Source organism: Frankia sp. Hr75.2, from assembly GCF_949319125.1.
Taxonomy (GTDB): Bacteria; Actinomycetota; Actinomycetes; order Frankiales; family Frankiaceae; genus Parafrankia; species Parafrankia soli.
The window spans coordinates 1-57,671 of record NZ_CASGGV010000286.1; the positions used below are offsets into that span (position 1 = coordinate 1).

General features: G+C 74.1%; 47 protein-coding genes, 1 pseudogene and 1 riboswitch. Of the genes and pseudogenes, 44 read left to right on the forward strand and 4 right to left on the reverse strand.

Features of this window, described 5'->3' with window-relative positions; genetic code table 11:
* Nucleotides 1-846 precede the first annotated feature (846 nt).
* The gene (locus AC559T_RS19585; protein ID WP_071064881.1) at nt 847-1,785 is read right to left on the reverse strand and encodes a FadR/GntR family transcriptional regulator; all 939 of its coding nucleotides are present in this window, start codon (nt 1,783-1,785) and stop codon (nt 847-849) included.
* A gap of 1,038 nt (nt 1,786-2,823) precedes the next feature.
* On the opposite strand from AC559T_RS19585, the gene AC559T_RS19590 reads away from it, so the two are divergent.
* The 14 genes from AC559T_RS19590 (at nt 2,824) to nusB (ending at nt 16,955) form a co-directional block, all read left to right on the forward strand.
* The gene (locus AC559T_RS19590; RefSeq protein ID WP_498869670.1) at nt 2,824-3,786 is read left to right on the forward strand and encodes an MHYT domain-containing protein; all 963 of its coding nucleotides are present in this window, start codon (nt 2,824-2,826) and stop codon (nt 3,784-3,786) included.
* 73 nt (nt 3,787-3,859) lie between these two features.
* Nucleotides 3,860-5,242 (forward strand): replication-associated recombination protein A, encoded by a 1,383-nt coding sequence (locus tag AC559T_RS19595; RefSeq protein ID WP_498869671.1) that lies wholly within the window; start codon nt 3,860-3,862, stop codon nt 5,240-5,242.
* 363 nt (nt 5,243-5,605) lie between these two features.
* Nucleotides 5,606-6,100 (forward strand): DUF948 domain-containing protein, encoded by a 495-nt coding sequence (locus AC559T_RS19600; protein ID WP_020459303.1) that lies wholly within the window; start codon nt 5,606-5,608, stop codon nt 6,098-6,100.
* Entirely contained in the window at nt 6,100-6,450 is a 351-nt protein-coding gene (locus AC559T_RS19605) for a hypothetical protein (RefSeq protein WP_071064880.1), read from the forward strand. The genes AC559T_RS19600 and AC559T_RS19605 overlap by 1 nt, the downstream gene beginning before the upstream one ends.
* Nucleotides 6,451-6,543: 93 nt before the next feature.
* Nucleotides 6,544-9,186 carry an alanine--tRNA ligase gene (gene alaS, locus AC559T_RS19610; protein ID WP_498869672.1) on the forward strand — a complete coding sequence of 881 codons (2,643 nt, stop codon included), beginning with the start codon at nt 6,544-6,546 and terminating at the stop codon, nt 9,184-9,186.
* 71 nt (nt 9,187-9,257) lie between these two features.
* Complete coding sequence (gene ruvX / locus AC559T_RS19615; protein WP_368952003.1) at nt 9,258-9,806, forward strand: Holliday junction resolvase RuvX; 549 nt, start codon at nt 9,258-9,260, stop codon at nt 9,804-9,806.
* Entirely contained in the window at nt 9,803-11,212 is a 1,410-nt protein-coding gene (gene mltG, locus AC559T_RS19620; RefSeq protein ID WP_112107589.1) for an endolytic transglycosylase MltG, read from the forward strand. The genes ruvX and mltG overlap by 4 nt, the downstream gene beginning before the upstream one ends.
* Before the next feature lie 2 nt (nt 11,213-11,214).
* A complete protein-coding gene (locus AC559T_RS19625; protein ID WP_112107588.1) occupies nt 11,215-12,111 on the forward strand; it encodes a shikimate dehydrogenase in 897 nt (298 codons plus the stop codon).
* A gap of 47 nt (nt 12,112-12,158) precedes the next feature.
* Nucleotides 12,159-12,827: a prepilin peptidase gene (locus tag AC559T_RS19630; RefSeq protein WP_112107587.1), complete on the forward strand. Its 669-nt coding sequence runs from the start codon at nt 12,159-12,161 to the stop codon at nt 12,825-12,827.
* Nucleotides 12,828-12,885: 58 nt separating this feature from the next.
* Nucleotides 12,886-14,070, forward strand: coding sequence for a chorismate synthase (gene aroC, locus AC559T_RS19635; protein ID WP_071064875.1), 1,185 nt, complete (start codon nt 12,886-12,888; stop codon nt 14,068-14,070).
* A gap of 2 nt (nt 14,071-14,072) precedes the next feature.
* Nucleotides 14,073-14,636, forward strand: a complete 564-nt coding sequence (locus AC559T_RS19640; protein ID WP_071064874.1) for a shikimate kinase — start codon at nt 14,073-14,075, stop codon at nt 14,634-14,636.
* Nucleotides 14,636-15,751 carry a 3-dehydroquinate synthase gene (aroB, locus tag AC559T_RS19645; RefSeq protein WP_498869673.1) on the forward strand — a complete coding sequence of 372 codons (1,116 nt, stop codon included), beginning with the start codon at nt 14,636-14,638 and terminating at the stop codon, nt 15,749-15,751. The genes AC559T_RS19640 and aroB overlap by 1 nt, the downstream gene beginning before the upstream one ends.
* A gap of 179 nt (nt 15,752-15,930) precedes the next feature.
* Nucleotides 15,931-16,494: an elongation factor P gene (efp, locus tag AC559T_RS19650; RefSeq protein ID WP_020459313.1), complete on the forward strand. Its 564-nt coding sequence runs from the start codon at nt 15,931-15,933 to the stop codon at nt 16,492-16,494.
* Between the two features lie 53 nt (nt 16,495-16,547).
* Nucleotides 16,548-16,955 carry a transcription antitermination factor NusB gene (nusB, locus tag AC559T_RS19655; RefSeq protein WP_071064872.1) on the forward strand — a complete coding sequence of 136 codons (408 nt, stop codon included), beginning with the start codon at nt 16,548-16,550 and terminating at the stop codon, nt 16,953-16,955.
* 238 nt (nt 16,956-17,193) lie between these two features.
* On the opposite strand, the gene bldD is transcribed toward nusB, so the two are convergent.
* Entirely contained in the window at nt 17,194-17,691 is a 498-nt protein-coding gene (gene bldD, locus AC559T_RS19660) for a transcriptional regulator BldD (RefSeq protein WP_006540108.1), read from the reverse strand.
* Between the two features lie 552 nt (nt 17,692-18,243).
* On the opposite strand from bldD, the gene pyrR reads away from it, so the two are divergent.
* From pyrR to pheT, 30 genes and pseudogenes are all read left to right on the forward strand, one after another.
* Nucleotides 18,244-18,837 carry a bifunctional pyr operon transcriptional regulator/uracil phosphoribosyltransferase PyrR gene (pyrR, locus tag AC559T_RS19665; RefSeq protein WP_071064888.1) on the forward strand — a complete coding sequence of 198 codons (594 nt, stop codon included), beginning with the start codon at nt 18,244-18,246 and terminating at the stop codon, nt 18,835-18,837.
* Nucleotides 18,838-18,880: 43 nt separating this feature from the next.
* Nucleotides 18,881-19,810 (forward strand): aspartate carbamoyltransferase catalytic subunit, encoded by a 930-nt coding sequence (locus tag AC559T_RS19670; protein WP_020459316.1) that lies wholly within the window; start codon nt 18,881-18,883, stop codon nt 19,808-19,810.
* Complete coding sequence (locus AC559T_RS19675; RefSeq protein ID WP_368951977.1) at nt 19,807-21,162, forward strand: dihydroorotase; 1,356 nt, start codon at nt 19,807-19,809, stop codon at nt 21,160-21,162. The genes AC559T_RS19670 and AC559T_RS19675 overlap by 4 nt, the downstream gene beginning before the upstream one ends.
* A complete protein-coding gene (locus tag AC559T_RS19680; protein ID WP_498869674.1) occupies nt 21,159-22,964 on the forward strand; it encodes a PH-like domain-containing protein in 1,806 nt (601 codons plus the stop codon). The genes AC559T_RS19675 and AC559T_RS19680 overlap by 4 nt, the downstream gene beginning before the upstream one ends.
* A gap of 82 nt (nt 22,965-23,046) precedes the next feature.
* Nucleotides 23,047-24,240 (forward strand): glutamine-hydrolyzing carbamoyl-phosphate synthase small subunit, encoded by a 1,194-nt coding sequence (gene carA, locus AC559T_RS19685; RefSeq protein ID WP_498869675.1) that lies wholly within the window; start codon nt 23,047-23,049, stop codon nt 24,238-24,240.
* Nucleotides 24,240-27,650, forward strand: a complete 3,411-nt coding sequence (carB, locus tag AC559T_RS19690) for a carbamoyl-phosphate synthase large subunit (RefSeq protein ID WP_112107584.1) — start codon at nt 24,240-24,242, stop codon at nt 27,648-27,650. The genes carA and carB overlap by 1 nt, the downstream gene beginning before the upstream one ends.
* Entirely contained in the window at nt 27,647-28,486 is an 840-nt protein-coding gene (gene pyrF, locus AC559T_RS19695; protein WP_498869676.1) for an orotidine-5'-phosphate decarboxylase, read from the forward strand. Before carB ends, pyrF begins: the two co-directional genes overlap by 4 nt.
* Before the next feature lie 246 nt (nt 28,487-28,732).
* Nucleotides 28,733-29,053: an integration host factor, actinobacterial type gene (mihF, locus tag AC559T_RS19700; protein WP_020459322.1), complete on the forward strand. Its 321-nt coding sequence runs from the start codon at nt 28,733-28,735 to the stop codon at nt 29,051-29,053.
* Between the two features lie 470 nt (nt 29,054-29,523).
* Nucleotides 29,524-30,102: a guanylate kinase gene (gmk, locus tag AC559T_RS19705; RefSeq protein ID WP_020459323.1), complete on the forward strand. Its 579-nt coding sequence runs from the start codon at nt 29,524-29,526 to the stop codon at nt 30,100-30,102.
* A 183-nt stretch (nt 30,103-30,285) separates the two neighbouring features.
* Nucleotides 30,286-30,570: a DNA-directed RNA polymerase subunit omega gene (rpoZ, locus tag AC559T_RS19710; RefSeq protein ID WP_020459324.1), complete on the forward strand. Its 285-nt coding sequence runs from the start codon at nt 30,286-30,288 to the stop codon at nt 30,568-30,570.
* Nucleotides 30,571-30,661: 91 nt separating this feature from the next.
* Nucleotides 30,662-31,984: a bifunctional phosphopantothenoylcysteine decarboxylase/phosphopantothenate--cysteine ligase CoaBC gene (coaBC, locus tag AC559T_RS19715; protein WP_112107582.1), complete on the forward strand. Its 1,323-nt coding sequence runs from the start codon at nt 30,662-30,664 to the stop codon at nt 31,982-31,984.
* 4 nt (nt 31,985-31,988) lie between these two features.
* Complete coding sequence (gene metK / locus AC559T_RS19720; protein WP_020459326.1) at nt 31,989-33,185, forward strand: methionine adenosyltransferase; 1,197 nt, start codon at nt 31,989-31,991, stop codon at nt 33,183-33,185.
* A gap of 187 nt (nt 33,186-33,372) precedes the next feature.
* Nucleotides 33,373-35,937 (forward strand): primosomal protein N', encoded by a 2,565-nt coding sequence (locus AC559T_RS19725; RefSeq protein WP_498869677.1) that lies wholly within the window; start codon nt 33,373-33,375, stop codon nt 35,935-35,937.
* Between the two features lie 153 nt (nt 35,938-36,090).
* Entirely contained in the window at nt 36,091-36,642 is a 552-nt protein-coding gene (gene def, locus AC559T_RS19730; protein ID WP_071064886.1) for a peptide deformylase, read from the forward strand.
* Between the two features lie 183 nt (nt 36,643-36,825).
* Nucleotides 36,826-37,758, forward strand: a pseudogene (gene fmt / locus AC559T_RS19735) (methionyl-tRNA formyltransferase); the annotation flags it as partial.
* The gene (locus tag AC559T_RS19740; RefSeq protein ID WP_112104867.1) at nt 37,758-39,245 is read left to right on the forward strand and encodes an RsmB/NOP family class I SAM-dependent RNA methyltransferase; all 1,488 of its coding nucleotides are present in this window, start codon (nt 37,758-37,760) and stop codon (nt 39,243-39,245) included. The pseudogene fmt and the gene AC559T_RS19740, both read left to right, overlap by 1 nt.
* Before the next feature lie 26 nt (nt 39,246-39,271).
* Nucleotides 39,272-40,063 carry a ribulose-phosphate 3-epimerase gene (gene rpe / locus AC559T_RS19745; protein WP_235013630.1) on the forward strand — a complete coding sequence of 264 codons (792 nt, stop codon included), beginning with the start codon at nt 39,272-39,274 and terminating at the stop codon, nt 40,061-40,063.
* Nucleotides 40,060-40,548 (forward strand): cytidine/deoxycytidylate deaminase family protein, encoded by a 489-nt coding sequence (locus AC559T_RS19750; protein WP_498869678.1) that lies wholly within the window; start codon nt 40,060-40,062, stop codon nt 40,546-40,548. Before rpe ends, AC559T_RS19750 begins: the two co-directional genes overlap by 4 nt.
* Before the next feature lie 111 nt (nt 40,549-40,659).
* Nucleotides 40,660-40,790: riboswitch (FMN riboswitch) on the forward strand.
* Nucleotides 40,791-40,915: 125 nt separating this feature from the next.
* Nucleotides 40,916-41,599, forward strand: a complete 684-nt coding sequence (locus AC559T_RS19755; protein ID WP_498869679.1) for a riboflavin synthase — start codon at nt 40,916-40,918, stop codon at nt 41,597-41,599.
* Nucleotides 41,599-43,026 (forward strand): bifunctional 3,4-dihydroxy-2-butanone-4-phosphate synthase/GTP cyclohydrolase II, encoded by a 1,428-nt coding sequence (locus AC559T_RS19760; RefSeq protein WP_498869680.1) that lies wholly within the window; start codon nt 41,599-41,601, stop codon nt 43,024-43,026. Before AC559T_RS19755 ends, AC559T_RS19760 begins: the two co-directional genes overlap by 1 nt.
* Complete coding sequence (gene ribH, locus AC559T_RS19765; RefSeq protein ID WP_071064863.1) at nt 43,023-43,505, forward strand: 6,7-dimethyl-8-ribityllumazine synthase; 483 nt, start codon at nt 43,023-43,025, stop codon at nt 43,503-43,505. Before AC559T_RS19760 ends, ribH begins: the two co-directional genes overlap by 4 nt.
* A gap of 422 nt (nt 43,506-43,927) precedes the next feature.
* Nucleotides 43,928-45,664: a MinD/ParA family ATP-binding protein gene (locus AC559T_RS19770; RefSeq protein WP_498869681.1), complete on the forward strand. Its 1,737-nt coding sequence runs from the start codon at nt 43,928-43,930 to the stop codon at nt 45,662-45,664.
* A 142-nt stretch (nt 45,665-45,806) separates the two neighbouring features.
* Nucleotides 45,807-46,997 (forward strand): SseB family protein, encoded by a 1,191-nt coding sequence (locus tag AC559T_RS19775; RefSeq protein WP_498869682.1) that lies wholly within the window; start codon nt 45,807-45,809, stop codon nt 46,995-46,997.
* A 571-nt stretch (nt 46,998-47,568) separates the two neighbouring features.
* Nucleotides 47,569-48,090, forward strand: a complete 522-nt coding sequence (gene infC, locus AC559T_RS19780) for a translation initiation factor IF-3 (protein WP_326828233.1) — start codon at nt 47,569-47,571, stop codon at nt 48,088-48,090.
* Nucleotides 48,091-48,190: 100 nt separating this feature from the next.
* On the forward strand, nt 48,191-48,385 hold the full coding sequence (rpmI, locus tag AC559T_RS19785) for a 50S ribosomal protein L35 (RefSeq protein WP_020459339.1): 195 nt from the start codon (nt 48,191-48,193) through the stop codon (nt 48,383-48,385).
* A 76-nt stretch (nt 48,386-48,461) separates the two neighbouring features.
* On the forward strand, nt 48,462-48,842 hold the full coding sequence (gene rplT / locus AC559T_RS19790; RefSeq protein ID WP_020459340.1) for a 50S ribosomal protein L20: 381 nt from the start codon (nt 48,462-48,464) through the stop codon (nt 48,840-48,842).
* A 20-nt stretch (nt 48,843-48,862) separates the two neighbouring features.
* Nucleotides 48,863-49,795, forward strand: coding sequence for a TrmH family RNA methyltransferase (locus tag AC559T_RS19795; protein ID WP_498869683.1), 933 nt, complete (start codon nt 48,863-48,865; stop codon nt 49,793-49,795).
* A complete protein-coding gene (locus tag AC559T_RS19800; protein WP_112108728.1) occupies nt 49,792-51,018 on the forward strand; it encodes a sensor histidine kinase in 1,227 nt (408 codons plus the stop codon). Before AC559T_RS19795 ends, AC559T_RS19800 begins: the two co-directional genes overlap by 4 nt.
* A 90-nt stretch (nt 51,019-51,108) precedes the next feature.
* Nucleotides 51,109-52,221, forward strand: a complete 1,113-nt coding sequence (gene pheS / locus AC559T_RS19805) for a phenylalanine--tRNA ligase subunit alpha (protein WP_241831698.1) — start codon at nt 51,109-51,111, stop codon at nt 52,219-52,221.
* Between the two features lie 4 nt (nt 52,222-52,225).
* On the forward strand, nt 52,226-54,793 hold the full coding sequence (gene pheT, locus AC559T_RS19810) for a phenylalanine--tRNA ligase subunit beta (RefSeq protein ID WP_498869684.1): 2,568 nt from the start codon (nt 52,226-52,228) through the stop codon (nt 54,791-54,793).
* Nucleotides 54,794-54,856: 63 nt separating this feature from the next.
* Here pheT and AC559T_RS19815 read toward each other — a convergent pair whose 3' ends face one another.
* Both AC559T_RS19815 and AC559T_RS19820 read right to left on the reverse strand, forming a co-directional pair.
* The gene (locus tag AC559T_RS19815) at nt 54,857-56,191 is read right to left on the reverse strand and encodes an MbnB/TglH/ChrH family RiPP precursor modification enzyme (RefSeq protein ID WP_498869685.1); all 1,335 of its coding nucleotides are present in this window, start codon (nt 56,189-56,191) and stop codon (nt 54,857-54,859) included.
* Nucleotides 56,184-57,152, reverse strand: a complete 969-nt coding sequence (locus AC559T_RS19820; RefSeq protein ID WP_498869686.1) for a TIGR04222 domain-containing membrane protein — start codon at nt 57,150-57,152, stop codon at nt 56,184-56,186. Before AC559T_RS19820 ends, AC559T_RS19815 begins: the two co-directional genes overlap by 8 nt.
* Nucleotides 57,153-57,671 lie beyond the last annotated feature (519 nt).

Sequence of the window (57,671 nt, forward strand, 5' to 3'; positions counted from 1 at the left end):
GACCACCGCCGAGCGGGCCACCAGCGACCGCGGCACGGCCGCTCGGGCCTTTTGCCGTCCTGCCACCACGCTGGTGCTCGGCTAATGTCATTCTTCCGTGCCTCTCCGGACGGACGCGGCTTATCACGCCGCGGGCATTCCGCGTTCCCGCCGGTTCAGGTGTGCGGCCGGCCTAGATGCCCGCCCGTTGCCGGTGCCCGCTTGGTGCCCGGCGGAAGAATGATACACGTTCCGCAATGAGGAGACTGCCGAGCGCACCCTGTTGGCGTGGTCCTCCCGGTCTTCGACACTGATGTCGACCACAGTTGTCCGTGACAGTTGTCCGCCGCTGTTCTCGGTCACCGCAGTCAGCCGCCGTAGTCGGTGGCTGTTGTCCGCCGTCGCGGTTCGGCGGCGTTCGTTCGCGGTGTTGTCCGGCGGCGTTGCCTACCGGTGTTGCCCAGTGGCGTTGTCCGGTGCTGTTGTCCGACATGGTTGTGTGGGCAACTGCGGAGCGCGTAACAAGTCGTGCGAGTGGTTGTCCGAGTACGGTTGTCCGTGTATGGCCCCGCGGCGCCAACCGCGGTGCGAGTACCAGCATGTTCGCCGCGCCGCCGCGATCCGTCGTGGTCGACTGGATACCCGCGCAATCGCCGGTGCATTCGACGCCGCGCAATCTGTTTTCAGCGTCATGGCGCCGGTGTCATGGCGTCAGCTCCGTCAGCGCCGGTGCCCCGTCAGCGTCAGCGGCGCCGATGTCGGCGCCGCTGATGGGGCCAGGGGAGTCCAGTGCCAGCGGGGGTCGGTGCCATTGCGGGCCAGTGCCGGTCGCGTCAGTGCCGGTGGTGTTGTCAGTGCGGGTGGTGATCAGTGCCGGTGGGCGGTCGCCTCCTCGACGTGCCGCCGGATGCAGGACCGGGCCAGGTGCTCGGCGAGCGCGCCCTCGCCGCGGGTGATCGCGTCGACGATCTCGGCGTGCAGCGGGTGCTGCCACCACTGCCCGAGCCGGTCGGTCTCCTCACGGGGATGCGAGAGGTCCGCCAGGACCCGGATGAACAGCTCGGCGGCCGGATTGCCCGCCAGCCGGGCGATCTCGAGGTGCAGCAGCACCGGGGCCTCCCCGGTGGAGCCCGCTGCGACCGGCGCCGGCCGGGTGCCGGCTGACCGTGTCCGCGAGCGCGCTCCCGCGGCCCGCCCGCCCGGCGTGGCCGGCTGCAGCGCACCGCGCAGCCGGGTCAGTCCGGCCGTGTCGATCCGTTCGGCGAGCCTGCGGACGGCCACGGCCTCCAGGGCGGACCAGGTCTCGCAGAGGTGCTCCGGCCGGGCACGGGCGAAGTCGAGGTAGACCCGGGCGACGTCGCGGACACCGTCGTGGTCGGGCGCGGTCACCACAAGGCCGCCGCCGGGACCGGGCCGCGGCCGAGCCACCCATCGGCTCTCCAGCAGCCGGACGGCTTCGCGCAGCACCGACCGCCCGACCTGGTAGCGCTCCATGAGCTGGGCTTCCGACCCGAGCCCCTCGCCGACCGGCCACCCGCGCCGGATGATCTCCAGCTCGATGGTGCGGGCCAGTCGGGAGGCGAGGGTGCGCTGCCCGAAGCGGGAGGTCGGTTCCTCCGGCTCGCCGACGACGAGGCCGATCGCCCCGCCGTTCTCGGCATGGCCGCCGGCGCGGCGGCCCGCGGCGTGCCCGCCGCCGAGGGCGGAGCCGACAGCGGGCGCGGCGCCGCGTGGGGAAGTCCGTGCTGCGCCGTGGAACGCGCCGGACGCTGTATTCCGGCCGGCCGGCGATAGCCCGTCAGACACTGCTCTTCCTCCGGATGAACTCGTTGGCCGACGCCGGACTTTCCGACGTCGCCGTGACTGCTCCGACGGCGGGCAGTCATCTCCGCGCCGGCGACCTGTCGACGGCGTTCGCGATGACGCCCACAGTGTGCTCGGATTCCTTTCCGGACGTGTTCCGTGCCGTTCCGGTGAGTTCCCGGTAGTCGGCACCGACGTTTGCCCCCGGCATCGGAAGCGTGTTCCAGATAAGGGGCTCCAGTCAACCGATTGCAGCTACCCATGTGGGCCCAGGGCGCGCCCGTTTGGCATCTGTGCAGCTCCGCCGCTTCGTGTCCCGGTGGCCCGGAAGCGTGACCGGAGGATGCGTGGCCGGCCGGGAATGCGCGTAGCCCGGCCGTTTCCACTGCGTGGCGGCTTCCCGCGCACCGCCGGCACGGCGCGCGGCGGTGTCGTCGGTGGTGGAGCGGCTGGGCTCTCGACATCCGGACGTGTGTCCCATGCCATCCACCGTGACCGGCACTTACAGGCCACCTACATCCTGTTCGACCGTTCGTGCGGAAAATCGACGCACTTCCGGGACGCCGATACGTGGTGGTTGCGCCCTGCCCCCGTTATCGGCTCGTGAACCACTCCGGAGTGCCGTGCCCCGGTCGCCCGCGTCGGTATTCACCGACCATTCGCCGGGTTGCGCGCCGGGACGGACCGAATTCGCGGACGGTTTGCCGCCGACGGGTTGAGGAAAGAGCGGGGCGACCTCGGGAGGCCGTCGGGCACGGGCCTCGGGGTGTGGGGCCGACGGACGCGCGTCGTAGCGGCGAGTAGCGGATGGTTGCTCAGAGTGATTTTATTGCTCCGCGGTGACGTAAGCGTCGCATGCCACAAGGGGTCTCTGGCCTGTCACCGTAGGGACCGAAGTCCTGACCCGGGGCCGCCACGGCTCGGTGCGGCGTCTGTTACTTCCTCCGGTGTAATTCGGCGCGCAAGTTCTCGTTAGCTGAGAACTTGTGTTAGGAATGGGCGTCTTTCGGCTGGTCTGGGGGGAAATTGATCACGGTGCAGATGGCCCATCAACATTCGAGTCAGGATCTTCTGTTCGTCGCGGTGTCCGTACTGCTCGCCGTGATCGGCTCCTTCGCGGCGCTGGTGAGCGCGATGCGGATACCTTCCGCCGAGGGGCGGGCGAGGTTGCGGTGGACGATCTTGGCCGCGGTGTCTCTCGGTGGCGGCGCGGTGTGGTCCATGCACTTCATCGGAATGATCGGTTACCAGGTCGCCGACCGCGACGTGCGGTACGACCTGCCGCTCACCGGGCTGTCCCTGCTCATCGCGATCGCCGTCTCGGCGGTGGGCCTGTCGCTGGTGGCCCGGCGTCCGGACAGCCCGGTGCGGCTGGCCGCCGGTGGCGTCGTCGCCGGGCTCGGCGTCGCCGCGATGCATTACACGGGCATGGCCGCGATGCACGTCGGAAGTGACATCAGCTACCGGCACGGGCTGGTGGCCCTGTCGGTCGGCGTCGCCATCGTCGCCGCGCTGGCCGCGCTGTGGATCGCCTTCCGTGTGCTCACCGGGCTGCACGTCGTGCTGGCCTCGCTGGTCATGGCCGTGGCCGTCTGCGGGATGCACTACACGGCGATGGCCGCGACGCAGGTCCAGACGGCCGCCGTGCTGTCCCCGGTCACCGGGGCGGACCCGATCACCCTGGCGATGCTGGTGTGCGTGATCGCCTTCTCCGTGCTCGCGGTCGTGATCTTCGCCGCGCTCGGCGGGGTCACCTATTCCGATCCGTTCGCCCCGGTCCAGGAGCGCAGCCGGCATCGCGGCGGGCCCCGGCCGGGCGCCGGGCGGGTCGAGGGCGGCCCGTCCCACCGGGAGCGCCCCGGTGGCGACGGCCGGGTCGGTGGGGGTGAGCGGCCGGATGCCGCGGACCGTTGGGACGCCGTGGACCGGCGCGATCCGCCGGACCAGCGGGGCCCGGCCGACCCGGTCGGCTGGACGGGTGACGCCCACCATGGGTGGCGGTGACCTCCGCCAGTGCCCGCGGACGCCGTCCGCCTGCTCTCGGATCGGTGTCGGACCCCGGCCGTACGGTGGTCGGGTGAGTCTCTTCGACGCGGAGCTGGCCGAGACGCTCGCCTCCTCCGGCCCGCTCGCGGCCCGGTTACGCCCACGTGGCCTGGACGAGGTCGTCGGGCAGCGTCACCTGCTGGCGGAGGGCAGCCCGCTGCGCCGGCTGGTGGAGGGCGGCGGGACGACCTCGGTGGTGCTGTGGGGGCCGCCCGGTACCGGGAAGACCACGTTGGCGCACATCGTGTCCCGGGCCACCCGGCGCCGGTTCCGCGAGCTCTCGGCTGTCACCGCGGGTGTCAAGGACGTCCGCGCGGTGGTGGACGAGGCCCGCGAGACGTTGTCGATGTCCGGTGTACGGACGGTCCTGTTCATCGACGAGGTGCACCGGTTCACCCGTACCCAGCAGGACGCGCTGCTCCCGTCCGTGGAACGCGGGTGGGTGACGCTGGTCGCGGCGACCACGGAGAATCCTTTCTTCTGTGTTGTCTCCCCGTTGCTCTCCCGGTCGCTGCTGCTGACCCTCGAGCCGTTGACCGACGCCGACATCGCCGAGCTGGCGGAGCGTGCGGTGACCGATCCGCGCGGCTACGGCGGGCGCCTCGTGCTGGCAGAGGAGGCCCGCGAGCACCTGGTCCGGGTCGCCGGCGGTGACGCCCGGCGCGCGCTGACCGCGCTCGAGGCGGGCGCGGAGGCGGCGCTCGCCGCGGCCGGTCCGGACGGAGCCGGTCCGGACGGAGCCGGTCCCGTCCACCTCGAGCTCGACCTCCTCGAGCGGGCGGTGGACCGCGCCGCCGTCCGCTACGACCGGGAGGGCGACCAGCACTACGACGTCGTCAGCGCGTTCATCAAGTCGATGCGCGGCGGTGACGTCGACGCCGCACTGCACTACCTGGCCAGGATGCTGGAGGCCGGCGAGGACCCGCGTTTCGTCGCACGCCGAATGATCATCCTGGCGAGCGAGGACGTCGGGATGGCCGATCCCGGGGCGCTCGGGGTCGCCGTGTCGGCGGCCCAGGCCCTCGAGCTCGTCGGGCTCCCGGAGGCACGGCTCGCCCTGGCCCAGGCGGTGATCCATCTGACGCTGGCGCCGAAGTCGAACGCGGTGATCACCGCGCTGGACGCGGCGACGGCCGACATCCGGTCGGGCCGGGTCGGGCCGGTGCCGCCGCACCTGCGTGACGCGCACTACCGGGGCGCGGCGCGGCTGGGTCACGGCGAGCGGTACCGGTATCCGCACGATCACCCGGACGGGGTGGTCCGACAGCAGTACGCGCCGGACGTCCTCGCCGGGTCGGACTACTACCACCCGACCGGGCACGGGTTCGAGCGGCGGGCGGGCGAGCGGCTCCTGCTGCTGCGCGGAGTGCTGCGGGGACAGCCGCCAGGCCCCCCGGCGGACACCTCCGGCTGACCACCCGGCGCCGGCCCGTCCGGCCGGGGACGGACACGGACGGCCCGGGGGTTACCGGTGGTGCGTGCACACCGGTCGGTAAGGTCACTGGCGAACGGCACCGGCAGACCACCCGGACCACCGCACGAGGGCGCCGCACCGGACGGCGTGACGGCCGCCGTGGCAGGCGGTGCGGCGTGACGGCCGGTGCGGCGTGACGGGCGGAACGGTGTCCCGGCGGGACTGCCCCGGCCCGCGCAGGGCGGCCCCGGTGGTCCGGCCGGCCTCGGTGGCCGGTGTCACCAGGCGTTACCCGGCACTGGCGTTACCTGAGACAGGCGTTACCTACGACTGGCGTTACCGACAACGATGGAGGCGAAGCACATGTCCGGTGGTGCGGTCGCGGGCCTGATCGCCTCTGGGGCGTTCGCGGTGCTCGTGCTCTTCGCCTGCTACGTCCTGTACAAGCTCGGCAAGATCTTCGACGAGGCCGCGGCCCGGGTACGGCAGACCGGGATCGTGATCGACGAGGGCACCGCCCGGGTCCGGCAGGCGGGGGCGACCGTGGACGAGGTCAACGTCGCGCTCGCCCACGTCAACAAGGAGCTCGACCGGATCGACGCGATCACGGCGAACGTGCAGACGGTGACCACCAACGTGTCGTCGCTGACGTCGCTGTTCGCCGCCACGCTGGGCGGGCCGATCGTGCGGGTCGCCGCGTTCAGCTACGGCGTGCGGCAGGCGGTCGCGAAGCGGGCGAAGGCGGATGTCACCGCGCGCGTGTCGGCCGAGATGAAGGCGGAGAAGTCGCAGCGCCGGGCCGCGCGCCGCGCGCCCGAGGTCACCGCGTCCGGCGCGGGCGGCCGGGGTCGTCGCTGATGGGGACGAGGATGTTCTACGTCGCCCTCGGCGCGGCCACCGGGGTGCTGGTGGTGCGCCAGGTCGCCCGCGCGGTCTCCTCGCTGTCGCCGACGAGTCTGGCCGGGTCTTTCGTACAGTCGGTGCGGGAGTTCGCCGCCGACGTCGGCGAGGCGATGGCCGAGCGGGAGGAGGAGATCCGCTCCGCGCTCGGCCTCGACGACGCGGACGGCTCCGGCGACGGCGAGCGTACAGGCGCCGCCACGAGCACAGGGGCTGCCGCGAGCGACCAGGACACCGCTGCCCCGGGTCCTGACGAGTTCGACCCGGAACGGACGATGCGTCTGGTCCCCGGCGCGCGCCGGCCATGACCTCCGACCGGTCACGGCCGATCCCGGGTACACGCCCGGCGTCGGCCGGGTGGCCGGGTGCCTTATCCCGACGACCCTGGACGACGTGAACCGATGGACACGGCCGAGATCCGCCGCCGCTTTCTGAACCATTTCTCCGAGCGGGGTCACACCGTGGTCCCGAGTGCGTCCCTGGTGGCGCAGGACCCGACCCTGCTGCTGGTGAACGCCGGCATGGTTCCCTTCAAGCCCTACTTCCTCGGGGACCTGAAGGCGCCGTGGAACCGTGCGACCAGCGTGCAGAAATGCGTGCGGACCGTGGACATCGACAACGTCGGCCGCACCGCCCGGCACGCCTCCTTCTTCCAGATGTGCGGGAACTTCTCCTTCGGTGACTACTTCAAGGCCGAGGCGATCCCGTTCGCCTTCGAGCTGATCGTCGACGGCTACGGCTTCAACCCCGACGACCTGTGGGCCACCGTCTACCTGGACGACGACGAGGCCGAGGCGATCTGGCGCACCCTGCTGCCCGCCGAGCGCATCCAGCGGCGCGGCAAGAAGGACAACTTCTGGTCGATGGGTGTGCCCGGCCCGTGCGGCCCGTGCAGCGAGATCTACTTCGACCGCGGCCCGGCGTACGGGCGCGAGGGCGGCCCGGAGGCGGACGAGGACCGCTACCTGGAGATCTGGAACCTCGTCTTCATGCAGTTCGCGCGGGGCGAGGGCAGCGAGTACGGCTACGAGATCGTCGGTGATCTGCCCGCCCGCAACATCGACACCGGGATGGGCCTGGAGCGGATGGCCACCATCCTGCAGGGTGTCGAGAACCTGTACGAGATCGACATCTCCCGTCCGGTGCTCGATGCGGCCGGCCGGCTCACCGGCACCCGCTACGGCGCCGACCCGGCTTCCGACGTCCGGCTGCGGGTCGTCGCCGACCACACCCGGACCGCGGCGATGCTGATCTCGGACGGGGTCTCACCGTCCAACGAGGGCCGCGGGTACGTCCTGCGGCGGATGCTGCGCCGGGCGGTGCGTGACGCCCGGCTGCTCGGCGCCCGCGAGCCGGTCATGGACGAGCTGTTCGGTGTGGTCCGCGCGGCGATGGGTCCGATCTACCCGGAGCTGGTCGACCAGGCCGAGGCGATCACGGCCGTCGCGGTCGCCGAGGAGACGGCCTTCCTGGAGACGCTGCGCACGGGCACCACCCTCTTCGACACCGCGGTCACCCAGGCCAGGTCCAGCGGGTCGTCCCAGCTCAGCGGCGAGTCGGCGTTCCGGCTGCACGACACCTACGGGTTCCCGATCGACCTGACCATGGACATGGCGTCCGAGGCGGGCCTGACCGTGGACGAGGCGGGCTTCCGCCGGTTGATGGAGCGCCAGCGCCAGGCGGCGAAGGCCGACCGGGCGTCCCGGCGGATCGGCAACCTGGACCTCTCCGCCTTCCGGCCGATCCTCGCCGCCTCCGGCCCGACGACGTTCACCGGCTACACCGAGCTCGGGCGCGAGTCGGGCATCGTCGGCATCGTCGGCATCGGTGACGGCGGCAGCCTGACCGCGGCCGGCGAGGGGGAGGAGGTCGGCATCCTGCTCGACGCGACCCCCTTCTACGCCGAGAGCGGTGGCCAGGAGGCCGACCTGGGCCGGATCCGGTTCGACGGCGGCGAGGCCGAGGTGCTCGACGTCCAGCGCCCGGTGCCCGACCTGGTCATGCACCGGGTGAAGGTGCTCGGCGGCGAGCTGCGCGTCGGGGCGGACGTGTTCGCCGAGGTGGACGTCGAGCGCCGGCGCGCGGTGTCGCGCTCGCACACCGCCACCCACCTCGTGCACACCGCGTTCCGCCGGGCGCTCGGGGAGTCGGCGACGCAGGCCGGGTCGCTGAACTCGCCGGGCCGGCTGCGCTTCGACTTCCACGCGCTCGGCGCGGTGCCCGACTCCGTCCTCGCCGACGTCGAGGACGAGGTCAACGAGATCGCCCTGCGTGATCTGGAGGTCCGCTGGTACGTCACCTCTCAGGAGGAGGCGCGCCGGCTGGGCGCGATGGCGCTGTTCGGTGAGAAGTACGGCGACCGGGTCCGTGTCGTGGACGTCGGGGACTACGCCCGCGAGCTGTGCGGTGGCACCCATGTGGCCAGCTCGGCCCAGCTTGGCGCGATCAAGCTGCTGTCCGAGTCGTCGATCTCGGCCGGGACGCGCCGGGTGGAAGCGCTGGTCGGCATGGACGCCTTCCGGTTCCTGGCCCGCGAGCACGTGCTCGTCTCACAGCTCTCCAGCGCGCTCAAGGCCCGTCCGGACGAGCTCGCCGACCGGGTCGCCGACATCGTCGGGCGGCTGCGCGACGCGGAGAAGGAGCTGGAGCGGCTGCGGGCACAGGCGGTGCTGGCCGGCGCGGCGGCGCTCGCCGCCGGCGCCGAGGACGTGGGGGGCGTGGCGCTGGTCACCGCGCAGGTGCCCGCGGGCACTCCGGCAGACGACGTCCGCCTGCTCGCCCTGGATGTGCGCGGCCGGCTCGCCGGCCGGCCGACGGTGGTCGCGGTCGTCGAGGCCGCCGGCGCGGCAGTCGTCGTGGCGACCGACGAGACCGCGCGGACCCGCGGCCTGCGGGCCGGCGACCTGGTCCGGCACTCCTGGGCCGCGCTCGGCGGCAAGGGCGGCGGCAAGCCTGACGTCGCCCAGGGCGGACGCGGTGACGCGGACATGATCCCGAAGGTCTTCGCCCGGCTGCGCGAGCTGGTCGCCGACCAGGGCGCGTGAACGACACCGGTGTGGGCCGGGGGGACACCGGCGGCGCGGCCGCGGCGTCGCCCCGGCCCGGCCCGGACCCCGTGACCGCTCCGGATTCCGCGGCCGGTTCGGATTCCGCGGCCGGCGGGCAGGCGGACGCGGGGCGCGGCGTGCGGATCGGGGTGGATGTCGGGTCGGTGCGGGTCGGTGTGGCGGTGAGCGATCCTGACGGTCTGCTCGCCGTGCCGGTGACAACTCTGCGCCGAGATGTGTCTCGCCGTGGCTTTGCGGACGTCGACGAGCTTGCCGACATCGTCCGGGACAGGCACGCTGTCGAAGTTGTCGTCGGTCTGCCGCGTCACCTCTCCGGCCGGGAGGGCGAGGCCGTCCGGCTCGCGCGGCGGTACGCGGAGGTGCTGTCCGCGCGTGTCGCGCCCGTGCCGGTCCGTCTCGTCGACGAGCGGCTGACCACGGTCGTGGCGCATCGCAGAATGGCTGAGCGCGGACTGCGTTCCCGGGCCCGCCGTGATCTCGTGGATCAGGAGGCAGCAGTGCAGATCCTGCAGCACCACCTGGACGTCCGCCGGGCACGCGGGGGATCCGGCGGCGCCGCCTCGGGCGGTACTGGGCGGCCCCTGGATTCGGCGTGATCCGGGACGGGGACGGATTCGACGAGCTGCTCGACGGCGCGGGCTACGACGACTACGACGACCGGGACTACGACGACCGGGCGTACGAGGAGCAACGCCGTGCCGCGGCGGGTGCGCGGCGCTCCCGCCGCGGCCGCGCCGGGAGCGTGGACGGCCGCGACCGGGCCGGCCTGGCCGCGGGTGAGCGCGAGCCCGCCGGCTACGAGGACGGCTTCGAGCCGGACGAGGCCGACGCGTACGGGGCCTACGGCGGCGCCTATGACGACGACGCCGATGGCGACCCCGACGACGGGGCCGCCCCGCCGAGGCGTGGGCGTGACGATGACCGGGGGCGGCCCGATGGACGTCGGCCGGGCTCGGCTCTGCCGAAGCTGATCGGTGTGCTGGTCGTGGTCGCCGTCCTGGTCGGCGCGGGGATCTTCGGTGTCGGCAAGGTCATCGGCCGGATCGGCGGGGAGCCCGCGGCCGACTACGCGGGGTCCGGCGAGGGCATCGTCGTCGTTCAGGTTCCCGCCGGCGCCACGTCGTCGGAGATCGCGGGCCGGCTGGCCGCCTCCGACGTGATCGCCAGCCGGCAGTCCTTCGTCAACCTCGCGTCGCGGGACCAGCGCGCGCTGTCGATCCAGCCGGGCACCTACCGGCTGCGCTCGAAGATGAGCGCGGTGGCGGCGCTCGACGCGCTGCTCGACGACGCGTCCTCCGCGCTGTTCCGCTACACGATCAGCCCTGGGGACACGGTCCGGCAGGTGTTCAAGGAGCTGTCCACACGTACGGGCACGCCGGTGGCCGACCTGGAGGCGATCGCGCGCAAGCCGTCGACGCTGGGCCTGCCCGACTACGCCACGGGGCTGGAGGGCTACCTCTTCCCGTCGACCTACGACGTCGCGCCCGGCACGGACCCGGTGGACGTGCTCAAGGAGGCCGTCGCCCGGTTCCGGGCCAACGCCGAGGAGATCGACCTCGTCGGGCGCGCCGAGGCCGGGCACGTGAAGCCCCAGGACGTTGTGATCATCGCCTCCATCATCGAGAAGGAGGTGGCGAACGAGGGCGAGGGGCCCAAGGTGGCGCGGGTCATCTACAACCGGCTGAACGACACCTCGGGCCGCTTCCGGCGGATCGACATGGACTCGACCACCCGGTACGCCCTCGACGAGTACGAGGGCCCGCTGACCCAGGACCAACTCCGCCAGAACAATCCGTACAACACCCGCGCGGTCGAGGGTCTCCCACCCGGCGCGATCTCGAACCCGAGTACCTGGGCGATCGAGTCCGCGCTCAGCCCGGCACAGGGGTCGTGGTTCTACTTCGTCTCCATGCCGCAGACGCACGAGACGGTCTTCGCCACCACCGACGCGGAGTTCCAGGACGCGCTGGACGAATACCACCGCCAGGGAGGGGCCGAGTAGCCGTGGTGATCAGCTCTCGTGACCGTGCGGAGCCGGCCGGGCCGGGTCCGCACGCCGGGCGGGCGGCGGTGCTCGGCTCGCCCATCGGTCACTCCCTCTCCCCGGTGCTGCACACGGCCGCCTACGAGCGGCTCGGCCTGGACTGGACCTACACGGCGATCGAGTGCGACGAGGCCGGCCTGCCGGGCATGCTCGACCGCCTGCGTGACGAGCCCGGCTGGGCCGGGGTCTCGCTGACGATGCCGCTCAAGACCGCCGCGGTCGACCTGCTCGACGACGTCGAGCCCACCGCGGCCCTGCTCGGCGCCGTGAACACCGTGGTCGTCCGGGAGGACGGGCGGCTCGCCGGGTTCAACACCGACGTCGACGGCGTCGGGTACGCGCTGCGGCGGCTCACCGGCGGCGCGGCCCCGGTCCAGCCGCTGGTGCTCGGGGCCGGCGGGACGGCGCGGGCGGTGGTCGCCGCGCTCGCCCGGGTCGGTGCCACTCGGGTCGCGATCGTGGCGCGCCGCCCCGACGCGGTCGCCGAGCTCGTCGGCATCGGCGCCCGGCTCGGCGTCTCGGTCACGGCGCTGCCCTGGGACATCCTCAGCGGCGGGATGCCGGCTGGGCCGGACCTGGTGGTCGCCACGACCCCCGCCGGGGTGACCGACGAGCTCGCGCGTCGCCCGTGGCCGGTGACCTGCGCGTTGCTGGAGCTCCTCTACCACCCCTGGCCCACGGCGCTGGCGGCCTGCGCCTACCGCGGCGGTGCGCGGGTGGTCGGCGGCCTCGAGGTGCTGGCCGGCCAGGCGGTCGGCCAGGTGTGCCACTTCACCGGCCGCCCGGTGGACGAACGGGTCCTGCTCGCCGCCGGCCACGCGGCGCTGTCGGCCCGCGTCGCGAGCCGGATCGGATGAGCCCGGCGGTCGGATGAGCACGATGGTCAGGTGAACAGGGTGGTCAGGTGAACACGGTGGTCGCCGCCACCGTGGCGGCCGCGGTCTGCGCCGCGCTGCCGATCCCGCTGCTGCCCCGGGTCGTCGACTCCTTCGATCCGGTGGACGGCCGTTTGCCGCGCCGGGCGACCCCCGCGCCGGCCGTGCTCGGCGCCGTCACCGCCGTCCTGATCGCCGCCGTCGCCGCGTCGACCTACCCGCACCCGGGACGTCTGCCCGCGTACCTGTACCTGACGGTCGTCGGGGTCGTGCTTGCCGCCGTGGACCTGCGGGTGCACCGCCTGCCGGACGTGATCGTGCTGCCCTCGTACGCCGTGCTGGCCGCGCTGCTCGCCGTGCCCGCGCTGGCCGAGGGCGCGCCCGGCCGCTGGCCGCGGGCGCTGCTCGCCGGCGCCGTGGCCTGGCTGTTGTACGCGGGTCTGCGCCTGCTGCCGGGGGCCGGGCTGGGGCGGGGGGACGTGAAGCTCGCCGGGCTGCTCGGCGTGGCGACGGGCTGGCTGGGCTGGTCGGCCGTCGTGGTGTGGCTGGTCGCGACGACCATGATCTCCGGTGCGGTGGTCCTCGTGCTGCTGGCGCTGCGCCGCGTGTCCCGCCGTGATCCGATCGCCTACGGCCCGTTTCTGCTGTTCGGGGCGCTGATCGCGGTGCTCGGCGTGGGCTGGGAGCCGGCCGGCTGAGCGATCTCCGGCCCGCGACGGGGGCTCGTACCGGACCGGCCGTGAAAGACTGGCAGGCATGGTGCGTTGGTTGACAGCGGGGGAGTCACACGGCCCCGCACTGGTTGCGACGGTCGAGGGGTTGCCGGCGGGCATCCGGGTGTCCAGCGCGGACATCGGCGCCGAGCTGGCCCGGCGCCGTCTCGGCCACGGTCGCGGCGCCCGGATGAAGTTCGAGCAGGATGAGATCGAGCTGCTCGGCGGCCTGCGGCACGGGGTCAGCCTGGGCGGCCCGGTGAGCGTCGTCGTGCGCAACACCGAGTGGCCGAAGTGGGAGCGGGTGATGGCGCCCGACCCGATCGACCCGGCGGAGCTGGAGGGGTTGGGCCGCAACGCCCCGCTCACCCGCCCGCGCCCGGGTCACGCCGACCTCGCCGGCATGCAGAAGTACGGCTTCGACGACGCGCGGCCGGTGCTGGAGCGGGCGAGCGCCCGGGAGACGGCCGCCCGGGTCGCGCTGGGCACGGTCGCCAGGGCGCTGCTGCGCCAGGCGTACGGCATCGAGGTGGTCTCGCACGTCGTCGCGATCGGCGCGGTCGAGGTGCCACCCGGCACGCCGCCGCCGACCTCGTTGGCCGTCGTCGACGCCGACCCGGTGCGCTGTGCCGACCCGGCCAGCAGCGCGCTCATGGTCGCCGAGATCGACGCCGCCCACCGCGACGCGGACACCCTCGGCGGCATCGTCGAGGTGCTGGCCTACGGCTGCCCGCCGGGGCTGGGGAGCTACGTCCACGGCGACCGCCGGCTCGACGCGCGGCTCGCCGGCGAGCTGATGGGCATCCAGGCGATCAAGGGCGTCGAGTTCGGTGACGGTTTCCGCACCGCGCGCCGGCGCGGATCGGTCGCCCACGACGAGATCGAGCCGCTCGAGGGGCCGGGCCGGCGGGTCCGGCGGGCCAGCGATCGCGCCGGCGGCGTCGAGGGCGGGATGACGACGGGCGAGCCGCTGCGCGTCCGCGCGGCGATGAAGCCGATCTCGTCCCTGTCGAAGCCGCTGGCCACGATCGACGTCGCAACCGGCGACCCGGCGGTCGCCATCGCCCAGCGGTCGGACGTGTGCGCGGTGCCGGCGGCCGGCGTGGTCGCCGAGGCGATGGTCGCCCTCGTGCTCGCCGGCGCAGCGCTGGAGAAGTTCGGCGGCGACTCGGTGGAGGAGACCCGGCGCAACTACGAGGGCTACCTGAAGTCGCTGGCGGTGCGTTGACCATGCGCGCGGAGAGCGGGGCGCGGGCCGACGGGCCGGGGGCAGCTGTGTCCGGCCCGGTCGCCGTGCTGGTCGGCGCGCCGGGGGCGGGTAAGAGCACCGTCGGTATGGCGGTCGCGGCGCGCCTCGGGGTGGCCTTCCGCGACACCGACGCCGATGTCGAGTCGAACCTCGGAATGAGCGTCTCGGACGTGTTCCTGGAGCACGGCGAGGAGTACTTCCGCGCGGCGGAGCGGGCGGCGGTGCTGACCGCCCTGGCCGAGCACCCGGGTGTGCTCGCCCTGGGCGGCGGGGCAGTGCTGGACGCCGGCGTCCGCGCGGAGCTGGCCCGGCACTGGGTCGTCTACCTCGACGTGACCGCGTCTGACGCGGCGAAGCGGGTCGGGCTCGCGCGCGACCGGCCGCTGCTCGTGGAGGGCCCGCGGACCCGGCTGGCCGCGCTGCTGAAGGCCCGCCGTCCGCTGTACGAGGAGGTGGCCGCGATCACCGTGGACACCGCCGCCCTCGGGATCGACGACGTCGTCGCCGCGATCCTGATCGAGCTCGCCGGGAGGGCGGGGCACTGATGTGCGCGATGAAGGTTTCCGACATGGTCCGCATCCAGGTCACCCCGTCCGGTGACCGGGCCTACGACGTGGTGCTGGGCGAGGGCGCCCTCTGCGAGCTACCGGCGCTGGCCGCGGGGCGCACCCGGGTCATGGTCATTCACCCGCGAGCGCTGCGGGCCACCGCCGCGGCGGTCATCGCCGAGCTGCGGGCCGGCGCCGGTGCCGGCGTCGAGACGCACGCGTTCGAGGTGCCGGACGGCGAGGAGGCCAAGCAGCTGCGGGTCGCGGGCGCCTGCTGGGACGCCCTCGGCCGGGTCGGCTTCACCCGCGACGACCTGGTGGTCGGGCTCGGCGGCGGGACGACGACCGACCTGGCCGGGTTCGCCGCGGCGGGCTGGCTGCGTGGTGTCGACGTCATCCAGGTGCCCACCACCGTGCTCGGGATGGTCGATGCGGCGGTCGGCGGCAAGACGGGTATCGACATCGAGGCGGGCAAGAACCTCGTCGGCGCCTTCCACCAGCCGCTGGCGGTGCTCTGTGACCTGTCGACCCTGGCCAGTTTGCCGGCGGTCGAGGTCCGGGCCGGGCTCGCCGAGGTCGTCAAGGCCGGGTTCATCGCCGATCCGCGCATCCTCGAGCTGCTGGAGGCCGATCCGACCGGGTCGGCGCGGCTGCCCGAGCTCGTCGAGCGGTCGATCCGGGTCAAGGCGGCGGTGGTGTCCGGCGACCCGCGCGAGGCCGGCCGGCGCGAGATCCTGAACTACGGGCACACCCTCGCCCACGCGATCGAGAAGGTCGAGAACTTCTCCTGGCGGCACGGCGCGGCGGTCTCGGTCGGCATGGTCTTCGCCGCCGAGCTCTCCCGGCTCGTCGCCGGGCTCGACCGCGCGACCACTGATCGCCACCGCGAGCTGCTGCGGGCCATCGGGCTGCCGGTGGAGTACCGGGGGGACCGCTGGCCGGCGTTGCTCGACGCGATGCGGGTCGACAAGAAGACCCGGGGCCGGCGGTTGCGTTTCGTTGTGCTCGAAGCGCTCGGCCGGCCGCGCGGATTCGACGATCCCGAGCCCGGCCTGCTGCTGGCCGCGTACGGCTCGGTCGCCGCGGGCGGTGTGAGCGCTACCGGGAGCTGACCGTTCGGCTGGCACCGCGCGTGGTCCGCCGTGGGCTGCGAGGCGGCCATGCCCTCGATCTGTAGACTTTGCCGCGGCCTGACCCGGTGACGGGCGGCGGGCCGGCGATCGACCAGCTGACGGTCGGTCGACAACACGGCGATCGGCCGGACGGCGACCGGAACGGAGAGACACGCGCAGTGGCGACAACGAACGACCTGAAGAACGGCATGACGCTCGACATCGACGGGGTGTTGTGGAACGTCGTCGGATTCCAGCACGTCAAGCCGGGCAAGGGCGGGGCGTTCGTCCGGACGACGCTGAAGAACGTGCTCACCGGCAAGGTGGTCGACCGGACGTTCAACGCCGGAATCAAGGTGGACGTCGCGACCGTCGACCGCCGCGAGATGACCTACCTCTACCGTGACGGCGCCGACTTCGTGTTCATGGACAGCGAGTCGTACGACCAGATCCCGGTCCCTCCGGGAGTGGTCGGCGGGGTTGCCGACTACATGCTGGAGAACACGATTGCCACCGTCGCGCTGCACGACGACGCGCCGCTGTACGTCGAGCTTCCGGCGAGCGTCGAGCTGACCATCTCCGCGACGGACCCGGGCGTCCAGGGCGACCGCTCGACCGGCGGCACCAAGCCGGCGACGCTCGAGACCGGCGCGAACATCCAGGTGCCGCTGTTCATCACCACCGGCGAGAAGGTCAAGGTCGACACCCGCGACGGCCGGTACCTGGGCCGGGTGACGAGCTGAGCGCCAGGTCCAAGGCCCGCAAGCGGGCGCTGGACGTCCTCTACGAGGCGGACATGCGCTCGGTGCGGGCGATGGAGACCCTTGCCGCGCACCGGGCGCAGGCCGACCCGCCGGTGCCGGACTACACCTCGGACCTCGTCGAGGGCGTGGTGGCCCACCTGGCCGAGATAGACGCGCACATCGCCCGGTTCGCCCAGGGCTGGACACTGGACCGGATGCCCCCGGTGGACCGGAACATCCTCCGGATCGCGGTGCTGGAGCTGTTCTGGCGTTCCGACGTGCCGGACCGGGTCGTGATCGACGAGGCGGTGCGGCTGGCCAAGACGATCTCCACCGAGCGGTCGCCGGCATTCGTCAACGGCCTGCTGGCGAGCCTGCTCAAGGAGAAACCGGTGCCGGAGGGAAGCCCTCGGGCAGCCGGGGCGGCTGAGGCCGTGGGCGGCGAGTCGGCCGAGGCCTGAGCTCGCGTACCGAGGCTCGCGCCTGAGTCAGCGCGGTGTCCCGGTACGTCACGGATGTGACGTACCGGGTCGTCCCCCAGAAGATCCCTGGTGCTGGTGCTGGTGCTGGTGCTGTGCGTGCCACCGCTGGGTGGTGGAGCGGAGCGACGGTACCCCCCGGTGACCGTCCGCCCGTGGTGCCTGGTGCGTCCGGATGCCCGGGCCGGGCATCCGGGTGTGGAACCAGCCGACGGCGGGACTAGGCGTCCGACGCGGCCGGCTCGCTGCCCTGCTCCGGCGAGAGAACACCCCAGGACACGAGCTGCTCGGTGAGCTTGCTCGGGGAGGTGTCGTAGATGACCGCGAGGGAACGCAGGTCCTCGTAACGGATTGAGAGCACCCGGCCGTTGTAGTCGCCGCGCTGGCTCTGGATGGTGGCCGCGTACCGCGCGAGCGGACCGCCCTGCTCCTTGGGAACCTGCGCGAGACGTTCAAGGTCGAGGACGATGCGCGGGGACTGCTCGAGGGGCGCCACGGTGGAGCCTTCGGGGAGCAGCTCCCCTACCGGCACGCCGTAGAACTCGGCCAGTTCAGACAGGCGCTGGACGGTGACGGCGCGGTCTCCACGCTCGTAGGAGCCCACCACGACGGCCTTCCAGCGACCGTGCGACTTCTCCTCGACGCCATGAAGCGAGAGCCCCTGCTGGGTGCGTATCGCGCGCAGCCGAGCACCGAGCGCCTTCGCATAGTCGGACATCGAAGTGCCCACTCCTGTCGTGGTCGATCAGCTGGAACCGGGGCTCTTGCCGCCGGCGGTTACCGATAGTAGTGCCCGCCAGGTTGAGGCTCGACACCCGGGGGGTCGTGTCGCCTCTTTCTTTGTACCACTTTCTGTAGCCTCCTGGTTGCGGCTGGCATTAGCGCCGCTGGCACTTCCCGGATGGGGCGCCGGCCGGTGCGTTTCGTCTATCTACGGTGACGTGTAGTGACGATTTTGATGCTCGGTATGCGGAGCATCGTGACCCGTGTCACTCTCAGCAACGGCTCTCGCGGGCTGGTTGAAGCGTCCGTGGAATCCGTCCGTACCGGGCCGACGTCTTGCGTGGCCCCGGCCCTCAGGCCTGCTCGACCGGTCCCTTGGGCCCGGAGGCGGCTGGTACGGTCGCGTGGACCGCTCCTTTAAGGACCGTCCAGTGAGGCGGGGAAGGAGGGACACCTCGTGGCCTCGGCCGCACAAGGCGACCCTGCCCGGAACACGACCGGGCGTACCGCCCGTCCACGGGACGAGCTCCGTGCCGGGACGGCCGATGTGAGCAGCACCCCCACCGGGTCCGAGGGGCTCACCGGGTCCGAGGGGCTCGGCATCACCCGCACCGTGCTCTCCGCCGCCGACATGAACCGGGTCGTGAGCCGGATGGCGCACCAGGTGCTGGAGAAGACCTCCGGCGGCGACGGCGTGGTCCTGCTCGGCATCCCGACCCGCGGCGTGCCGCTCGCGGAACGGCTGGCGCGTCGGGTGGCCGCGGTCGAGGGCGTGACCCTTCCCGTGGGCTCCCTGGACCCGACCATGTACCGGGACGACCTGCGGCTGCGCGGCGTGCGCCCCCTCGAGGTGACCGAGATCCCCGACTGCGGGGTCGACGGGATGGTCGTCGTCCTGGTCGACGACGTCCTCTACTCCGGGCGCACCGTCCGGGCCGCGCTCGACGCACTGTCCGCCTATGGCCGCCCCCGCGCTGTGCAGCTCGCCGTCCTGGTCGACCGGGGCCACCGCGAGCTGCCCATCCGCGCCGACTACGTGGGGAAGAACATGCCCACCTCGCGCCGCGAGTCGGTCGCCGTCCGGCTCCGGGAGGTCGACGGCGCCGACGCCGTCCTCATCGTCTCGTCGGACGCGCCGTGACCGCGCACGCGACCCCGCGTCGCCGCCCGAGGTGGTGGGTGTGATGAACCATCTGCTTTCCACCGCGGATCTCAAGCTCGACGACGCGTTGCTGGTGCTCGACACGGCGGACCGCATGGCGCGGGTCGCGGACGCGCCGGTCCGCAAGCTGCCGACGCTGCGCGGCCGGACCGTGGTCAATCTGTTCTTCGAGGACTCCACCCGTACCCGCACGTCCTTCGAGGTCGCCGCCAAGAGGCTGTCGGCAGATGTGATCAATTTTTCGGCCCGGGGGTCAAGCGTGTCGAAGGGCGAGAGCCTGAAGGACACAGCGCAGACCCTCGAGGCGATGGGCGCGGACGCCGTCGTCTGCCGTCATCCCGCGAGCGGCGCCCCGCACCGGCTGGCCAGCTGGGTGCGCGGCAGCGTCGTGAACGCCGGTGACGGTACGCACGAGCACCCCACCCAGGCGTTGCTCGACGCCTTCACCATCCGCCGCCGGCTCGGCCGGCTGGACGGGCTGGCCGTGACGATCGTCGGGGACGTCCTGCACTCGCGGGTGGCCCGCTCCAACGTCTGGCTGCTGACGACCCTCGGTGCGCGGGTGACCGTGGTCGCCCCGCCCACGCTGCTGCCGCTCGGTATCTCCGGGTGGCCCGTCGAGGTGTCCTACGACCTCGAGTCGGTCCTGCCCAAGAGCGACGTGGTCATGATGTTGCGTGTGCAGCGGGAGCGGATGTCCGCGGCGTTCTTCCCGACCGAGCGGGAGTACAGCCGCCGTTACGGCCTCGACGCGGACCGGGCCGCGCTCATGCCCGAGCACGCCCTGGTCATGCACCCCGGGCCGATGGTCCGCGGGATGGAGATCGCCTCCTCGGTGGCCGACTCGCCGCGCTCGACGGTGGTCGAGCAGGTCGCGAACGGCGTGAGCGTCCGCATGGCCGTCCTCTACCTGCTGCTCGGCGGCAGCGGCGCCGAACGGGAGTCCTCATGACATCGGTGATCGTGGTGCGTGGCGTCCGTCCGCTGGGTGGTGACGCGCGGGATCTGGTGATCGCCGACGGGACGATCGCCGCGGTCGCGCCGGCCGGGGGCGGCGAGCGCACCGGCGTCGTGGCCGAGGCCGCCGCGGGCTCCGCCGACGGGACCCGTCCCGCCCCCCTGGTCGTCGACGCCACCGGGCTCGTGGCGCTGCCCGGGCTGGTCGACCTGCACACCCACCTGCGCGAGCCTGGCCGGGAGGACGCCGAGACGGTCGACTCCGGTACCCGCGCGGCGGCGCTCGGCGGCTACACGACGGTGTTCGCGATGGCCAACACCGACCCCGTCGCCGACACCGCCGGGGTGGTCGAGCAGGTGTGGCGGCTCGGCCAGGACGCCGGGCACTGCGACGTGCGCCCGGTCGGCGCGGTGACCAGGGGGCTCGCCGGCGAGCGGCTCGCTGAGCTGGGCGCCATGGCCTCCTCCGCGGCGGCGGTCCGGATGTTCTCCGACGACGGTCACTGTGTGTCCGACGCGTTGCTCATGCGCCGCGCGCTCGAGTACGTCAAGGCCTTCGACGGTGTGATCGCGCAGCACGCGGAGGAGCCGAGGCTGACCGCCGGGGCGCAGATGAACGAGGGCGCCATGGCCGCGCGGCTGGGCCTGCCCGGCTGGCCGGCCGTCGCAGAGGAGGCGATCATCGCCCGGGACGCCCTGCTGACCGGGCACGTCGGGTCGCGCCTGCACATCTGCCACGTGTCCACGGCGGGCTCGGTCGAGCTCATCCGGTGGGCCAAGGCGAAGGGCTGGCGGGTGACCGCGGAGGTCACCCCGCACCACCTGCTGCTCACCGAGGAGCTCGTCGCCTCGTACGACCCGGTGTACAAGGTCAATCCGCCGCTGCGCACCGAGGCCGACACAGAGGCACTGCGAGCCGGGCTCGCGGACGGCACGATCGACTGTGTGGCCACCGATCACGCCCCGCACGCCTCCGAGGACAAGGAGACGGAGTGGGCCGCCGCCCGGCCCGGGATGCTCGGCCTCGAGACGGCGCTGTCCATCGTGATCCAGACCATGGTCGAAACCGGCCGGCTCGACTGGGCCGGTGTCGCCGACCGGATGGCGTTGGCGCCGGCCCGGATCGGCGCCGTCGCCGACACGCCGCGTGACCCGGCGAGCTTCGCCCAGGTGGGCGCGCCCGCCACCCTGACCCTGCTCGACCCGGAGGCGCGACGGGTGATCGATCCACTCGCCGTCGCCAGCCGGAGCAGCAACACTCCGTACGGTGGCCGCACGCTGCCCGGTGCCATCCGGGCGACGTTCCTGCGAGGCCGGCCCACCGTGCTCGACGGGAAGATCATATGACCTCCGCCTCACGATCCACATCCCTGCCGGGGATCACCCCGTTCGCGCTGGCCGGCCCCGTGCTGGCCGCCGGTGGCAAGGATCAGACGGGCCTGCACCTGCTCCTCGCCTTCGGCCTGTTGCTGCTGGTCGTGGCAGTCGTGGGCGCGATGCGACGGGCTTGGCGCGGCCGTGCGCAACAGCAGGAGGAGAACCTGCCGGACCTGCCCGAGCCGCCGGAGCAGACCGGGAACGTGCTGGCCGCCCCGCTGCGTGGGCGCTACCTCGGCACGGTGGACGCCGGCCACTGGCGGGAGTGGATCGCCGCGCGCGGCCTGGCCGGGCACGACGGCGACTACATCGCCGTCTACGAGCTTGGAGTGCGGGTCGACCGGGACGGCGAGGCGTTCTGGATCCCCCGGGAGGCCGTGCGGGGCGCCCGTCTCGAGCGGGCGCACGCCGGGAAGGTCGCCGCGCCGAGCCGGCTGATCGTGGTCGCGTGGTCGTTCGAGGGCCGGGAACTGGAGGCCGGCTTCCGCGGCGAGGACCGGGCCCGCCAGCCGAAGGTCGTCCGCTCCGTGCACGACCTCATCGGGCCGGCGCCCGCCCAGCCGATGTCCGGCGACATCACCTCGCCGCACGCCCTGCCCCGGCCGCGCAACCGGCTGCGGCCCCGCGTGCCGGCGCCGGCACGCCCGGCCGAGCCCGGCGCGCCGGCCGCCGCGGCCCCCGCCCGCGGGCAGCGTCCTGATCTCGCCGCGGTGGCTCCGGGCGGGCCCGCGACGATGCCGATCCCGGTCAACGGCCGCCAGCCCCGGTCGGAGCGGGCCGGGTGGCGCCGCGGTGGCGCCGCGGCCAGTCAGGGCGCCGCCGCCGAGACCCACGCCGGCCAGCGCGGATACGGCGCGGACGCGCCCGGCACGGGCGCCTCCGGCGGCTACGACACCGCTGCCCACGACACCGCTGCCCACGGGACGGGTGCCCTTGGGACGGGTGCCCAGGACACGGGCGCCTACGACATCCGCGCCCACGTCACCGGAGCGCACAGCATCAGTACCGACAGCACCGGCGCCCACGGCACCGGTGCGTACGGCGCCGGCGCGTACGACACCGGCTCCCATCGTGCTGGCGGGTACGGGACGGGCTCGCACCGGACGGGTGCGTACGACACCGGCGGTTACCGGCCAGGTGCCCACGACGTGGGCGCCCAGGGCTCCCAGGCCGTGAGCGGCGGGACGGCCGGCTACGACACCGCCGGCTACAGCACAGCCGGCTATGACACGGCCGGGTACGGGACTGACAGCTACGACCTGCGACGCCAGGGCACCGGCGGGCTGGACGCGCGCGGCCACGCCACCGGCGGGTACGGGCGCCCCGGCGCCCCCGGGCCGGCCGCTCCCGACCAGGGGGCGCTCGACTCGGCCGCGTACCACCTGGGTGCCGGCGACGCCGGCGTCCACAGCTCGGGTGCCTACAGCTCGGGTGCCTACAACTCCGGCGCCTACGGCTCCGGTGCCAACGACACGGGTGCCCACGACTCGCGTGGATACGGCCAGGGCGCATATGACCAGGGCCGGCGCGACCCGGGCGGACGTGACCAGGGCCGGCGCGACCCGGGCGGACGTGACCAGGGTGGATACGACCGGGAGGCGTACGCCTCCCGCGGCCGGGCCGGCACGCCGCCGGCCGTCGGCGTGCCGGGTGACCAGGGGAACTACTGGCGGACCGGCGCCGAACCGGCGGAGCGGCCGCGCGACCAGGGGACCGACGCGTTCACCGCACCGCCCGGTGAGGCCTCGTACCGACGGGAGGAGTACCCGTGACAGCGGCGCCCTGGCGGTCTGCCAGGGGTGGAGGGGGCCTGGCCGGCGGCCGGGCACGACGGATCGATGCGGGGGTGAGCCGGTGACCGGCTTGGACAGGCAGCCGGCTCCGCCGGAGCGGGAACAGGCCCGGCGCGGGCCGGGAGCGCCCCGCCGCGCGGTGCTCATGCTCGAGGACGGCCGGAGCTTCGCCGGGGACGCGTTCGGCTCGGTCGGCGAGGCGTTCGGCGAGGCGGTCTTCTCCACCGGGATGACCGGCTACCAGGAGACCCTCACCGACCCGTCGTTCCACCGTCAGGTCGTGATCATGACGGCGCCGCACATCGGCAACACCGGGGTGAACGACACCGACTACGAGTCCGACCGCATCCAGGTGGCCGGCTTCGTCGTGCGGGACCCGAGCCGGCTGGCGTCGAACTGGCGCGCCCAGCGCACCCTGGACGACGAGCTCGAGAACGCCGGCGTGGTCGGGATCAGCGGGGTCGACACCCGCGCGCTGACCCGTCACCTGCGCGAGCGCGGCGCGATGCGGTGCGGGGTCAGCAGCACCGACACCGATCTCGACTCGCTGCTCGACCGGGTGCGGGCGTCGCCGGAGATGGTCGGCGCGGACCTCGCCCCGGAGGTCAGCACGGACCAGCCCTATGTCGTCGAGGCGCGGTCGGGCCTGCCGGTCTTCACCGTCGCCGCGCTGGACCTGGGCATCAAGCGGAACACCCCGCTCTCCATGGCCGCGCTGGGCTGCGAGGTGCACGTGCTGCCGGCCCGCAGCACGGCCGCCGAGCTGCTGGCCCTCTCGCCCGACGGGGTCTTCCTCTCGAACGGCCCGGGTGACCCGGCCCGCGCGGACTACGCGGTCGAGACGCTCACCGGGGTGCTGGAGGCCGGTGTCCCGGTCTTCGGGATCTGTTTCGGCAACCAGGTCCTCGCCCGGGCGCTGGGCTTCGAGACGTACAAGCTGACCTACGGCCACCGCGGCGTGAACCAGCCGGTCGCCGACACCCGGACCGGCCGGATCGCGGTCACCAGCCACAACCACGGCTTCGCGGTGCGCGCGCCGCTGACCGGTACGACCGACACCCCCTACGGGCGGGTCGAGGTGAGCCACGTGGCGCTCAACGACGACGTGGTGGAGGGCCTGACCTGCCTGGACGTGCCGGCGTTCAGTGTCCAGTTCCATCCCGAGGCGGCGCCTGGCCCACACGACGCCCAGGGACTGTTCGACCGGTTCTGCGGCCTGATGACGGCCGGCCGGCGGAAGCGGGGAGAAGGCTGATGCCCAGGCGCGAGGACCTGCGCTCCGTGCTGGTGATCGGCTCCGGGCCGATCGTCATCGGCCAGGCGTGCGAGTTCGACTATTCCGGGACGCAGGCGTGCCGGGTGCTGCGGGCCGAGGGCCTGCGGGTGATCCTGGTCAACAGCAACCCGGCCACGATCATGACGGACCCGGAGATCGCCGACGCGACCTACGTCGAGCCGATCACGCCGGACATCGTCACGAAGATCATCGAGCGGGAGCGGCCGGACGCCATCCTGGCCACCATGGGCGGGCAGACGGCGCTGAACACGGCGGTCGCCCTGCACGACGCCGGGGTGCTCGAGCGCTTCGGCGTCCGGCTCATCGGCGCCAACATCGACGCGATCCGCTCCGGTGAGGACCGGCAGGCCTTCAAGGACATCGTCGCCTCCGTCGACGGCGAGACGGCCCGCAGCGCGATCTGCACGACCGTGGCGGAGTGCCTGGCCGCGGCCGAGGAGTTCTCCTACCCGGTCGTGGTGCGGCCGAGCTACACCCTCGGCGGTGCCGGCAGCGGGTTCGCCCACGACCCCGACGAGCTGCGCCGGATGTCCGCGGACGGGCTGGCGGCCAGCCCGACCACCGAGGTGCTCGTCGAGGAGTCGGTGCTCGGCTGGAAGGAGTTCGAGCTCGAGCTCATGCGGGACCGCGCCGACAACGTGGTCGTCGTGTGTTCGATCGAGAACATCGACCCGATGGGCGTGCACACCGGTGACTCGGTGACCGTCGCCCCGGCGATGACCCTGACCGACCGCGAGTACCAGCGCATGCGGGACATGTCGATCGCCGTCATGCGCGCCGTCGGGGTCGACGCGGGCGGCTGCAACATCCAGTTCGCGGTCGACCCGGCCACCGGACGTCTCGTCGTCATCGAGATGAACCCGCGGGTGTCCCGTTCGTCCGCGCTGGCCTCGAAGGCGACCGGCTTCCCGATCGCGAAGATCTCGGCCAAGCTGGCGCTGGGCTACACCCTCGACGAGATCCCCAACGACATCACCCGCACCACCCCGGCGGCCTTCGAGCCGACCCTCGACTACGTCGTGGTGAAGGTGCCGCGCTTCGCGTTCGAGAAGTTCCCGGGCGCCGACACGATGCTGACCACGACGATGAAGTCCGTCGGGGAGGCGATGGGGGTCGGGCGCAGCTTCGCCGAGGCCCTGCAGAAGGCGCTGCGCTCGATGGAGCAGTCGGGCCTGGCGTTCACCTTCGACCCGCCGGGCCGGTCCGCGGCGGAGCTGCTCGACGCGGCCCGCACCCCGCACGACGGGCGGCTGCACACCGTCCAGCAGGCGCTGCTGGCCGGCGCGACGCCCGCCGAGGTGACCGATGCCACCGGCATCGACCCCTGGTTCGTCGACCAGATCGTGTTCATCAACGAGATCGCCGCGTCGCTGGTCCGCAACCCGGACGGCATCCGCCGCGCCAAGCGCGCCGGGTTCTCCGACGCCCAGCTCGCGGGCCTGCTCGGCACCAAGGAGGACGTGGTCCGGTCGTTCCGGCACCGGGCGGGCATCCGTCCCGTCTACAAGACGGTCGACACCTGCGCCGCCGAGTTCGCCTCCGCGACGCCGTACCACTACTCGTCCTACGACTCCGAGACCGAGGTCGCGCCGAGCGAGAAGCCCCGGGTGATCGTGCTCGGCAGCGGGCCGAACCGGATCGGGCAGGGCATCGAGTTCGACTACGCCTGTTGCCACGCGGTGATGGCGCTCTCCGAGGCCGGCTACGAGACCGTGATGGTCAACTGCAACCCGGAGACGGTCTCCACCGACTACGACACCGCCGACCGCCTCTACGTCGAGCCGTTGACCGTCGAGGACGTCCTGGAGGTCGTGCACGCCGAGTCGCAGGCGGGGCCGCTGGCCGGGGTGATCGTGTCGCTGGGCGGCCAGACCCCGCTGGGCATCGCCGCCGCGCTCGCCGACGCCGGCGTCCCGCTCGTCGGCACGCCACCGAAGGCGATCCACCTCGCGGAGGACCGCGGCCAGTTCGGGCAGGTGCTCGCCGCCGCCGGCCTGCCCTCGCCGCCGCACGGGGTGGCCACCTCCTACGCCGAGGCGCGCACGGTCGCGGACCGGATCGGCTACCCGGTGCTGGTGCGGCCGTCCTACGTGCTCGGCGGGCGGGGCATGGAGATCGTCTACGACGACCCGATGCTGCGCGACTACATCGAGCGCGCCACGCAGATCTCGCCGGAGCACCCGGTGCTGGTGGACCGCTTCCTCGACGACGCGGTCGAGATCGACGTGGACGCGCTCTACGACGGCTCCGAGCTCTACCTCGCGGGCGTGATGGAGCACATCGAGGAGGCCGGGGTGCACTCCGGCGACTCCGCCTGCGCGCTGCCGCCGATCACCCTCGGGCGCTCGGAGCTCGACCGGATCCGCGAGTCCACCCGGCTGATCGCCGAGGGGGTGGGCGTGCGCGGGCTGCTCAACGTGCAGTACGCGCTGCAGTCCGACGTGCTCTACGTGCTGGAGGCCAACCCGCGCGCGTCGCGCACGGTGCCGTTCGTCTCCAAGGCGACGGCCGTGCCGCTGGCCAAGGCCGCGGCCCGGGTGATGCTCGGCGCCACCGTGCCCGAGCTGCGGGCCGAGGGCCTGCTGCCGGAGTACGGCGACGGCGCCACCCTGCCGCTGGACTCGCATATCTCGGTCAAGGAGGCCGTGCTGCCCTTCGGCCGGTTCCGGGACGCGGGCGGCCGCGGGGTGGACACGGTGCTCGGCCCGGAGATGCGCTCCACCGGCGAGGTGATGGGCATCGACGACGGCTTCGGTACCGCGTACGCCAAGTCGCAGGCCGCGGCCTACGCGTCGCTGCCGACCTACGGACGGGTGTTCGTCTCCGTCGCCAACCGCGACAAGCGTGCGATGATCTTCCCGATCAAACGGCTGGCGGACCTCGGCTTCGTCGTCTACGCGACCGAGGGCACCGCCGACGTGCTGCGCCGCAACGGGGTCAAGGCCGTGGTTCTCGGCAAGCATCGGGCTCCCAGCGAGAACCTCATCGACTGCGTCGAAATGATCATGTCTGGCCAGATCGACCTGGTCATCAACACGCCGTGGGGTGTCGGGCCACGGCTGGACGGATACGAGATCCGCACCGCCTGTGTCAGCGCCGGGGTGCCCTGCATCACCACCATTCAGGGCGCCGCCGCGTGCGTGCAGGGTATCGAGTCGCTCGTAAGGGGCGAACTGGGGGTGCGGCCGCTGCAGGAGTACCACGCGGCCCTGCGGTCGACCTGGGGGACGACCCCCGAGGGACTGCCGGGTGCGACCTCCGGCTCGGGCTCCCGGGCGCCGGGGGCGCGGCCGGGACCCGCGCCGGGCGCCGGGTCGGGATCCGGCTCGGCCGGCGGGGCGCCCGCCTCGACCGTGGCGGACCGGTGACCTCGTCGGGCGCCCCCCGCCGGTGGACGCCACCGGCGGGTCGCGCCCCGATCGCGGTCGCGCTCGACGCTCCGGACGCCGCCACCGCACTGGGCTGGGCCCGTGAGGTGGCGCCGCACGTCGCCGTGCTGAAGATCGGTCTGGAGCTCTTCTACCGGGCCGGGCCGACGATCGTGACTGCGCTGCGTGACGAAGGGCTGCTCGCTCCGGCTCGGCCGGCGCAGCCCGCGGCGTCCGCTCGGGTGGTGAGTTCCGTCACGGGGGGTGATGTGGCGGACGGCTGGAGTGAGCCGCGCGGCTCCGCGGCGCCCGAGCTCTTCCTCGACCTGAAGCTCCACGACATCCCGGCGACCGTGGCCGGCGGGATGCGCTCGCTGGCCACGCTGGCACCTCACTTCGTGACCGTGCATGCGGCCGGCGGCGCGGCCATGGTGCGCGCCGCGGTCGACGCCGGGCCCGATGTTCATGTAACCGCGGTCACGGTGCTGACGTCGCTGGACGCCGCCACGCTCGCCGCCGTCGGGCTGTCCGGACCGCCCTCGGACGCCGTCCGCAGGCTCGCGGTGCTCGCCGTGGAGGCCGGTGCGCGGGCACTCGTCTGCAGCCCGAAAGAGGTCTCTGTGGTCCGCGCGGAGCTTGGTGAAACTGTGACTCTGGTCACGCCTGGAGTGCGTCCAGAGGGGTCTGAGCGGGCTGACCAGGCCCGGGTCGCCACCCCGGAACGGGCACTCGCCGACGGTTCGGACCTCCTCGTGATCGGCCGTCCGATCACCTCCGCGGCCGATCGGGCCGTGGCCGCCGCCACTATCGCCACCAGGGTTACTCCACTCCGGTAGGCCCTTGACCTGCGCAAACGCCACTACGGGTGGATCTGGGCCGCTCTGGGTGCCCGAGTACCGGTACGGTGGGGCCGCTACGGACCGAATGCGTCCGGCGCGTGCGACGCAGGTCATTCATCCGGGCAAAGGCTGTGTCTTGTGGGGACAATGCGGGGTACCCCCGTGATGCAGCTCCGGCTGGACCGAGGAGCCTCTTCCTCGCTAGTTTGCGCGGCGCGATCACCGAATTGAGGAGGCGTACCCGTGACCCTGCCGCCCCTGACGCCCGAGCAGAGGGCCGCCGCCCTCGAGAAAGCCGCGCTGGCCCGTAAGCAGCGCGCCGAACTCAAGGAGCGGTTGAAGAAGGGGGAGATCAGTCTTGCCGCCGTTCTCGAGCTGGCGGACAGCGATGAGGTCGTCGGCAAGATGAAGGTTTCCGCGGTCTTGGAGTCGCTTCCCGGAGTGGGCCGTGTTCGGGCCCAGAAGATCCGGGAGCGTCTCGGTATCAGCCCGACCCGCCGTTTGCGCGGGCTCGGGGCCAAGCAGCGTGCCGCGCTCCTCGAGGAGTTCGGCACGGGCGCCTGAGTGTGGCGTGATGCATAGGCGTTCCGATTGCCGGGTCGTTGGTAACGGCCCGTAACGGGCGCCGCCGGAAGGTGTTGAGGCCGCGAGGCGTCGACACGTTCCGGTGCCGTCGGCCTTCATTGCGTCGCGGATTCGCGTCACTCGATCAATCGCCGGCGGGCCGTGAGGAGTTCTCGCCGAATGTCCTGGGACTAAAGTCCCAGGGGTTCGGTGATGGCGATCCCGATCCGTTTGGCGTGCACCGGCCGGGGCCACCCGTGTGGTCACCCGACCGGGTTCCCATTGACGGCCGCATACCATCGGGGTGAACGGGGGAACCCGTCCTTTGATGGCATCCTGATGACGATGGTCCGTTGGCTGACGGTAGGGGACGGCGGGCGCCGGGGGGCGCCGGGCCGGCCGTCGCCGGCGTGGCCCGCCCGCCCCGCCTGAACCTGCGTGACCCGGTGGAGGGGCTCTAAGGTGTCGGGATGGGACTGACCGTGTTGTCGGGGCCGTCCGGAGTGGGGAAGGGCACGGTCGTCGCCGCCGTCCGCCGGCTGCACCCCGAGGTGTGGGTGTCGGTGAGCGTGACGACGCGAGCGCCGCGGCCGGGCGAGACGGACGGCGTCGAGTACCACTTCGCCGACGCGGAGGAGTTCGCCCACATGGTCAAGGTGGGGGAGTTCGTCGAGCACGCGATGTTCGCGGGGCACGCCTACGGCACTCCTCGGGGACCGCTCGAGGAGCGGCTGGCACAGGGCGTTCCCTGCCTGCTGGAGATCGAGCTGCAGGGCGCCCGGCAGGTCCGGTCGGCAATGCCGGGCGCCCGGTTCGTCTTCCTGGCCCCGCCCACCTGGGACGAGCTCGTCCGTCGCCTGACCGGTCGGGGCACGGAGGCACCTGATGTGATCCGCCGACGCCTCGACCGGGCACGCATCGAGCTGGCGGCCGAGACGGAGTTCGACGAGGTCGTCGTGAACGACGAGGTCACGGCCGCCGCCGCGAAGCTGGTGGGGCTGATGACCGGTCGCCCGCGGGACGCGCACCGCGCTGCGGACGTCCCGTGACCGGCGGCTCGGCGCTCCACCTCCCGGGGACGCGCGATCTCCGGGGCACCCACGGCCCGGCGGCGAACGGCTCGGTGACGGGCTGTACCGGTTGCGGCTGTACTGTTGTCCGGGACAGGGCTCGGCCCAGGCCGCCCACGGCGCGCCTGGAGCCGCCCGACCGCCCCACCCCGGAAGGACACCGTGTCCGGTACTGTCGCCCAGCCCGAGGGCATCACGAACCCGCCGATCGACGAGCTGCTCGAGGCCACCGACTCGAAGTACAGCCTCGTCATCTACGCGGCGAAGCGGGCCCGCCAGATCAACGCCTACTACTCCCAGCTCGGCGAGGGCCTGCTGGAGTACGTCGGCCCGCTGGTGGAGACGACCAGCGCCCAGGAGAAGCCGCTGTCGATCGCGCTCCGCGAGATCAACTCCGGTCTGCTCACGCACGAGACGATCACCGACCCGCTGCCGCCGATCTCCTGACCCACGCGGCCTCCGCGGCTCGCGTCCGTCTCGCCGGCCCTGCCCGTCCTGCCCGCCTCGGTTGTTCCGCGTGACAGGCGGCGGGGCGGGGATGCGCGGCGGTGGTTCGGCCGGGGCGGCGCGGCGGCCGCGGGTCGTGCTCGGCGTGTCCGGCGGCATCGCCTCGTACAAGGCCGTCGAGGTGCTGCGTCAGCTGACCGAGTCCGGCCACGACGTCCGCGTCGTGCCGACGGCCGCGGCGCTGCGTTTCGTCGGCGAGGTCACCTGGGCGGCGCTGTCCGGCCAGCCGGTGGTGACCGACCTGTTCACCGACGCCGAGGACGTGGCGCACGTCCGGGTCGGGCGCGAGGCCGACCTGGTGCTGATCGTGCCCGCCACCGCGGACCTGATGGCGCGGGCCGCGGCGGGCCGGGCGGACGACCTGCTCACCGGCACGTTGCTCACAGCCACCTGCCCGGTGCTGTTCGCCCCCGCCATGCACACCGAGATGTGGCAGCACCCGGCGACCCGCGCCAACGTCGCCCTGCTCCGCGAGCGGGGCGCCCTCGTGCTGGAACCGGCCGTCGGCCGGCTGACCGGCGCCGACTCCGGGCCGGGCCGGCTGCCGGAGCCCACCGAGATCGCCTCGGTCGCCCGGGCGGTTCTCGCCCGCGGGCGTGACGGCATGCGGCCCGACCTCGCAGGCCGCCACGTGCTCGTCAGCGCCGGTGGCACCCGCGAGTACCTCGACCCGGTGCGGTTCCTCGGTAACGCCTCCAGCGGCCGGCAGGGATACGCGCTGGCCCGTGCGGCGGTGGCCCGCGGCGCGGCGGTCACCGTCGTGGCCGCCAACGTCGCCCTGCCCGACGTGGCCGGCGCGACCACGGTGCCGGTGGGCTCGGCCGAACAGCTGCGGGCGGCCGTGCACGACGCCGCCCCCCGCGCCGACGTCGTGGTCATGGCGGCGGCGGTGGCCGATTTCCGGCCCGCCACCGAGCACAAGTACAAGATCAAGAAGGAGTCCGCGGCGCCGGACGCGATCGAGCTGATCCGCAACCCGGACGTCCTGGCCGAGCTTGTCGCGAACCGCCGTCCCGGCCAGGTGTTGGTCGGGTTCGCGGCGGAGACGGGCGGACCCGACGCCGGGGTCCTCGACCTCGCCCGGGCGAAGCTCGCCCGCAAGCCGGTGGACCTGCTGGTGGTGAACCGGGTCGGGTCCGGCCTGGGGTTCGAGGTGGAGCAGAACAGCGCGGTCCTCCTTGACCGTGCGGGCGGGGCTGCGGAGATCCCCCTGACCAGTAAGGATCTTCTTGCCCACCAGGTGCTCGACCGGATCGTCGACGCGCTGCACGACCGGAAGCCGGCCGGTGCGCATACCCCTGAGCGAACCTCGGTAAACTGCGCCGGTATCAGTCCTGATCTCCCCAGGGGGTAGTCCAGTGGCGACGCGCCTTTTCACGTCCGAGTCCGTCACGGAAGGACACCCGGACAAGATCGCTGACCAGGTCAGCGACTCCATCCTCGATGCCATGCTCAAGGACGACCCGAAGAGCCGGGTCGCCGTCGAGACCATGATCACCACTGGCCAGGTGCACGTGGCCGGCGAGGTGACCACCAAGACCTACGTCGACATCGCCTCGGTGGTCCGCGAGCGGATCCTGGAGATCGGTTACGACTCCTCCAAGAAGGGCTTCGACGGCGCCTCCTGCGGCGTGAGCGTCTCGATCGGCTCGCAGTCGCCCGACATCGCCCAGGGTGTCGACACCGCCCACGAGGCGCGCGTCGAGGGCTCCACCGAGGACGACCTCGACCGTCAGGGCGCTGGCGACCAGGGCCTGATGTTCGGGTTCGCCTGCGACGAGACTCCCGAGCTCATGCCGCTGCCGATCGCCCTGGCGCACCGGCTCGCCCGGCGGCTGTCCGCCGTCCGCAAGGACGGCCAGGTCGGCTACCTGCGCCCCGACGGCAAGACGCAGGTCACCATCGAGTACGAGGACGGCAAGCCGGTCCGCCTGGACACCGTTGTGGTCTCCTCGCAGCACGCGGCCGACATCGACCTCGACACCCTGCTCGCGCCCGACGTCGCCGAGTACGTCGTGGAGCCGGAGCTCGCCCTCCTCGAGATCAGCACCGAGGGGCGCCGCCTGCTGGTGAACCCGACCGGTCGCTTCGAGATCGGTGGCCCGATGGGCGACGCCGGCCTCACCGGGCGCAAGATCATCGTGGACACCTACGGCGGGTACGCCCGGCACGGCGGCGGCGCCTTCTCGGGTAAGGACCCGTCCAAGGTCGACCGCTCGGCTGCCTACGCCATGCGCTGGGTCGCCAAGAACGTCGTGGCCGCGGGCCTGGCCAGCCGCTGTGAGGTCCAGGTCGCCTACGCGATCGGCAAGGCCCACCCGGTCGGCCTGTTCGTCGAGACCTTCGGCACGGGCAAGGTGCCGGACGCGCAGATCCAGGACGCCGTCACGCAGGTCTTCGACCTCCGCCCGGCCGCGATCGTGCGGGACCTCGACCTGCTGCGCCCGATCTACGCGCAGACGGCCGCCTACGGGCACTTCGGCCGCCCGGAGCTGGACTTCACCTGGGAGGCGACCTCCCGCGCCGACGCCCTGACGGCCGCCGTCAAGGGCTGACGCCACCTGAGCCGCCCGCAGGGGCGGAGCCGACCCCCATCGGGGACGGCTCCGCCCCTGCGCATTTTTGGGACGGTTTGTTTGCGGTGGTCTGCTTTCCGACGGTCCGTGGCCGTTCGGTGATCCGGTTCGCCGGGCGGGCGCAGTGGGGGCCGATCCTGTCCGCCGCGACTGGTACGAATGCGGCATGGACGACGAGAGCGCGGTGATTCCGGGCCTCGCCGGCGCCGTGGTGGCCGCGGGCTCCCGGTCCACCGGGGGGCCGACGCCCGCGGGCGGTGTGCCCTCCGCGGCACCGGCCGGGCGCCCGGCGCGGCCCGCCGCCGGCGCGGCGAAGTCTGGCGTCGCTCCGGCGAAGCGAGGTGCCGTCGCCGCGAAGCCGGGCGGCTCCGAGAAGCCCGGCGCGGTGGTTCCGGCTGACGAGCTGCCGGTGGCCCGGGTCGTGGTCGACACCCCGCTCGTCCACCTTGACCGCCCGTTCGACTACCTCGTGCCGGCCGCCATGGCCGCCGCCGCGGTTCCCGGCTCGCGGGTGCGCGTCCGCTTCGGCGGGCGCCTGGTGGACGGGTTCGTCCTCGAGAGGTCCGAGCGGTCCGATCACACCGGGCGTCTCGCGCCGTTGGCCAGGTCGGTGTCGGCGGAGCCGGTGCTCTCCGAGCCGGTCGCCCGCCTCGCCCGCGCCGTCGCCGACAGATACGCCGGGACGATGGCCGACGTGCTGCGCCTGGCCGTCCCGCCGCGCCATGCCCGCGCCGAGGCTGAGCCGGTTGTCACCGGTCCCGGCATCGGCGTGGCGCCGGCGGCTACCGCGAGCGGTGGCGCGGCCGAGCTGGGCGGCGGCCGGTCCGGTGATCCTGGCCGCGCGGGGTGGTCGATCTATCCCGACGGCCCCGACTTCCTGGCGGCGCTGTCGAGCGGGCGCTCGCCGCGGGCGGTCTGGTGGGCGCCGCCGGGGCCCTCCTGGCCGGCGATGATCGCCGTGGCGGTCGCGGCCACGGTGGCCTCCGGGCGCGGCGCGCTCGTCGTCGTTCCCGACCACCGGGACGCCGACCGGGTCGCCGCGGCGCTGACACCTCCCGAGGCCGAGACCGAGGCCGGGCCGGCGGCGGGTGGCGTCCCGGCCGTGCTGCGGGCCGATCTCGGCCCGGCGGAGCGGTACCGGCGCTTCCTGGCGGTCCGCCGCGGGCAGACGCGGGTGGTCGTGGGGACCCGCGCCGCGGTGTTCGCGCCAGTGGCCGACCTCGGCCTGCTCGTCGTCTGGGACGACGGGGACGACCTGCACTCCGAACCCCGGGCGCCCTACCCGCACACGCGCGACGTGGCGGTCCTGCGGGCCCGGGAGGAGGGCTGCGCGGTGCTGGTCGGCGGGTTCTCGCCGTCGGTGGACGCCGAGGCCCTGGCCCGGGTGGGCTGGGCCGGCCGGCTGGCGGCCGGCCGGGACGCCGTGCGGCGGCTCGCGCCCCGGGTGGAGGCGGTCGGCTCCGACTTCGAGGCGTCCATCGACCCGGCCGCGCGGGCGGCCCGGCTGCCCTCGCTCGCCGTGCGTGCCGCGCGCGCCGCGCTGGCCGGTGGCGCGCCGGTGCTGGTTCAGGTGCCGCGGCGGGGATATCACCCGTCCATCGCCTGCGCGGACTGCCGCCGCCCGGCCCGGTGCCGGAGCTGCTCCGGCCCGCTCGGCCGGTCCGCCGCCGGGGCCGCACTGGCCTGCCGCTGGTGCGGGCGCCCGGTGCCGCGACCCACCGGCCATCCGACGGCGTCTGGGCAGGAGCCCGTCCCGGGGCGAGCCGGGGCTTTCGGCGCTGGTGTGGGCTCCGGTCGTTCCGCGGTGTCCGGGGGCGGCGTGGGTGGGTGGCGGTGCACGGGCTGCGGCGGAACGCGCCTGCGCGCGTCGGTGACCGGTGACCGCCGCACCGCCGAGGAACTGGGGCGGGCGTTTCCCGGCATCCCGGTGCGGGCATCCGGGCGCGACACGGTGCTGGCCATGGTGCCGGCCGCGCCGGCGCTCGTGATCGCGACACCGGGCGCGGAGCCGGTCGCCGAGGCCGGCTACGGGGCGGTGCTGCTCCTCGACGGCTGGGCGCTGCTCGGGCGTCCCGATCTGCGAGCCGGCGAGGAGACGCTGCGCCGGTGGATGGCCGCGTCCGCGCTGGCCCGGCCGGCGCCGGCCGGTGGGCTGGTGGTCGTGGCGGCGGATCTCGGGCTCGGGCCCGTGCAGGCGCTGGTGCGCTGGGATCCCGGGCTGTTCGTCGCCCGGGAGTCGGACGAGCGCGCCGAGCTCGGCTTCCCCCCGGTGAGCCGGGTGGCGGCGGTGGAGGGCACCCCCGCGGCGCTCGACGACCTGCTGGCGGCCGCCACGCTGCCGGCCGGCGCGGAGGTCCTGGGCCCGGTGCCGGTCCCGAGACGGGAGCCGGTCCCGAGGCAGGAACCGGGCCGCGGGGCCGGCGGGGAGCCGGCTCCCGGGCCGGGCCACGCACCGGGCCGTGGGTCGGGCCGGGCGCAGGGGCGTGAGCAGGGCAGGGGGCTGGGTCGGGTGCGGGCGGGGTCCGGAGATCCGAACGAGCCGGGGCGCCGGGGGCCGCCTGAGCAGGTGAAGCCACCGGAGCCGGCGGAGGAGCCCGAGCGTCTGATCATCCGGGTGCGCCGGGAGCAGGGCGCGGACCTCGCCGCCGCGCTGCGGGCCGCCCGCGGGGTGCTCGACGCCCGCCGTGTGGGTCGGGTGCGCGTCCAGCTCGACCCGCTGACGATCGGCTGACGGCTGCCGGCCGTCAGCCGTCAGCCGTCAGCCGGCGGACCGGGGCGGGGCCGCCGGTCCAATCCGGCGCCGGTTCCCGCGCGACCCGTAGCATGAAAGCGTCCGATCTCGCCGGACCGAGGTCGGTCAGGTGACGACATTCTGGGAGTGACCGTGTCCGTCCGTGATATCCGCCTTCTCGGGGATCCGGTGCTGCGTACGGTCGCCGACCCGGTGGCGACCTTCGACCGGGAGCTGCGCCGCCTCGTTGACGATCTCGCTGAGACCATGCGCGACGCCGGCGGCGTCGGCCTCGCCGCGCCGCAGCTGGGGGTGTCGCTGCGTGTCTTCACGTATCTCGATGACTCGGACGAGGTCGGGCACCTGATCAACCCGGTCCTGGGGCCCTTCAGCGAGGAGATGATGGACGGCGAGGAGGGCTGCCTGTCGTTGCCGGGGCTGGCATTCGACCTGCGCCGTCCGGAACGCGTCCTCGCCGTCGGCCAGAACTCCCACGGTGACCCGGTCACGGTCGAGGGCAGTGGCATCCTGTCCCGATGCCTGCAACACGAGACCGATCACCTCGACGGGATCCTGTTCATCGACCGTCTCGACAAGGAGACGAAGCGGGCGGCCATGAAGGCGATCCGCGAGGCGGAGTGGTCGAACGAGCCGAAGCCCGTGGTCAAGGTATCGCCGCACCCATTGTTCGGCCGCGGGCGCTGAGTCGCCAGGGAAAGATCATCGCGTCGGCCGTCCTCGCCACGATGGCCACCGGAACGGTGATCGGCACGGCGGTAGGGTCGACGATCGGGTCCGCCGCCGGGTCGATGATCGTGATGATGGTTGGGACGATCGGATCCGCGGCCGGGGATCCGGCCCGGGATCGGCGCTGAGGGAGCTGTGGTCATGCGTCTTGTCTTCGCCGGCACGCCGGCGGTCGCGCTGCCCAGCCTGCGCGCGCTGCTCGACAGTCCCCGCCACCAGGTGGTCGCGGTGGTGACCCGTCCCGACCGGCCCGCCGGCCGGGGCCGGCACCAGCGGTCCTCGCCGGTGCGGGAGCTGGCGGACGAGCGTGGTCTCGAGGTGCTGGCCCCGGCCCGCGCCGGTGACCCCGACTTCCTCGCCCGGCTCGGTGAGATCGCCCCCGAGTGCTGCCCGGTGGTCGCCTACGGCGCGCTGCTGCCCCGGCCGGCCCTGGAGATCCCGAAGCACGGCTGGGTCAACCTGCACTTCTCGCTGCTGCCGGCCTACCGGGGCGCGGCGCCCGTGCAGCGCGCCGTCCTCGCCGGGGAGGACATGACCGGCGCCAGCGTGTTCGAGATCGAGCCCGCCCTGGACTCCGGCCCGGTCTACGGGGTCCTCACCGAGCGGATCCGTCCCACGGACACGTCCGGAGACCTCCTCGACCGCCTCGCCGTCGCCGGCGCGCGGCTGCTGGAGGCCGTCATGGACGGCATCGAGGACGGCACCCTGCAGGCCCGCCCGCAGCCGTCCGACGGTGTCTCGCTGGCCCCGAAGCTCACCGTCGAGGACGTCCGCGTCGACTGGTCGGCCCCGGCCGTCGCGGTTGACCGGCTGGCGCGGGCCGCCACCCCGGCGCCGGGCGCCTGGACGACCTTCCGTGACCGGCGCGTCAAGCTCGGTCCCGTGCGGCCGGCGCCCGCGGGCCACCCGCCGCTGCCCCCCGGGCGGCTCGCGGTGCCCGAGCGCGGGCTCGTACTGGTGGGGACGGCGACCACGCCGGTGGTCCTTGACGAGGTTCGTCCCGAGGGAAAGGCGCCGATGCCGGCGGCCGACTGGATCCGCGGCCTGCGGCCCGGCACGGACGAGGCGTTCGCGTGAGTGTCTCCGCGCCCCGCCGGGGCGGCACGACAGACCCGGCGCGCCTGCTCGCCTGGGAGGTGCTGCGCGCTGTCGACGAGCGCGGCGCCTACGCCAACCTGCTGCTGCCCGCGCTGCTGTCCGGGCGCCGGCTCTCCCCGCGCGACCGCGGCTTCGCCACCGAGCTGACCTACGGATCGCTGCGGGCCCAGGGCACCCTGGACGGGGTCCTCGACACGGTGACCAGCCGGCCCGTCGCCAGCGTCGACCCGCCGGTGCGCGACGCGCTGCGGCTGGGCGCCTACCAGCTCCTGTCGACCCGGGTGCCGCCCCGCGCGGCGGTCGCGTCCACGGTCGACCTGGTCCGCGCCACCTGCGGGGAACGCCCGGTGCGGTTCGCGAACGCGGTGCTGCGCCGGGTCGCCGCGCGGATCGAGGCGGCGGCCGGTGACATCGCGGTCCTGCTCTCGGCCCCGGACATCGCCGAGGACCCGGCCGGCCACCTCGCGGTGGTCACCGCCCACCCGCGCTGGATCGTCGACGTCGTGCTCGACGCCCTGGGTGGGGACGTCGCCGGCGCGCACGCCGCGCTGGCTGCCAACGACACCCGGCCCGCGGTGCACCTGGTCGCCAGGCCCGGCCGGATCGACGCCGAGGCGCTGGTGGCGCAGGCCGCCTCGGTCGGCCTGGGGGCACGGCGCGGCGCCGGCTCGCCCTACGCCGTCCACCTGGACGGGGGAGACCCGGGGTCGCTGCCGGCCGTCGCGGCGGGCGACGCGTCGGTGCAGGACGAGGGCAGCCAGCTGGTCACCCTGGCCCTTGCCTCGGTCCCCACCATCGGCCGGGACACCGGGCTGACCGTGGACCTGTGCGCCGGGCCCGGTGGCAAGGCCGCCCTGCTGGCCGCGCTGCAGGCGGTCGGCGAGCCGGCGGAGACTGTGCGCGAGCCGGCGGCAGGGGGGCACCGCCCGCCGCCGGCGCGGCTGCTCGCGCTCGAACCGCGCGCGGCTCGCGCCGGCCTGGTCGCCGCCTCGCTCGCCGGGTTCCCGGCCGCCCTGGCGGTGCGCGCCGACGGGCGGTTCCCGCCGGTGCGTCCCGGCATGGCGGACCGGGTGCTGGTGGACGTCCCGTGCTCCGGCCTCGGCGCGCTTCGGCGCCGGCCCGAGGCCCGGTGGCGGCGCACGCCCGCGGACGTCGCCGCGCTGGTGCCGCTGCAGCGCCAGCTCCTCGTCGCCGCGCTGGATCTGGTGCGTCCGGGCGGGGCGGTGGCCTATGTCACCTGCTCGCCGCACCCGGAGGAGACGTCCGAGGTGGTCACCGCGATCGCCCAACAGCGGGGGGACGTCGCCATCCTCGACGCGCGGCGCTGCCCGCCGTTCGCCGGCCCGCCGTTCGGTGACGGTGCGCCGGGCGGCCTCGGGGACGGTCCGTTCGTCCAACTCTGGCCGCACCTGCACGGCACCGACGCGATGTTCCTGGCGCTGCTGCGCCGGGCGGACCGCTGACCGGCGAGGCTGGATACGCTCGCCGCGTGGCAACCGCGCAGATATATCCCAGCATGCTGGCCGCCGACTTCGGCCGGATCGCGGACGCGGCGCGCGCCGTGGCCGGGCACGCGGACTGGTTGCACGTCGATGTCATGGACTACCACTTCGTGCCCAACCTGGCGTTCTCCCCGGACACGGTGGACGCTCTGCGCCGGGTCACCGACACCCCGCTCGACTGCCACCTGATGATCGAGAACCCCGACCGCTGGGCGCCCGGCTTCGCCGAGCGGGGCGCGGCGAACGTGACGATCCACGCCGAGGCGGTCGGCGACATCGCGCGCACCACCGACGCGATCCGCGCGGCCGGTGCCCGCACCGGCCTGGCCGTCAAGCCGGCTACCCCCGTCGAGCACTACCTGGACGATCTGCACCGCTTCGACCTGCTGCTGCTGATGACCATCGAGCCGGGCTTCGGCGGCCAGAAGTTCATGGACGAGGTCCTGCCCAAGATCGCCGCGGCTCGTCGCCTGATCGACGAGCGCGGCCTGGACCTGTGGCTCCAGATCGACGGCGGGGTCAACCGGGAGACCATCGAGCGCTCCGCCGAGGCGGGGGTGGACGTCTTCGTCGCCGGCACGGCGGTCTTCGGCCTGGACGACCCGGCGGCGGCGGTCGAGTCCCTGCGCGCGCTCGCGCTGGCGGCCGCGCCGAGGCTCACCGCCCCGGCCGCCGATTTTGCCTCGCCCCCGGCTCCGGCCCCCGCTCCGGCCCCGGCTCCCGTCGCTGATCGTGATGCGGGTGGCGGGGCGGCCGCCGTCGGCGGGGTGCCGGCGTGAGCGAGGCGCGCGCCGCGGCCGGCGGGCGGCCACTGCCCGGTACCCCGGAAGGCGACCGGCACTGGCTGGGCCGGGCCGTCGAGCTGGGCCGGCGCTGCCCGCCGTCGGTCACCGCGTTCGCCGTCGGCGCACTCGTCGTCGCCGCGGACGGGACGCCGGTCGCCGAGGGCTACTCCCGAGCCGAGGAGCCGGCCGACCATGCCGAGGAGGTGGTGCTGCGCCGGCTGCCGCCGGGCGGCCTGCCCGCGGGCGCGACCGTGTACAGCTCGCTGGAGCCGTGCAGCGCCCGCGCGTCCCGGCCGCGTACCTGCACCGAGCTGCTGCTCGCCGCCGGGGTCCGCCGGGTCGTCTTCGCCTGGCGGGAGCCGGCCCTGTTCGTCGACTGCGACGGTGCCGAGCGGCTGGCCGCAGCCGGTGTCGAGGTGCTCGAGCTCGCCGAGCTCGCTGACGGTGTGCGGGCGGTGAACGACCACCTGCTGCGGTGACCGCCGGGGGCGTCCCGCGCGGTTTCCCGGTGGGGATGACGTGGATTACTGTCCGCGCCCCGAGCGTTCGCGGCGCCCGTATGTCAGACTTAACCGTGTACTAACAACAGCACGCGCGCTCCGGGGTCGGTGAAACTCCGAGCCGGCGGTGACAGTCCGCGACCCGTCCGCCCTTGTGGCGGCCGGTTGACCTGGTGGAATTCCGGGACCGACGGTGAAAGTCCGGATGGGAGGACGCGCGCGGGGCACCGCTGTGCCGGCCACGTGCGCGTGGCCGTCCCGGCGTGGGTCGGCGCGGGCGCGTCGGCCCTGACCCGCGTCGCCTTCTGATGTCCCGGACGTGCCGGGACCGGAGGTGCGGGGTCGGATGTTCACCGGCATCGTCGAAGAACTCGGCGTGGTGACCGCCATCGAGCCGCGGCATGACGCCGCGTCGCTGACCGTCGAGTGTCATGGCGTACTCGATGACGTGACGCACGGCGCTTCCATCGCCGTGAACGGGGTCTGTCTCACGGTGACCTCGTTCGTCCACCCCCCGGACGGCGCCGCCGGCGGGGACGTATCTGGGCCGGCCGGTTCCTCCGGGACGGCGGCCGGCGGCTTCACCGCGGACGTGATGCTCGAGACGCTGCGCAGGTCCGCCCTCGGTGACCTCTCGGTCGGGGACCGGGTGAACCTTGAGCGCCCCGTCCGCCTCTCCGACCGGCTCGGCGGGCATCTGGTGCAGGGGCACGTCGACGGTGTCGGCGTCGTCCTCGAGCGGGTGCCGGCCGAGCACTGGGAGGTCGTCCGCGTCAGCCTGCCGCCGGGGCTGGACCGCTACCTCGTCGAGAAGGGCTCGGTGACCGTGGACGGGGTCAGCCTGACCGTCGTCGACGTCCGCGCCGCGGCCGGCGGTGAACCGGCCAGTTTCTCCGTCAGCCTCATCCCGACCACCCTCGCCGCGACGACGCTGGGCACCCGCGCCGTCGGTGACAAGGTCAACATCGAGGTGGACGTCGTGGCCAAGTATGTCGAGAAGCTCCACGCCGACCTGAACGGATCACACTGATGACCACGAACCCGGTGACCACGAACCCGGCCGGCGACTCCTCGGCCGCCTCCCACCCGACGGCGCCCGCCTCCCACCCGACGGCATCCGACGAGGCGTCGGTGAGCTTCGCGACGATCGAGACCGCCATCGCCGAGATCGCCGCCGGCCGGCCGGTCGTCGTGGTCGACGACGCGGACCGCGAGAACGAGGGCGACCTGATCTTCGCGGCCGAGGCGGCAACGCCGGAGCTGCTCGCCTTCATGGTCCGGCACACGGCGGGGGTCGTCTGCGTACCGCTCGACCCCGCGGAGGTCGACCGGCTCGACCTCGACCAGATGGTCCCGCAGAACACCGACCGGATGGGCACCGCGTTCACGATCTCGGTGGACGCCCGCTCCGGCGTCACCACCGGGATCTCCGCCGCTGACCGTGCCCGGACCATCCGGCTGCTCGCCGACCCGGCCACCCAGCCCGGCGACCTGACCCGGCCCGGGCACATCTTCCCGCTGCGGGCGAAGGAGGGCGGCGTGCTGCGCCGGCCCGGCCACACCGAGGCCGCCGTCGACCTCGCCCGGCTGGCGGGCCTGCGCCCGGCCGGGGCGATCTGCGAGATCGTCAACGAGGACGGCTCCATGGCCCGGCTGCCGGAGCTGACCGCCTTCGCCCGCGAACACGGCCTGGCCCTGATCTCGATCGCGGACCTCATCGCCTACCGCCGCCGGACGGAGAAGCAGGTCGTGCGGGTCGCCGAGGCCCGCATCCCGACCCGCTACGGCTCCTTCCGGGCCGTCGGATACCGGGGCACCCTGGACGGCGTCGAGCACATCGCGCTGATCCGCGGCGAGGTCGGTGACGGGGAGAACGTCCTGGTCAGGGTGCACAGCGAATGCCTGACCGGGGACGTCTTCGGCTCCCAGCGCTGCGACTGCGGCAACCAGCTCGACGCGGCGCTGCGCGCGGTGGCGGCCGAGGGCCGAGGTGTGGTGCTCTACGTGCGCGGTCACGAGGGCCGCGGCATCGGCCTCATGCACAAGCTGCAGGCCTACCAGCTCCAGGACGCCGGGCACGACACCGTCGACGCGAACCTCGCCCTCGGGCTGCCGGCCGACGCCCGCGACTACGGCACCGGCGCCCAGATTCTGGTGGACCTGGGCGTGCGCGGGCTGCGGCTGCTGTCCAACAACCCGACGAAGCGCGCGGGCCTGGAGGGCTATGGGCTGCGCATCGTCGAGCAGGTGGGGCTGCCGGTGACCCACACCCCGGAGAACCTGCGCTACCTCACGACCAAGCGGGACCGGATGGGCCACGACCTGCCCGGCCTGCCTGACCTGCCGAAGGTCGTCGGCGGGGACGAGACCGCCGGCGCGCACGAGGCCCACCGCTGGCCGGTGACGGCGGCCCCGGTCGCCGACCGCGCGGACCGGGCCTGCGAGGAGGCCCGATGAGCGGCGCCGGAGCACCCGCCGAGGAGCTGCCCGACGCCAGCGGGGTGCGCCTGGCGATCGTGGCCACCCGGTGGCATGTGGAGATCACCGACGCGCTGCTCGCCGGCGCGCTGCGCGCGGCGAAGGACTCGGGCGTCACGGCCACGCCAACCGTCGTGCGGGTCTCCGGGGCCGTCGAGCTGCCCGTGGTCGTCGCCGCCCTGGCGGCGCGCCACGACGCGGTGGTGGCGCTGGGCGCGGTGATCCGCGGCGGCACCCCGCACTTCGAGTACGTCTGCCGCTTCGTGACGGACGGCCTGGTGCGGATCACCCTCGACGCCGGGGTGCCGGTCGGCTTCGGCCTGCTGACCTGCGACACCGTTGAGCAGGCCAGGGACCGTGCCGGCCTGCCGGGCTCGGCGGAGGACAAGGGCCGCGAGGCCACCCTCGCCGCGCTCGACACCGCCGTCATCCTGCGCGGCATCGGCGCCCTCACCTGACGGGCCGCCGCGGCGCGGCCGGCCGCGGGTAGCCGCCGGCCGTGCCCTCGCCGGGGCCCGGCCACCAGTGTGGGCCCCCGGTGGGCCGTCGGTCGCCGGGCCGTCGTCACCGGGCGGTGACGGCCCGGCGTACTTGTGATGTCACACGTTCCGCGAGACTGTGGTTTCGAACCGTATCGGTGACCTCGCGCGGCAGGGTCTGGTGCGGCAGGGTCTGGTGCGGCAGGGCCTGGTCAGGTGCGTCGCCGTCGGGGCGTACGGTTGCCGCACGGTGGTGGTTGCGGGAGCGGGTCTGAGGGGGATCGCCGCGTCCGTGTCACCTCATGGCGAGGTTCCGGTGCGACAGGTCGGCACCGGCGGTGGGCGGGGGGCTCACCACCGGTGCCGACCTTTCGGACGGTCGACACACATGAGGTGGGGACATGCAGGTGACGGGCCACGGGTCTGAACGTGACGCGGCCGGTGGGCCGTCCTCGCGCGATTCGGGCTCCGAGGGGTCCGACTACCCGGGAGCGGGCCGCGACCCGTTCGGTGCCGAACCGGAGCCGGTGACGCCCGAGGCGGGCGGCGAGAGCGACTCCGAGGGCGACGCCCGCCCGGTCTCCCTGCTGGGCATGCGGATGTCGCAGGAGACCCAGCCCGGCCGGGCGACGGTCAGCCGCCGGCAGACCCGCAGCCGCCCGCGCCCGCCGCGGCCCGAGCCGGGGCGCGGCGCACCGCCGCCGACTCCGCCGGCCGTCCGGCGGACGCCCGCTTCGCCCGCTCCGGCCGGCCCGCCCGCGGTCCCTCCGCCCGCGGCTGCCCCACCTGACCGGCACCAGGCGCCCCCGTCCGACCGGCAGACACCGCCTGACCGGCAGGTGCCGCCGGGCGCGCCCGCTCCCGCGCCGTCATCCGGTCAGCAGGCCGTCCCGCCGCCTGCGCCGCCGTCTGTCCGGCCGCCGTCTGCGCCGCCGCCGGCCCAGCCGACGCCGGCGCGGGCTCCGGCGCCCGGGCGGGCGGTGATCGAGGGCGAGGCCACCGCTCCTCTGCCCAGTCCCGCCCCGGCGCCGTCCGCGGGCGGGTGGACGCCCGACGTCGGGACCGCCGCCACACCGACCGGGGAGCGGCCCCCGGCCCAGTGGGAGCGCGCGGCGTCCTTCGGATCACTGCCCACCCTGCCGCCGTCGGTCCCGCTGCCGCCCGCTCCGCCGCCACCGCCATCCCCAGCACCGCCGCCGCCGAATCCGGCCCCTCGAGCACCCGTGCCGTCGCGAGCGGTGGAACGGGTGGCTCCGGCACCCGCCGTGCCCCGGCCGGCCGCGCCGCTGCCGGCCGCGTCCGAGACGCCCCGGCCGTCGGCCGAAGTCGTTCCCGCTACGGACCGGCGTCCGGCGGTACGCGCCCTGCGGGTCCTGGTCGGTGGGTTCGGTGGCGGCTGCGGCCGCACGACGGTGGCGGCCGGCCTGGGCATGGCGCTCGCCGCGCGCGCCCACTCCCGCATCGCCGCCGTCGACGCCTGCCCGGACCAGTACGGCATGCTGACCCAGCGGGTCGGTCTGCGGCCGCGCCGGGTCGGGCTGCGCGAGCTGGCGGGGGCCCGGCCCCCGGTCGCGTCGCTGACCGAGCTGCGGCGCTACCTGGCCGCCGACGGTCCGGGCGGGCTCGAGGTGCTGCCCGGCGTGCACGATCTCACCGCGCCCGGCCTGGCCGGCGACGAGCTGGCCGCGGCCCTGGACCTGCTTGCCCGGTGGTTCCCGGTGGTCATCGCGGACGGGCCGTCGGGATGGAGTCAGCCGGTGCCGGCGACCCTGCTCGCGCGCAGTGATCTCGTTGTGGTCACCACCCGGGCCGGCGAGGCCGAACTGGCCGCGACGGACGACGCGCTCACCGCGCTCGGCGGGGCCGGCCGCCGCGACCTCGCAGCCTCGGCGCTCGTGGCCGTGGTCGAGACCTACCCCACCCGGCTGACCCGCGCCGCCCGGCAGCGCCTGGACGACCTGGCCGGCCGCGCCCGTCTCGTGGTGGTCGTCCCGTTCGACCCGGCGCTGACGGACAGCCGTCCGTTCGCCTGGCGGAGCCTGCGCAAGCGCACCCGGGCCGCGTTCGACGATCTCGCCACGGCCGTCGACCCGGCGTCCGTGGCGGGTCCGGGCGGCCGTCGGCCGGGCACCGGCTGAGCCGGTCGCGCGGGGTGGGGTCGGACCGGCCGAGCCGGCCCCACCCCGCGCGACCGCCGGCGCCGGACACCTGGCCGCCTACCCCTCCAAAGGCGACGGGTGTGGTCCCGGAGCGCCACTTTCACGCACTACAGTCGATGGGGTGTCCCCCGACCTGCTGACGCCACCCGGGCAGGGTGACCACGGCCGTGCCGACTCCGCGTTGCTGGCGGCCCTGCGCTCAGGCGACCGTGCCGCGCTCACCGCGGCGCTTCCTGGCGCCCGGGTGTTCGTCGGGGTCGAGGCCCGGGCTCTCGCCACCGACGCGCTGACCGGCGCGGACAAGAAGAGCGACATGGTCCTGGTCACCCTGCGTACGCCGTCAGGCTCCGGTGCGCTGCCGGTGTTCAGTGCGGTGGACGTGATGGCGGCCTGGCGCCCCTCGGTGCGCCCCGTTCCCGTGACGCTGCCCGACGCGTGCGCGGAGGCCGTCCGGATGGGCCTGGCCGCCGTCGTGATCGACCTCGGCGGCCCGGCCCCGGTCACCCTGGACGTCCGGCCCGCCGCCGGGGATGTCGGCGGCGGGGTCGGCCGGCGTGGCCCGCGGCCCTTCGGTGGCGGCGAGGGCATGTGGATCTCGTCGGGCGAGCCGGGGACGTCCGCCGCCATGCGGGGCGCGGCGGGCCCGGCGACCGCTGGCGCCGACGGCCACGCGGACGAGCTGATCGTCGCGGCAGACTCCGGGGGTGGTCTGCTCCGCCCGCGCCCGGTGCCGCTCGGCGCGCGGGGCCGTCGGCGGATCCGCGCCGCGCTCGCCGGCCTGCCGCCGGAGACGGAGGTCTGGCCGGCGGAGCTGGCGGAGTCGATCGGGCAGCGCTGGCCGGCCCGCCCGGTCCTCGCCGTCGCGGTGAACGGCGCCGCCGGCACCGCCGCTGCCGCCGTCGGTGCCGCCGCGGCTGGTGCCGCGGCTGGTGCCGGTGCCACCGCTGGTGCCGGGGACGCCGCGGGCAGGGCCGGGAGCCGGGACGCCGTCGACCGCGGGTACCTCGAGAATCCAGGCGACACGGAGAATCCAGACGGCCCCGGCGATTTCGGGGGTGCGGGGGATTTCGGGGACACCGGGGCTGCCGGGGGCGCCGCTCCCGGGGGCGACGACATGATCACCGAGATCGTGCGCCGGCTGCGCCTGCTGATCGAGGACGGGCCCGGCGGATCCGCGGCGGGCGGCGGGAGCGCGGAGGCCGCCGTGCTCGTCGTCGACCCCACCGAGGTGCCAGCGGTGCGCGCCCATCTCGGCCGCGGGGTGCGCCCCCCTCGGCGTTCGCTGTTCCGCCGTCGGGACGGCCGCGCCTGACCTGTGGCCGCGTGGCCGGCGCAGGTCGGTCGGGTCCGAGTGGACATCCCGCGGGCCCGGACCCGCTCCGCCGCGGTGCCCGGCCGGCCGCGGCGCCGGGGTGGGGCCGTGCCACCGGGGTCGGCGTTGATCGGTCCTGCCGGGCATCTCTGCTACGCTGGACCGTAGACCGCCTGATGGCGGGTCCTGGGGTCGTGCTTGGGCGCGACATGTCACTGAGGTGGCAAGGTCACTTAGTTGGCAAGGCCACTGACGTGGCAGGGTCACCAAGGTGGCAAGGCCACTGCGGTGGCAGGCGTCCCGACGGCACGTCGCTCGGGCCCCGTGATCGGGTCAAAGCGGGGGTTCGCCCTCCACCCGTCGTCGCCGCGGAACAGTCAGCCGGCTGGTCGTTAATTCGACCGGCTCGCACGCGGTGGCCGGGTCGCCGGTCGGCCGAGCCGTTCCCACGGCATTGTCGGCCGGGAGTCCGGGATGTCCCGGGCTTGGTGCTCCGCTGCGGTGAGGTCGTGCCCGCGCGTCGAGCCACGGAGGAAAGCACATCAGCACAGAGTCACGTATCAATGACCGGATCCGCGTTCCGGAGGTTCGCCTCGTAGGTGCGGAGGGCGAGCAGATCGGCATCGTCTCCATCGGGGAAGCCATGCGCCTGGCGCAGGAGTCCGACCTCGACCTCGTCGAGGTGGCGCCGACTGCCCGTCCGCCGGTCTGCAAGCTGATGGACTACGGAAAGTTCAAGTACGAGTCCGACCAGAAGCGTCGCGAGGCTCGTAAGAACCAGGTCCAGACGGTCATCAAGGAGATGAAGCTCCGACCGAAGATCGATCCGCACGACTACGAGACCAAGAAGGGTCACGTAGTGCGGTTCCTCAAGGCCGGCGACAAGGTCAAGATCACCATCATGTTCCGAGGTCGGGAGCAGTCCCGTCCCGAGCTCGGCATCCGGCTGCTGCAGCGGCTGTCGACCGACGTGGCCGACCTTGGCTACGTCGAGGCCCAGCCCAAGCAGGACGGCCGGAACATGACGATGGTCATGGCCCCGCACAAGGGCGCCAAGCCCCAGCGGCTCCCGGAGTCCGCCAGCCAGGTGTAGGTCACGCCGGGCGAAGTCGCAACGACGTGCACACAGCACGGATACCTCGAACAGGCGCGCCAGCGGCGCGTGCCCGCAATCCACCCACAGGGACACGATCATGCCCAAGATGAAGACCCACACCGGTACCGGGAAGCGGTTCCGCGTCACCGGCACCGGCAAGATCATGCGTCGGCGCGCCAACCGCGCCCACCTGCTCGAGCACAAGACGAGCCGCCGCACCCGCCGGCTGTACGACGAGGTCCCGCTGAGCTCCGCGGACAACCGGCGCATCAAGCGCCTGCTGGCTCGCTGACAGTTCCGCCTCCGCCGACGCTCCCTGGCGGGGTCCGGGGGCCGGAAGTGAACGAACGAAGGAGACAGGTGCCCTCATGGCACGCGTGAAGCGGGCGGTCAACGCCCAGAAGAAGCGCCGCGAGGTTCTCGAGGCCGCCAGCGGTTACCGGGGCCAGCGCTCGCGGCTCTACCGCAAGGCCAAGGAGCAGATGCTCCACTCGATGACCTACTCCTACCGGGACCGTCGCGCGCGCAAGGGCGACTTCCGGCAGCTGTGGATCACTCGTATCAACGCCGCGGCGCGGGCGAACGGTCTGACCTACAACCGCTTCGTCCAGGGCCTGCGGCTGGCCGGTGTCGAGGTGGACCGCAAGATCCTCGCCGATCTCGCCGTCAACGACGCGGCCGCGTTCGCCGCCCTCGTCGAGGTCGCCCGCGCGGCGCTGCCCGCGGCGGCCGAGACCTCGGCCGCCTGAGGCACCACGGGCTTCCACCGGTGTCGCCTCGCCACCCGCAGGGCCGCTCCGCGGGCCGGCCGACAGCCCTCGCCGGCGGCCGGTCCGGGCCGGCGGCCGGCGGCCGGGCCGCCCGCCCGTCGCCCGGGCGGGTGGACGGGCTGCGCTCGGCCCGGGTCGCCGCCGCCCGCCGGCTGCGGCGGCCGGCGGATCGCCGCGGCGAGGGGTTGTTCCTCGTCGAGGGCGCGCAGGCGGTCACCGCGGCGCTCGCCGTGGGTGCCCTGGTGGAGCTCTTCGTCGGCGAGTCGGCGGCGGAGCGGCACGCGGACCTGCTGGCCGCGGCCGACCTGCCGGTCCGGCTCGTGACGGACGCCGCCGCCGCGGCGCTGTCGGAGACGGTGACCCCGCAGGGCCTGGTCGGCGTCGCCGAGCTGCCCCGCCACGAGCTGGCGGATCTGGGCCGGCCGCGCCTGGTCGCGGTCTGCGAGGGCGCGAACGACCCGGGGAACGCCGGTACCGTGATTCGCTCGGCCGACGCGGCCGGCGCCGACGCGGTCGTGTTCACCGGGAACAGCGTCGACCCCTTCGGGGGGAAGTGCGTCCGGGCGTCCGCGGGGAGCCTGTTCCACCTGCCGGTCGTGGTCGCCGAGGACGGCCCCGCGGTCGTCGGGGCGCTGCGCCGGGCCGGGTGCCTGGTGCTGGCGGCCTCGGGCCACGCGGCCCGCGACCTTGACGACCTGGCCGGCGTGGGCACGCTGGCGGGGCCGACGGCCTGGGTCTTCGGCAACGAGGCGAGAGGCCTCACGCCGGCGACGGCGGCGTCCGCGGACGCGGCGGTGCGGGTACCGGTGTACGGTCAGGCCGAGTCGCTGAATCTTGCGGTTGCGTCAGCGCTGTGTCTGTATGCGTCGGCGCGGGCGCAGAGAATGGTCGGGTCCGCTACGTCCGGCGCCGGGGGAGGTGGGGCGCATTGACGCGCATCGTCGCGTCCACTTCCGGGCATTACGTCGCGGACGACGACCAGATCGTCGGTGTACCGGACGTCGGTGTCACGGAGGGTGACGCCGTAGCCGCCGGTGTCCCCGACGTCGGCGCCACGGCGCACGGGGCTGGTGAGACCGAGACCGAGACCGCGGAGGAGTCGGTGGACGTGCTTTCTCCGGCGGCCCTCGACCTGCTGCCCGACCCGGTGGTCGTCACCGACGCGACGGGCACTGTGGAGCTCTTCAACGCCGCCGCGACGAAGATGACCGGGCTGTCCGCCGGGTACGCGGTCGGTCGGCACGTCACCGACGTCCTGCCGCTGCTCGACGAGCGGGGCAACGACTGGTGGGAGTGCTCGCAGCCGAGCCGCGAGCTGCCCCGGGTCACCGGGCAGCCCGAGCGCCGGCTGACCTACGCCGGTCCCGCCTCCGACCATGACTTCAACGTCACCACCCGGTTCACCCGTGTCGAAGGCGCCCTCGTACGGGTCGCCGTCTGCCTGCGTGACACGGTCAGCCGGGAGCGGATCGAGCGCAACCGCGCCGATCTCATCGCCACGGTCGCGCACGAGCTGCGCTCGCCGCTGACCAGCGTGAAGGGGTTCACGGCGACCCTGCTCGCCCGGTGGGACAGATTCACCGACGAGCAGAAGAAGCTCATGCTCAACACCGTCAACACCGACGCCGACCGGGTCACCAGGCTGCTGACCGAGCTGCTCGACGTCTCCCGCATCGACGCCGGCCGGGTGCAGATCCGCAAGCAGATCGTGGACATGCGCGTCGCCGTCCGCCGGGTCGTCGAGGGCAAGATCGCGGCCGGCTCCGCCCCACCGGAGCGGTTCGCCGTCCGGATGGAGGGCGACCTGCCCGAGATGTGGGTCGACCCCGACAAGATCGAGCAGGTGCTCCACAACCTCGTCGACAACGCGTTGCGCCACGGCGCGGGTACTGTGACCGTCGTGCTCAGCGGTACGGGGACAGGCGCCGAGGTGACGGTCGGCGACGAGGGCGACGGAGTCCCGGAGGCCAACGCCACCCGGGTGTTCGCCAAGTTCTGGCGCGGCGCGAGCCGCGGGAACGGCACCGGTCTCGGGCTGTACATCGCCAAGGCGCTGATCGACGCGCACGGTGGGACGATCTCGGTCGGCAAGGCGCCGGGCGGCGGGGCGGAGTTCCGATTTTTCGTGCCCGCCGGTGGGCCCGTGTTCGGCTGAGGCCGCGTACGACGAACCACCGGCGGGCGCCCCGGAGAACCGACCCATCCATTCGGGCGGGCTGTGCCAGCCCGCCCACCGTCGATGAGGATGATCATCGTGCCCGCCCCCAACGAGACCGCTGATCCCGTGGATCTCGGTGCCCTGGATCCCGGACGGCTCGACGGTGCCGCGGCCGCTGCACTCGCCGCGATCGCCGGGGCCGACGACCTGGCCGCGCTGTCCGCCGTGCGCACCGCCCACGTGGACGGACAGCAGGCGCCGCTGATGCTCGCCCGTCGCGAGCTCGGCGCCCTGCCCCGCGAGCACCGGGCGGAGGCCGGCCGCGCGCACAACGCCGCGACCGCGAAGGTCCGGGCCGCCTACGAGGCCCGGCTGGTCGAGCTCACCGCCCGGCGTGACGCCGAGATCCTGGTCGCCGAGCGGGTCGACGTGACCCTGCCGGTCGACCGCCGCCGCCGCGGCGCCCGCCACCCGCTGAGCCTGCTCTCCGACCGGCTCACCGACGTCTTCGTGGCCATGGGCTACGAGGTCGCCGAGGGCCCCGAGGTGGAGCACGACTGGTTCAACTTCGAGGCGCTCAACATGGCGCCCGACCACCCCGCGCGCAGCGAGCACGACACGCTCTACGTCGAGCCGGCCGCGTCCGGCCGGCTGCTGCGCACGCACACCTCGCCGGTGCAGATCCGCTCGCTGCTGTCCCGCCCGCTGCCGGTCTACGTGGTCTGCCCCGGGCGCACCTACCGCAACGACACGATCGACGCGACGCACTCGCCGGTGTTCGGCCAGCTCGAGTGCCTCGCCGTCGACGAGGGCATCACCATGGCCGACCTGCGCGGCACCCTCGAGGTGTTCGCCCAGGCGCTGTTCGGTTCCGGACTGTCCACCCGGCTGCGGCCGTCGTTCTTCCCGTTCACCGAGCCGTCCGCCGAGCTGGACGTCCAGTGCTTCGCCTGCCGTGGCGACGCCGCCCGCCAGCCGTGCCGGGTCTGCTCCGACGAGGGCTGGATCGAGGCCGGCGGCTGCGGGATGGTCGACCCGAACGTGCTGCGGGCCTGCGGGGTCGACCCTGCGCGCTACAGCGGTTTCGCCTTCGGGATGGGCCTGGAACGGGCCGCGATGACCCGGCACGACGTCCGCGAGATCCGCGACTTCGTCGACGGGGACGTCCGCTTCGGCCTGCCGTTCGGAAGCGAGGGCTGACCCGGTGAGAATCGTGATGTCGTGGCTGCGTGAGCAGGTCGGCGGCCTGCCGCCGGCGAAGGCCGTGGCCGACGCGCTGATCCGCGCCGGTTTCGAGGTCGAGGGCCTGGAGACCGTCGGTGGCGACCTGGCCGGCGTGGTGGTCGGCGAGGTGCTCTCGATCGAGGTCGTCGCGGCGAAGAAGAAGGACGTCCGCTTCTGCCGGGTGCGGGTCGCCGAGCTCGGTGAGCCGGGCGGGCCCGTGGCATCCGGGTCGGGGGAGGCGGAGCCCGGTGTGCGCGGGATCGTCTGCGGCGCGTTCAACTTCGAGGTCGGCGACCGGGTGCCGGTCGCGCTGCCCGGCTCGGTGCTGCCCGGCGGGTTCGAGATCAGCTCCCGCAAGACGTACGGGCACGTCAGCGACGGGATGATCTGCTCGGCCCGGGAGCTGGGCCTCGGGGAGGACCACAGCGGGATCCTCGTCCTGCCCGCGGGTTCCCGGATCGGGACGGACATCGCCGAGCTGCTCGGCCTCGGCGACGAGGTGCTCGACATCGCCGTCACCCCGGACCGGGGCTACGGCCTGTCGGTGCGCGGCATCGCCCGGGAAGCGGCGACGGCTTTCGGCCTGCCGTTCGACGACCCCGGTGCCTGGGGCTCCGACGAGCCTGCCGCGACCGGCGCCGACTCCGCGGCCGGATACCCGGTGCGGGTCGAGGACACCGCCGCCTGCGATCGCTACGTCGCCCGGACGGTCAGCGGTGTCGACCCCGCCGCGCGCACCCCGCTGGACTGGTCGCGGCGGCTGTCGCTGGCCGGCATGCGGCCGATCTCCGCGCCGGTCGACGTCACCAACATCATCATGCTCGGTCTGGGGCAGCCCCTGCACGCGTTCGACCGGGCGAAGCTCACCGGCCCGATCGTCGTCCGCCGGGCCCGGGCGGGGGAGCGGCTGCTCACCCTGGACGGCGTCGACCGCGAGCTCGACCCCGAGGACCTCGTCATCGCCGACGACTCCGGGCCGATCGCGCTCGCCGGGGTGATGGGCGGCGCCGCGACGGAGATCTCCGCGGCGACCACCGACATCGTGCTGGAGTCCGCGCACTTCGACGCGGTGACCGTCGCCCGGACGGCCCGCCGGCACCGCCTCGGCTCCGAGGCGTCGCGCCGCTTCGAGCGCGGGGTCGACCCGGCGCTCGCGCCGGTCGCCGCGCAGCGGGCCGTCGACCTGCTGCGCGAGCTGGCCGGAGCCACCGCCGAGCCCGGTGTCACCGACGTCGACCACCGCGCGGCGCCGGAGCCGATCGTGTTCCCGCTCGGCGAGCCCGAGCGGCTGGCCGGCCGTCCCTACCCGGTGGATGCGATCCGCCGCCGCCTCACCGACGTCGGCTGCCTGCTGCGCGACCCGGAGCCCGCCGAGGCGGCGGGTAGTCCGGGCGAGCCGGGCGAGCTCCTGGTGACGGCGCCGTCCTGGCGGCCCGACCTGCTCCGCCCCGCGGATCTGGTCGAGGAGGTCGTGCGGCTCGAGGGGTACGACACCATCCCGGTGACGCTGCCGCTGCTGCCCGCTGGGCGCGGTCTCACCGCCGCCCAGCAGATGCGGCGGGCCGTCGGGCGGGCGCTCGCCGCCGACGGGTTCGTCGAGGTGCTCACCCTCCCGTTCGTCGCCGAGGACGCCGCCGACGCGCTCGGCCTGCCCGCCGGCGACGAGCGCCGGGCGGCGGTGCGGGTGGCGAACCCGATCGCCCAGGACGCCTCCTACCTGCGCACCACGCTGCTGTCGGGGCTGATCGCCACGGCCGTGCGCAACCTCGGCCGCGGCCAGACCGATCTCGCGCTGTTCGAGAGCGGGCTGGTCTTCCGGGAGCCGGCGGGCGCGCCGGCCGCGGTGGTCACGCCGCCGGTCGACCGCCGTCCCAGCGAGGACGAGGTCACCGCGCTGAACGCGGCCCTGCCCCGTCAGCCGCGTCATGTCGCGGTGGTGCTCACCGGCCTGCGTGAGCCCGCCGGCTGGTGGGGTCCGGGGCGGGCCGCCGACTGGGGCGACGCCCTGGCCGCCGCGCATGCCGCCGCCGCCGCGGTCGGCGTCGAGCTGGCCGTCGCCGCCGGGGATGCCATGCCCTGGCACCCCGGCCGCTGCGCCGAGCTGTCGGTCGACGGCCGGGTCGTCGGGTACGCCGGGGAGCTGCACCCGCGGGTCCTCGGGTCCGCCGGGCTGCCGGCGCGCACCTGCGCGATGGAGCTGGACCTGGACGCGCTGATCGGCGCCGCGCTCGAGCGGCCGCCGGTCGCGGCTCCCGCGATCTCCACCTTCCCGCCGGCCGACCGTGACGTCGCGCTGGTCACCGCGGTGGACGTCTCCGTCGCGGCGGTGACCGAGGCGTTGCGGGCGGGGGCCGGAGACCTGCTGGAGGCGCTGTCGCTGTTCGACGTCTACGAGGGCGACCAGGTCGGCCCCGACCGCCGTTCGCTGGCCTTCGGCCTGCGCCTGCGGGCCCCGGACCGGACACTGACGGCGGCCGAGGCCAACGATGCCCGTGACGCGGCCGTCGCCGAGGCCACCAGCCGGACGGGCGCCGTCCTGCGCGGCTGACTGACGGCCGGCGGCCGCCGGCCGTCACCGACGGCTGAGCGACGGCTGAGCGACGGCCGCCGCTCAGCCGCCGCCGGCCGCCGCCGCTCCGGTCGGCAGGACGAACGGGGCGAGCAGGGGGAGTCGCAGGCCGATCAGGGTCCGCCCGCCGGGCACGCGGTCGACGATCACGGCGAGCCGCCGTGACGACAGGCGGGCGGCGAGCACCTCCCGGCGAGCCCCCGGCCCGAGGCGGTCGTGGACGGTGGCGGCGAAGCCCAGCGCGTCAGCGCGGGTTCCGGCCGGTGGACGGGTCCGGGCGAACTCCGCGAACCGGCTCGCGAAGTCGCTCGTCGCGGCGAGCTCGGGCCAGCACCGGGCGACCGCCGCGCGCCGCTTGTCGATCAGCGTCCCGCGGACCGCCTCGAACCGTTCCGGATCGAACCCGTCGCCGGGACCGCGGCCGCTCACCAGATCGGCGACCATCGTCACCTGCCGCTCCTCGAGCGTCACCGCTCTTTGTCTGAGCGTCACCGGTCTTTGCCCGAACTCCGCGGCCGCCGGCCGTCCCGCCGGCCGTCCCGGGCCCGGCCCGAGAGCGGCGGCGTGGACGGCATCGAGCTCCGCGTGGATCTCGGGCGCGCGGGGGTAGTTCCCGTCCCGCTCGAGCAGGACGGCGGGGATCCCCGACCAGCGCGCCGCGGCCTCGCCCACCAGGGCCAGGACCTCCGGCGCCACCGGATGCAGGTGGGTGTCGAAGTAGATCCCGTTCGCCACCCGTCCCCCGGCGACATGGGCGTACGCCACCCGCTCCCAGGGCAGCGCGTCGAGGAACCGCAGCGGGTCGACGCCGTGGTTCAGCGCGTCCCCGTGCAGGTTGGCGACGTCCACGAGCAGCAGCGCGCCGGTGCGGTCGGCGAGCTCGGTCAGGAACGTGGCCGGGTCCAGCTCATCGTCCGGCCAGGCGAGCACGCTCGCCGCGTTCTCCAGCGCCAGTGGGACGGGCAGTTCGGCCCGCAGGTCGGCGATGTTGCGGGCCAGCACGCCCAGCGCCTCCCGGGTGCGCGGGACGCCGAGCAGATGCCCGGCCTCGACTCCCCCCGCCCGGACGAAGGCGACGTGCTCGCTGACCAGGGGTGAGCCCAGCTGTTCGGCGACCGCGGCCAGCCACGCCACCCGGGACGGGGCGAGCGGCTCGGTGCCGCCGAGGGAGAGCCTGGTGCCGTGCGGGACGACCGGCACGCCGAGTCCGGTGAGTGCCGGCGGCAGCGGCGTCCCGGGGCGCATGAACTCCGCGATCACCTCCACGAAACCCAGGTCGGACCGCTCGGCGAGGACGGCGCCGAGTTCGGGACGCCAGCCGGCCCCGAGACCTGCCAGGCGCCCGGCCGGCCCGGCGGCCCTGAGCCGCTCAGCCACCGCAGCCGCCGCCCCCGCCCCCGCAGCCGCTGTGTCCGCCGCCGCCGCATCCGCCGTCGCTGTGGCCGCCCCCCCAGCCCCCGTGGTGCGAGCCGTCCCCACCGAATGCGAACCAGCCGGCGAATCCGCCGAAGGCGGTCTCACCCGAGTCCGTCGAGCCGGTGTGGCCGCGGGAGGATCCGCCGCGGCCGCCGAGCCGGGCGTGCTGGGGCCGGGAGCCGACGCCCATTCGCCGCGCGAGGACGGCGTCGGCGCGCCGCAGGGCCGCCGGTCCGAACAGCGCGACCGCCACGGCGCGCTGACCGGGGACACCCCCGTCCGCGTAACCCGCGGCGCGGGTACCGGCGGCCTGCACGAGCCGGCGGCCGTCCAGGGTGACCGGCACGGGTCGGGCCAGAGTGATCACGGCCACCGCGGCGGCGACCATCGCCACCGGGACCAGGCCAGCCCCGTCTCCGTCGTCCGCCAGCGGGGTCAACGCGACGGCCGCCGCGACGATGACCAGCGGCAGCACCAGCCGCAGGATGCGCAGCAGGCGGGCCTGACCAGCGGGCGGCAGGTATCCGGCGGCGGCCAGGCGTGCCTGCGCGGTCCGGATCTCGGGGCCGCGGGCGAGCTGGCGGAGAATCCCGCGCACGAGCGGCTGGCCGGCGCTCGCGATCAGCCGGTGCGCGCTCGCGGCGAGCGGTGTGCTTCCCGGCGGGAGTGGTCCGGCCACCCTGAGTCGCCAGGTCAGCGGGATGTCGACGGCGCCGGCCTCGTAGAGGCCCACGAGCGCCGTCAGCGCGGCGCGCTTCGGGCCGGCGGTGACCAGCGCAAGGTCCTCGATCGGGACCGACTGTGGATCGGGATGCACCGCTCCATGTCCGCGTCCGCGTCCGCGCACCGCCCTCGCCCGCATGTCCGCCACGACGGCGACCGCGGCAAGCACTGTGAGCAGGTAACCGAGTGAGATCGCCATCGTCACTCCCATCCTGGGTCGGCCCGACGCCGGGATGGTGGCATCCCGGCCCGGGGGCCGACTGTCAGGTGACTGACGGTTTGTTGTCGAACTCTCAACGCGAGCGGTTCCCGGACGGCCGGGCGATGGCACGAGGCGGACGGACCGGACGGACCGGACGGGCGAGTTGGCCCGGGCGGGCGAGGCGGGCGGGGCCACCTGGCCTGATCGGAAGCGCGCGTTACGGGCGGCGAACCGGGCAGGTGCCTTCTCGTGATCCGGGGGCGGTAGCGGCCCGCATGACCGGCGGGGCGGTGTGACGATCGGGGTGGACGGCCGTGACCGCCCACCCCGACCCGCCTCCGGAACGCCGTTGTCCGGAGTGGCGTCGGGACCAGTGTGCCCACAGTGGTCCCCCGGGGCGTCAACCGTCGCTCAACGGGCAGGTAGGGCCGTGTTTCAGGGAGGTTCTCGATGGCGGTGGCATGGTGAGGGCGCTCCGTGGGAGCCTCGGCGCGCTCCGTAAAACCTTGTATCTTC

Coding starts and splice junctions, on each gene's coding strand:
- AC559T_RS19725 (WP_498869677.1), top strand. CDS start 33,373: ATGGACGACGAGAGCGCGGTGATTCCGGGCCTCGCCGGCGCCGTGGTG.
- ribH (WP_071064863.1), top strand. CDS start 43,023: ATGAGCGGCGCCGGAGCACCCGCCGAGGAGCTGCCCGACGCCAGCGGG.
- AC559T_RS19675 (WP_368951977.1), top strand. CDS start 19,807: ATGACATCGGTGATCGTGGTGCGTGGCGTCCGTCCGCTGGGTGGTGAC.
- AC559T_RS19760 (WP_498869680.1), top strand. CDS start 41,599: ATGACCACGAACCCGGTGACCACGAACCCGGCCGGCGACTCCTCGGCC.
- nusB (WP_071064872.1), top strand. CDS start 16,548: ATGCGCTCGGTGCGGGCGATGGAGACCCTTGCCGCGCACCGGGCGCAG.
- aroC (WP_071064875.1), top strand. CDS start 12,886: ATGGTGCGTTGGTTGACAGCGGGGGAGTCACACGGCCCCGCACTGGTT.
- AC559T_RS19640 (WP_071064874.1), top strand. CDS start 14,073: ATGCGCGCGGAGAGCGGGGCGCGGGCCGACGGGCCGGGGGCAGCTGTG.
- AC559T_RS19755 (WP_498869679.1), top strand. CDS start 40,916: ATGTTCACCGGCATCGTCGAAGAACTCGGCGTGGTGACCGCCATCGAG.
- aroB (WP_498869673.1), top strand. CDS start 14,636: ATGTGCGCGATGAAGGTTTCCGACATGGTCCGCATCCAGGTCACCCCG.
- AC559T_RS19770 (WP_498869681.1), top strand. CDS start 43,928: ATGCAGGTGACGGGCCACGGGTCTGAACGTGACGCGGCCGGTGGGCCG.
- alaS (WP_498869672.1), top strand. CDS start 6,544: ATGGACACGGCCGAGATCCGCCGCCGCTTTCTGAACCATTTCTCCGAG.
- AC559T_RS19605 (WP_071064880.1), top strand. CDS start 6,100: ATGGGGACGAGGATGTTCTACGTCGCCCTCGGCGCGGCCACCGGGGTG.
- pheS (WP_241831698.1), top strand. CDS start 51,109: ATGATCATCGTGCCCGCCCCCAACGAGACCGCTGATCCCGTGGATCTC.
- gmk (WP_020459323.1), top strand. CDS start 29,524: ATGGGACTGACCGTGTTGTCGGGGCCGTCCGGAGTGGGGAAGGGCACG.
- AC559T_RS19670 (WP_020459316.1), top strand. CDS start 18,881: ATGAACCATCTGCTTTCCACCGCGGATCTCAAGCTCGACGACGCGTTG.
- rplT (WP_020459340.1), top strand. CDS start 48,462: ATGGCACGCGTGAAGCGGGCGGTCAACGCCCAGAAGAAGCGCCGCGAG.
- coaBC (WP_112107582.1), top strand. CDS start 30,662: ATGCGCGGCGGTGGTTCGGCCGGGGCGGCGCGGCGGCCGCGGGTCGTG.
- AC559T_RS19590 (WP_498869670.1), top strand. CDS start 2,824: ATGGCCCATCAACATTCGAGTCAGGATCTTCTGTTCGTCGCGGTGTCC.
- carB (WP_112107584.1), top strand. CDS start 24,240: ATGCCCAGGCGCGAGGACCTGCGCTCCGTGCTGGTGATCGGCTCCGGG.
- bldD (WP_006540108.1), bottom strand. CDS start 17,691: ATGTCCGACTATGCGAAGGCGCTCGGTGCTCGGCTGCGCGCGATACGC.
- rpmI (WP_020459339.1), top strand. CDS start 48,191: ATGCCCAAGATGAAGACCCACACCGGTACCGGGAAGCGGTTCCGCGTC.
- AC559T_RS19600 (WP_020459303.1), top strand. CDS start 5,606: ATGTCCGGTGGTGCGGTCGCGGGCCTGATCGCCTCTGGGGCGTTCGCG.
- AC559T_RS19820 (WP_498869686.1), bottom strand. CDS start 57,152: ATGGCGATCTCACTCGGTTACCTGCTCACAGTGCTTGCCGCGGTCGCC.
- AC559T_RS19680 (WP_498869674.1), top strand. CDS start 21,159: ATGACCTCCGCCTCACGATCCACATCCCTGCCGGGGATCACCCCGTTC.